This window comes from Citrobacter sp. Awk 2 (assembly GCF_028069815.1).
In the GTDB taxonomy this organism is placed as follows: domain Bacteria; phylum Pseudomonadota; class Gammaproteobacteria; order Enterobacterales; family Enterobacteriaceae; genus Citrobacter.
The window spans coordinates 1-57,671 of the sequence record NZ_JANEWL010000016.1; the positions used below are offsets into that span (position 1 = coordinate 1).

At 52.5% G+C, this 57,671-nt stretch carries 47 protein-coding genes (1 of these 47 running past the window's edge); 34 read left to right on the plus strand and 13 right to left on the minus strand.

Translation table 11 applies throughout. The annotated features are described in order from the left end of the window. The first annotated feature begins 265 nt into the window (after positions 1 to 265). The 23 genes from leuO to mutT all read left to right on the plus strand — a co-directional run bounded on the left by leuO (position 266) and on the right by mutT (position 27,600). Positions 266 to 1,213, plus strand: a complete 948-nt coding sequence (leuO, locus tag NNO02_RS06620; RefSeq protein ID WP_271440491.1) for a transcriptional regulator LeuO — start codon at positions 266 to 268, stop codon at positions 1,211 to 1,213. Positions 1,214 to 1,532: 319 nt separating this feature from the next. After that, a complete protein-coding gene (gene ilvI, locus NNO02_RS06625) occupies positions 1,533 to 3,257 on the plus strand; it encodes an acetolactate synthase 3 large subunit (RefSeq protein ID WP_271440492.1) in 1,725 nt (574 codons plus the stop codon). A 2-nt stretch (positions 3,258 to 3,259) separates the two neighbouring features. Further along, positions 3,260 to 3,751 (plus strand): acetolactate synthase small subunit, encoded by a 492-nt coding sequence (gene ilvN, locus NNO02_RS06630; RefSeq protein ID WP_003829566.1) that lies wholly within the window; start codon positions 3,260 to 3,262, stop codon positions 3,749 to 3,751. Between the two features lie 265 nt (positions 3,752 to 4,016). After that, on the plus strand, positions 4,017 to 5,021 hold the full coding sequence (cra, locus tag NNO02_RS06635; protein WP_016151689.1) for a catabolite repressor/activator: 1,005 nt from the start codon (positions 4,017 to 4,019) through the stop codon (positions 5,019 to 5,021). A gap of 611 nt (positions 5,022 to 5,632) precedes the next feature. Next, positions 5,633 to 6,091, plus strand: coding sequence for a division/cell wall cluster transcriptional repressor MraZ (mraZ, locus tag NNO02_RS06640; RefSeq protein WP_271440493.1), 459 nt, complete (start codon positions 5,633 to 5,635; stop codon positions 6,089 to 6,091). Position 6,092: 1 nt separating this feature from the next. Next, on the plus strand, positions 6,093 to 7,034 hold the full coding sequence (gene rsmH, locus NNO02_RS06645; RefSeq protein ID WP_271440494.1) for a 16S rRNA (cytosine(1402)-N(4))-methyltransferase RsmH: 942 nt from the start codon (positions 6,093 to 6,095) through the stop codon (positions 7,032 to 7,034). Beyond that, positions 7,031 to 7,396, plus strand: coding sequence for a cell division protein FtsL (gene ftsL, locus NNO02_RS06650; RefSeq protein WP_000625651.1), 366 nt, complete (start codon positions 7,031 to 7,033; stop codon positions 7,394 to 7,396). Before rsmH ends, ftsL begins: the two co-directional genes overlap by 4 nt. Before the next feature lie 15 nt (positions 7,397 to 7,411). Next, positions 7,412 to 9,178, plus strand: a complete 1,767-nt coding sequence (gene ftsI / locus NNO02_RS06655; RefSeq protein WP_271440495.1) for a peptidoglycan glycosyltransferase FtsI — start codon at positions 7,412 to 7,414, stop codon at positions 9,176 to 9,178. Further along, positions 9,165 to 10,652, plus strand: a complete 1,488-nt coding sequence (gene murE / locus NNO02_RS06660; protein ID WP_271450018.1) for a UDP-N-acetylmuramoyl-L-alanyl-D-glutamate--2,6-diaminopimelate ligase — start codon at positions 9,165 to 9,167, stop codon at positions 10,650 to 10,652. The genes ftsI and murE overlap by 14 nt, the downstream gene beginning before the upstream one ends. Beyond that, a complete protein-coding gene (gene murF, locus NNO02_RS06665; protein ID WP_271454453.1) occupies positions 10,649 to 12,007 on the plus strand; it encodes a UDP-N-acetylmuramoyl-tripeptide--D-alanyl-D-alanine ligase in 1,359 nt (452 codons plus the stop codon). Before murE ends, murF begins: the two co-directional genes overlap by 4 nt. Further along, positions 12,001 to 13,083 carry a phospho-N-acetylmuramoyl-pentapeptide-transferase gene (gene mraY, locus NNO02_RS06670; RefSeq protein WP_137383724.1) on the plus strand — a complete coding sequence of 361 codons (1,083 nt, stop codon included), beginning with the start codon at positions 12,001 to 12,003 and terminating at the stop codon, positions 13,081 to 13,083. The genes murF and mraY overlap by 7 nt, the downstream gene beginning before the upstream one ends. Before the next feature lie 2 nt (positions 13,084 to 13,085). After that, entirely contained in the window at positions 13,086 to 14,402 is a 1,317-nt protein-coding gene (murD, locus tag NNO02_RS06675; protein WP_271454454.1) for a UDP-N-acetylmuramoyl-L-alanine--D-glutamate ligase, read from the plus strand. After that, positions 14,402 to 15,646, plus strand: coding sequence for a cell division protein FtsW (gene ftsW / locus NNO02_RS06680; protein ID WP_271440499.1), 1,245 nt, complete (start codon positions 14,402 to 14,404; stop codon positions 15,644 to 15,646). The genes murD and ftsW overlap by 1 nt, the downstream gene beginning before the upstream one ends. Continuing rightward, the gene (murG, locus tag NNO02_RS06685) at positions 15,643 to 16,710 is read left to right on the plus strand and encodes an undecaprenyldiphospho-muramoylpentapeptide beta-N-acetylglucosaminyltransferase (protein ID WP_271440500.1); all 1,068 of its coding nucleotides are present in this window, start codon (positions 15,643 to 15,645) and stop codon (positions 16,708 to 16,710) included. The genes ftsW and murG overlap by 4 nt, the downstream gene beginning before the upstream one ends. Before the next feature lie 51 nt (positions 16,711 to 16,761). After that, positions 16,762 to 18,237 carry a UDP-N-acetylmuramate--L-alanine ligase gene (gene murC, locus NNO02_RS06690; protein ID WP_003837436.1) on the plus strand — a complete coding sequence of 492 codons (1,476 nt, stop codon included), beginning with the start codon at positions 16,762 to 16,764 and terminating at the stop codon, positions 18,235 to 18,237. Then, positions 18,230 to 19,150 carry a D-alanine--D-alanine ligase gene (locus NNO02_RS06695; RefSeq protein WP_271440501.1) on the plus strand — a complete coding sequence of 307 codons (921 nt, stop codon included), beginning with the start codon at positions 18,230 to 18,232 and terminating at the stop codon, positions 19,148 to 19,150. The genes murC and NNO02_RS06695 overlap by 8 nt, the downstream gene beginning before the upstream one ends. 1 nt (position 19,151) lies before the next feature. Then, positions 19,152 to 19,985, plus strand: coding sequence for a cell division protein FtsQ (gene ftsQ, locus NNO02_RS06700; protein WP_271440502.1), 834 nt, complete (start codon positions 19,152 to 19,154; stop codon positions 19,983 to 19,985). Beyond that, entirely contained in the window at positions 19,982 to 21,244 is a 1,263-nt protein-coding gene (gene ftsA / locus NNO02_RS06705; protein WP_003018755.1) for a cell division protein FtsA, read from the plus strand. Before ftsQ ends, ftsA begins: the two co-directional genes overlap by 4 nt. 61 nt (positions 21,245 to 21,305) lie before the next feature. Continuing rightward, on the plus strand, positions 21,306 to 22,457 hold the full coding sequence (gene ftsZ, locus NNO02_RS06710; RefSeq protein WP_003018753.1) for a cell division protein FtsZ: 1,152 nt from the start codon (positions 21,306 to 21,308) through the stop codon (positions 22,455 to 22,457). A 100-nt stretch (positions 22,458 to 22,557) separates the two neighbouring features. Then, positions 22,558 to 23,475: a UDP-3-O-acyl-N-acetylglucosamine deacetylase gene (gene lpxC, locus NNO02_RS06715; protein ID WP_048212691.1), complete on the plus strand. Its 918-nt coding sequence runs from the start codon at positions 22,558 to 22,560 to the stop codon at positions 23,473 to 23,475. Between the two features lie 406 nt (positions 23,476 to 23,881). Then, the gene (gene secM, locus NNO02_RS06720; protein ID WP_271440503.1) at positions 23,882 to 24,388 is read left to right on the plus strand and encodes a secA translation cis-regulator SecM; all 507 of its coding nucleotides are present in this window, start codon (positions 23,882 to 23,884) and stop codon (positions 24,386 to 24,388) included. Between the two features lie 60 nt (positions 24,389 to 24,448). After that, on the plus strand, positions 24,449 to 27,154 hold the full coding sequence (gene secA, locus NNO02_RS06725) for a preprotein translocase subunit SecA (RefSeq protein WP_271454455.1): 2,706 nt from the start codon (positions 24,449 to 24,451) through the stop codon (positions 27,152 to 27,154). Positions 27,155 to 27,210: 56 nt separating this feature from the next. Continuing rightward, positions 27,211 to 27,600, plus strand: coding sequence for an 8-oxo-dGTP diphosphatase MutT (gene mutT, locus NNO02_RS06730; protein WP_271454456.1), 390 nt, complete (start codon positions 27,211 to 27,213; stop codon positions 27,598 to 27,600). A 179-nt stretch (positions 27,601 to 27,779) separates the two neighbouring features. On the opposite strand, the gene yacG is transcribed toward mutT, so the two are convergent. The 3 genes from yacG to coaE are packed head-to-tail and all read right to left on the minus strand — an operon-like array spanning position 27,780 to position 29,347. Next, positions 27,780 to 27,974: a DNA gyrase inhibitor YacG gene (gene yacG, locus NNO02_RS06735; protein WP_005124648.1), complete on the minus strand. Its 195-nt coding sequence runs from the start codon at positions 27,972 to 27,974 to the stop codon at positions 27,780 to 27,782. Between the two features lie 9 nt (positions 27,975 to 27,983). Next, positions 27,984 to 28,727 (minus strand): cell division protein ZapD, encoded by a 744-nt coding sequence (gene zapD, locus NNO02_RS06740; RefSeq protein WP_271454457.1) that lies wholly within the window; start codon positions 28,725 to 28,727, stop codon positions 27,984 to 27,986. After that, complete coding sequence (gene coaE, locus NNO02_RS06745; RefSeq protein ID WP_271454458.1) at positions 28,727 to 29,347, minus strand: dephospho-CoA kinase; 621 nt, start codon at positions 29,345 to 29,347, stop codon at positions 28,727 to 28,729. The genes zapD and coaE overlap by 1 nt, the downstream gene beginning before the upstream one ends. 225 nt (positions 29,348 to 29,572) lie before the next feature. Here coaE and NNO02_RS06750 point away from each other — a divergent pair, with 225 nt between their 5' ends. After that, positions 29,573 to 30,616 carry a GMP reductase gene (locus NNO02_RS06750; RefSeq protein ID WP_271454459.1) on the plus strand — a complete coding sequence of 348 codons (1,044 nt, stop codon included), beginning with the start codon at positions 29,573 to 29,575 and terminating at the stop codon, positions 30,614 to 30,616. Positions 30,617 to 30,723: 107 nt separating this feature from the next. On the opposite strand, the gene hofC is transcribed toward NNO02_RS06750, so the two are convergent. The 4 genes from hofC to nadC form a co-directional block, all read right to left on the minus strand. Beyond that, positions 30,724 to 31,926, minus strand: a complete 1,203-nt coding sequence (gene hofC / locus NNO02_RS06755) for a protein transport protein HofC (RefSeq protein WP_271454460.1) — start codon at positions 31,924 to 31,926, stop codon at positions 30,724 to 30,726. Next, the gene (gene gspE, locus NNO02_RS06760) at positions 31,916 to 33,301 is read right to left on the minus strand and encodes a type II secretion system protein GspE (protein WP_271450011.1); all 1,386 of its coding nucleotides are present in this window, start codon (positions 33,299 to 33,301) and stop codon (positions 31,916 to 31,918) included. Before gspE ends, hofC begins: the two co-directional genes overlap by 11 nt. 9 nt (positions 33,302 to 33,310) lie before the next feature. After that, on the minus strand, positions 33,311 to 33,748 hold the full coding sequence (ppdD, locus tag NNO02_RS06765) for a prepilin peptidase-dependent pilin (RefSeq protein WP_271450010.1): 438 nt from the start codon (positions 33,746 to 33,748) through the stop codon (positions 33,311 to 33,313). A 234-nt stretch (positions 33,749 to 33,982) separates the two neighbouring features. Then, a complete protein-coding gene (gene nadC / locus NNO02_RS06770; RefSeq protein ID WP_271450009.1) occupies positions 33,983 to 34,876 on the minus strand; it encodes a carboxylating nicotinate-nucleotide diphosphorylase in 894 nt (297 codons plus the stop codon). Positions 34,877 to 34,963: 87 nt separating this feature from the next. Here nadC and ampD point away from each other — a divergent pair, with 87 nt between their 5' ends. Continuing rightward, positions 34,964 to 35,527 (plus strand): 1,6-anhydro-N-acetylmuramyl-L-alanine amidase AmpD, encoded by a 564-nt coding sequence (ampD, locus tag NNO02_RS06775; protein WP_271450008.1) that lies wholly within the window; start codon positions 34,964 to 34,966, stop codon positions 35,525 to 35,527. Further along, positions 35,524 to 36,378 carry a beta-lactamase regulator AmpE gene (gene ampE, locus NNO02_RS06780; protein ID WP_271440512.1) on the plus strand — a complete coding sequence of 285 codons (855 nt, stop codon included), beginning with the start codon at positions 35,524 to 35,526 and terminating at the stop codon, positions 36,376 to 36,378. Before ampD ends, ampE begins: the two co-directional genes overlap by 4 nt. Before the next feature lie 90 nt (positions 36,379 to 36,468). Here the strand turns inward: ampE and NNO02_RS06785 are convergent, their stop codons facing one another. The 3 genes from NNO02_RS06785 to aroP all read right to left on the minus strand — a co-directional run bounded on the left by NNO02_RS06785 (position 36,469) and on the right by aroP (position 40,355). Next, complete coding sequence (locus NNO02_RS06785) at positions 36,469 to 37,419, minus strand: glycoside hydrolase family 43 protein (protein WP_271454461.1); 951 nt, start codon at positions 37,417 to 37,419, stop codon at positions 36,469 to 36,471. Beyond that, positions 37,419 to 38,825, minus strand: a complete 1,407-nt coding sequence (locus NNO02_RS06790) for a glycoside-pentoside-hexuronide (GPH):cation symporter (RefSeq protein ID WP_271440514.1) — start codon at positions 38,823 to 38,825, stop codon at positions 37,419 to 37,421. The genes NNO02_RS06785 and NNO02_RS06790 overlap by 1 nt, the downstream gene beginning before the upstream one ends. Positions 38,826 to 38,981: 156 nt before the next feature. Then, positions 38,982 to 40,355, minus strand: a complete 1,374-nt coding sequence (gene aroP, locus NNO02_RS06795; RefSeq protein WP_271454462.1) for an aromatic amino acid transporter AroP — start codon at positions 40,353 to 40,355, stop codon at positions 38,982 to 38,984. A 564-nt stretch (positions 40,356 to 40,919) separates the two neighbouring features. Here aroP and pdhR point away from each other — a divergent pair. The 4 genes from pdhR (at position 40,920) to lpdA (ending at position 48,285) form a co-directional block, all read left to right on the plus strand. Next, the gene (pdhR, locus tag NNO02_RS06800; protein ID WP_137383704.1) at positions 40,920 to 41,684 is read left to right on the plus strand and encodes a pyruvate dehydrogenase complex transcriptional repressor PdhR; all 765 of its coding nucleotides are present in this window, start codon (positions 40,920 to 40,922) and stop codon (positions 41,682 to 41,684) included. Between the two features lie 433 nt (positions 41,685 to 42,117). Beyond that, the gene (gene aceE / locus NNO02_RS06805) at positions 42,118 to 44,781 is read left to right on the plus strand and encodes a pyruvate dehydrogenase (acetyl-transferring), homodimeric type (protein ID WP_202039483.1); all 2,664 of its coding nucleotides are present in this window, start codon (positions 42,118 to 42,120) and stop codon (positions 44,779 to 44,781) included. Between the two features lie 14 nt (positions 44,782 to 44,795). Continuing rightward, positions 44,796 to 46,685: a pyruvate dehydrogenase complex dihydrolipoyllysine-residue acetyltransferase gene (aceF, locus tag NNO02_RS06810; protein ID WP_271454463.1), complete on the plus strand. Its 1,890-nt coding sequence runs from the start codon at positions 44,796 to 44,798 to the stop codon at positions 46,683 to 46,685. Between the two features lie 175 nt (positions 46,686 to 46,860). Then, positions 46,861 to 48,285 carry a dihydrolipoyl dehydrogenase gene (lpdA, locus tag NNO02_RS06815; RefSeq protein ID WP_003018686.1) on the plus strand — a complete coding sequence of 475 codons (1,425 nt, stop codon included), beginning with the start codon at positions 46,861 to 46,863 and terminating at the stop codon, positions 48,283 to 48,285. A gap of 114 nt (positions 48,286 to 48,399) precedes the next feature. Here the strand turns inward: lpdA and NNO02_RS06820 are convergent, their stop codons facing one another. After that, a complete protein-coding gene (locus NNO02_RS06820; RefSeq protein ID WP_271454464.1) occupies positions 48,400 to 49,194 on the minus strand; it encodes a DUF2950 family protein in 795 nt (264 codons plus the stop codon). Between the two features lie 9 nt (positions 49,195 to 49,203). After that, positions 49,204 to 50,841: a DUF3300 domain-containing protein gene (locus NNO02_RS06825; RefSeq protein ID WP_271450002.1), complete on the minus strand. Its 1,638-nt coding sequence runs from the start codon at positions 50,839 to 50,841 to the stop codon at positions 49,204 to 49,206. A 405-nt stretch (positions 50,842 to 51,246) separates the two neighbouring features. Between NNO02_RS06825 and acnB the strand changes: the two genes are divergently transcribed. Together acnB and yacL are read left to right on the plus strand one after the other, a co-directional pair. After that, complete coding sequence (acnB, locus tag NNO02_RS06830; protein ID WP_271440518.1) at positions 51,247 to 53,844, plus strand: bifunctional aconitate hydratase 2/2-methylisocitrate dehydratase; 2,598 nt, start codon at positions 51,247 to 51,249, stop codon at positions 53,842 to 53,844. A gap of 174 nt (positions 53,845 to 54,018) precedes the next feature. Beyond that, positions 54,019 to 54,381, plus strand: coding sequence for a protein YacL (gene yacL / locus NNO02_RS06835; protein ID WP_271440519.1), 363 nt, complete (start codon positions 54,019 to 54,021; stop codon positions 54,379 to 54,381). A gap of 104 nt (positions 54,382 to 54,485) precedes the next feature. Here yacL and NNO02_RS06840 read toward each other — a convergent pair whose 3' ends face one another. Further along, a complete protein-coding gene (locus NNO02_RS06840; protein WP_001295568.1) occupies positions 54,486 to 54,833 on the minus strand; it encodes a YacC family pilotin-like protein in 348 nt (115 codons plus the stop codon). A 153-nt stretch (positions 54,834 to 54,986) separates the two neighbouring features. Between NNO02_RS06840 and cueO the strand changes: the two genes are divergently transcribed. Both cueO and tcp read left to right on the plus strand, forming a co-directional pair. After that, complete coding sequence (gene cueO, locus NNO02_RS06845; RefSeq protein WP_271440520.1) at positions 54,987 to 56,606, plus strand: multicopper oxidase CueO; 1,620 nt, start codon at positions 54,987 to 54,989, stop codon at positions 56,604 to 56,606. A gap of 154 nt (positions 56,607 to 56,760) precedes the next feature. Next, positions 56,761 to 57,671, plus strand: the 5' portion of a protein-coding gene (gene tcp, locus NNO02_RS06850) for a methyl-accepting chemotaxis citrate transducer (protein ID WP_271440521.1). 745 nt of this gene lie beyond the right edge of the window; 911 of the gene's 1,656 nt are visible here — the first part of the coding sequence; it begins with the start codon at positions 56,761 to 56,763; its stop codon lies off the right edge, out of view.

The following is a 57,671-nucleotide window of genomic DNA, read 5'->3' on the forward strand; positions in this document are numbered from 1 at the left end:
TACATTCACTTAGTGCATGATTGTGTATTCGCCATGGTTATGGTTATATTGTTTTCGACATTTAAACGTATGAATCATCGTGCAGTGACCTCTGCCACACTGCGCTCGTATTGGTTTTTGTTAATTCAGGTCAGGGCCTTTATGTTTTCCTAATTTTAATGCTTTCCCTTTTTCTTATTTTATATGCATGGTAAATCATATTAGCGGAGGTTATTTCTGAGCTCCGTCTGGGAAAAGGGAGTTTAGAGTGACAGTGGAGTTAAATATGCCAGAAGTAAAAATAATAGATAAACCTAATCTTTTAGAGATGGGGAAGCCGCAGCTGCGCATGGTTGACCTTAATTTATTAACCGTTTTTGACGCGGTGATGCAAGAACAGAATATTACTCGCGCAGCGCATTCTCTGGGCATGTCGCAGCCTGCAGTCAGCAACGCAGTCGCACGTCTGAAGGTTATGTTTAATGATGAGCTCTTTGTGCGCTATGGCCGAGGCATCCAGCCAACAGCACGGGCTTTTCAGCTATTTGGCTCTGTTCGTCAGGCACTGCAATTGGTGCAGAATGAACTGCCAGGGTCCGGTTTTGAACCTGCCAGCAGCTCACGAGTATTCAATCTCTGCGTCTGTAGCCCATTGGATAATATCCTCACGTCCTTGATTTACAATCGCGTTGAGCAAGTTGCACCTAATATTCATGTCGTATTTAAATCATCGCTCAACCAAAATACAGAACATCAATTGCGATATCAGGAAACAGAATTCGTTATTAGTTATGAAGAATTCCGCCGTCCTGAATTCACCAGTATTCCGTTATTCAATGATGAGATGGTGTTAGTCGCAAGTAAAAAACACCCGCGCATTAGCGGTCCATTGCTGGAAAGTGATGTCTATAATGAACAGCATGCCGTAGTTTCTCTCGATCGCTTTGCGTCATTCAGTCAGCCCTGGTATGACACTCAGGATAAACAAACCTGCGTTGCTTATCAGGGAATGGCATTAATCAGTGTGCTGAATATTGTATCTCAAACTCATTTGGTTTCTATTGCGCCACGCTGGTTAGCTGAAGAATTCTCCGAGGCTTTAGAACTGCAAATATTGCCGCTACCTTTAAAATTGAATAGCCGGACTTGCTATCTTTCCTGGCATGAAGCCGCTGGTCGGGATAAAGGGCATCAATGGATGGAAGAGCTGTTAGTCTCCATCTGTAAGCAGTGACCTATGGCAGAGTAAATCCGATGAAACATCTGGTTTATTCTGCTTTTTTATTTTTATTTAAAATTTTATGCTGAAATCTGCTTTTGATTTTTTCCTGTGAGGGTGAAAAATTAGAGTAATCGCTGTAAGTGCCCATTTTTAAGCGATTATTTGTCATTTCATTTGCTTATACTGGTTTAATTCTCCGTTTATTCGATTCTTTCCTCCGTTTTATTCTTATCCGCGGTTACACCACCACTTCGGTGTCAATTGCCATGCCTTATCGTCAGCGGTTAATGTGTTGTTAAACCGTTATTCATTATAAGAGTGGAGGCAAGCCATGGAGATGTTGTCTGGAGCCGAGATGGTCGTCCGATCGCTCATCGATCAGGGTGTGAAGCAGGTATTCGGGTATCCCGGGGGCGCAGTCCTCGATATTTATGATGCTTTGCATACGGTCGGTGGTATTGATCATGTGCTGGTCCGCCATGAGCAAGCCGCGGTCCATATGGCCGATGGTCTGGCACGTGCCACGGGGGAAGTGGGCGTTGTGTTGGTCACCTCAGGGCCGGGTGCAACCAATGCGATCACGGGGATTGCAACGGCGTACATGGACTCCATCCCGCTGGTGATCCTCTCCGGGCAGGTGGCTACCTCTCTGATTGGCTACGATGCCTTTCAGGAGTGCGATATGGTGGGGATATCCCGTCCGGTGGTGAAGCACAGCTTTCTGGTCAAGCAAACGGAAGATATACCTCAGGTGCTGAAGAAAGCCTTTTGGCTGGCCGCAAGTGGTCGCCCCGGTCCTGTAGTTGTGGATTTGCCGAAAGATATCCTGAATCCTGCGAAGAAATTGCCTTATAGCTGGCCTGAATCAGTAAGTATGCGCTCGTATAATCCGACGACGACAGGGCACAAGGGACAGATCAAACGGGCGCTGCAAACGCTGGTGGCGGCTAAAAAACCGGTGGTTTATGTTGGTGGTGGTGCAGTGAATGCGGCCTGCCACGAGCAACTGGGCCAGATTGCACAAGCCCTGAACCTGCCTGTCGTTTCCTCGTTGATGGGGTTAGGCGCATTTCCGGCAACGCATCGTCAGGCGCTGGGCATGTTGGGCATGCACGGTACTTACGAAGCGAATATGACTATGCATCATTCGGATGTGATATTTGCGGTCGGCGTTCGCTTTGACGATCGTACGACCAATAATCTGGCAAAGTATTGCCCGAATGCGACCGTGTTACATATCGATATCGACCCCACCTCTATTTCAAAAACCGTCACTGCGGATATTCCAATCGTTGGCGATGCTCGCCTGGTGCTTGAGCAGATGTTAGAGCTGCTGGAGCAGGAGAAATCACAGCAACCGCTGGATGATAACCGTGACTGGTGGCAACAGATTGAGCACTGGCGTGCCCGCCAGTGCCTGAAATATGACACCCAGAGTGAGAGCATTAAACCGCAGGCTGTCATTGAAACCATCTGGCGCCTGACGAAAGGCGATGCGTATGTCACTTCGGATGTGGGCCAACATCAGATGTTTGCTGCACTTTACTATCCGTTTGATAAACCTCGTCGTTGGATTAACTCAGGCGGCCTTGGCACCATGGGATTCGGTTTACCTGCCGCGTTAGGGGTGAAGATGGCACTGCCGAATGAAACGGTAGTCTGCGTTACCGGTGATGGCAGTATTCAGATGAATATCCAGGAGCTGTCGACGGCGCTGCAATATGAGCTGCCGGTGCTGGTACTCAACCTTAACAACCGCTATCTCGGTATGGTGAAACAGTGGCAGGACATGATCTATTCCGGGCGTCATTCGCAGTCTTATATGCAGTCGCTACCCGATTTTGTCCGTCTTGCTGAAGCCTATGGGCATATTGGTATCCAGATAAATCATCCGGATGAGCTGGAAAGCAAACTGGGTGAAGCACTGGAACATGTGCGCAACCACCGGCTGGTGTTTGTTGATGTCACCGTCGATGGTAGTGAGCATGTCTACCCGATGCAAATTCGGGGTGGTGGTATGGATGAGATGTGGTTAAGCAAAACGGAGAGGACCTGATTATGCGCCGGATATTATCAGTATTACTGGAAAATGAGTCTGGGGCATTATCGCGCGTGATAGGCCTCTTTGCCCAGCGCGGTTACAACATTGAAAGCCTGACCGTCGCGCCGACTGACGATCCGACCTTATCGCGGATGACGATTCAGACCGTGGGCGATGAGAAGGTCCTTGAGCAAATTGAAAAGCAACTGCACAAGCTGGTGGATGTCCTGCGGGTGAGTGAGTTAGGGCAGGGTGCTCACGTTGAACGAGAAATCATGCTGGTGAAGATTCAGGCCAGTGGTTATGGCCGGGAAGAGGTGAAACGCAACACGGAAATTTTCCGTGGACAGATTATCGATGTCACGCCGTCTATTTACACGGTGCAGTTGGCGGGAACCAGTGACAAACTGGACGCTTTCCTGGCAACACTGCGTGAAGTCGCCAAGATTGTAGAGGTGGCCCGTTCCGGTGTGGTGGGACTCTCCCGAGGTGATAAAATCATGCGTTAATAGTCGACTGTAGGCCTGATAAGCACAGAGCCATCAGGCATCCTCGTGGAGGTCATGCCGGATGGCGGCGTAAACGCCTTATCCGGCCTACAGGTAACGTACCTGTTTTCGCTGATGCTACCTGTTGCGCTTTTTTTTTGCGAAATCAGCAGTAACCAGAGACAAAAGCGGTTGCCGCAGTCATTATTCTGCGCTTAGATGTTAATAAATTTAACCCATGCCATCTTAAAGGTTATGGTTTGTACATTTTACGCAAGGGGCAATTGTGAAACTGGATGAAATCGCTCGGTTGGCCGGCGTTTCGCGAACGACTGCAAGCTACGTTATTAATGGCAAAGCAAAGCAATACCGCGTAAGCGACAAAACGGTCGAAAAAGTCATGGCGGTGGTGCGTGAACATAATTACCACCCCAATGCTGTGGCGGCCGGGCTCCGTGCTGGACGCACACGTTCTATCGGGTTGGTAATCCCGGACCTGGAGAATACGAGTTATACCCGCATTGCAAACTACCTGGAACGTCAGGCGCGTCAGCGTGGGTATCAACTGCTGATTGCCTGCTCTGAAGATCAGCCAGATAACGAAATGCGCTGTATTGAGCATCTTTTACAGCGTCAGGTTGACGCTATTATTGTATCTACCTCATTACCGCCAGAACATCCGTTCTATCAGCGTTGGGCGAACAGTTCATTCCCGATTGTAGCGCTGGATCGTGCGCTGGATCGTGAACACTTCACCAGTGTTGTCGGTGCAGATCAGGATGATGCCCAAATGCTGGCGGAGGAATTGCGTAAATTCCCTGCTGAAACTGTGCTCTACCTGGGGGCGCTCCCTGAATTATCGGTCAGTTTCCTGCGTGAACAGGGTTTCCGTACCGCGTGGAAAGACGATCCGCGTGAAGTGCACTTCCTGTATGCCAATAGCTATGAACGGGAGGCAGCAGCACAGCTGTTTGATAAATGGCTGGAAACGCATCCGATGCCTCAGGCGCTGTTCACCACCTCATTTGCGCTATTGCAAGGGGTGATGGATGTGACTTTGCGTCGTGATGGGCAACTGCCGTCTGATTTAGCCATTGCGACCTTTGGCGATCATGAACTGCTCGACTTCCTGCAATGCCCGGTGTTGGCAGTAGCACAGCGCCACCGTGATGTGGCTGAACGTGTGTTGGAGATCGTCCTTGCAAGCCTTGATGAACCGCGTAAACCAAAACCAGGATTAACGCGTATTCGGCGTAATCTGTACCGCCGCGGTATCCTTAGCCGTAACTAAGTGGTTGCTATTGATGGCATTGGGGAGAATGCTTCGATGCCATCAAATATTTAATTCTCAGAAATAACCTTATTATATTTAAGAATATTCTTTAGAATTATCTGAAATTCATTCTTTAATTATCCTAATTTAAAAACGCAACTATCCTTTTTTGGGTTATTGATACGTAACGACGCGTTACGTTTGTATTATTTTGTTACATGCTTGTGTGGATTTGCCGAATTAACAAACACTTTGCCGCCGAATTGCGGCAATCTCTCACCTTCCTTGGCCGTACGGGCCGTACAGACCGATGAACTGGTACTGTTATCTCGCCGCATATTGTCCTAAAATGCCGCTCGCGTCGCAAACTGACACTTTATATTTTCCTCGGTTGATATTGAGTTGTTTTAAACAATGATGAGTTGTTGGATTTTTTTCTTACAAATATTCATGACGTTAATTTGCTTCGTTTGCTGTACGGAATTTGCTCAACACTGATATTAGCCGTAAACATTGGGTTTTTTGCTCCGCTGAGCGCCGTGACTTGCTTGACAAGGTTTTCCTCCGCTCCGTAAACTCCTTTAAGTGGGATTTTGTGGGATAAAGTGGTAATTGGGGGTGAGACTGGCATGTTCCGGGGAGCAACGTTAGTTAATCTCGACAGTAAAGGGCGCTTATCGGTGCCTACCCGTTATCGGGATCAACTGCTTGAGAGCGCTACCGGTCAAATGGTTTGTACCATTGACATCCATCACCCGTGCCTGCTGCTGTACCCCCTGCCTGAATGGGAAGTTATCGAGCAGAAGCTATCTCGCTTGTCGAGCATGAATCCGGCTGAGCGTCGCGTACAACGCTTATTGTTGGGGCATGCCAGCGAATGTCAGATGGATAACGCCGGTCGCTTATTGATTGCGCCCATTCTGCGACAACACGCGGGACTGACAAAAGAAGTGATGCTGGTTGGGCAGTTCAATAAGTTTGAGCTGTGGGATGAAACGACCTGGTATCAACAGGTCAAGGAAGATATCGACGCTGAGCAGTCTGTGACCGGCGCGCTGTCGGAACGATTGCAGGACTTGTCTCTATAAGATGATGGAAAATTATAAACACACCACGGTGTTGCTGGATGAAGCTGTAAATGGCCTGAATATTCGTCCAGACGGCATCTACATTGACGGGACATTTGGTCGCGGTGGTCATTCACGTCTGATCCTCTCACAGCTTGGTGAAGAGGGACGTTTACTGGCAATCGATCGCGATCCGCAGGCTATTGCCGTTGCCCAGACGATTACCGATCCCCGTTTCTCCATCATTCATGGACCTTTTTCTGCGCTGGCTGAGTATGTAGCCGAGCGTGGACTTACCGGCAAGATCGATGGAATCCTCCTTGATCTTGGCGTGTCTTCTCCGCAGCTTGATGATGCCGAACGCGGCTTTTCATTCATGCGTGACGGTCCGCTAGATATGCGTATGGACCCTACGCGCGGTCAGTCTGCCGCTGAATGGCTGCAAACCGCCGATGAAGCTGATATCGCCTGGGTGATTAAAACCTTTGGCGAGGAGCGCTTCGGCAAACGTATTGCCCGTGCCATCGTGGAGCGCAACCGCATAGAACCGATGACCCGTACCAAAGAACTGGCGGAAGTCATTGCAGCGGCAATGCCGGTAAAAGATAAATTCAAACATCCCGCGACCCGTACCTTCCAGGCGGTGCGCATTTGGGTAAACAGTGAACTGGAGGAGATAGAGCAGGCGCTAAAAAGCTCGCTCAGCGTGCTGGCACCAGGTGGTCGCCTTTCGATCATTAGTTTCCATTCACTCGAAGATCGCATTGTGAAGCGCTTTATGCGTGAACAAAGCCGCGGTCCTCAGGTTCCGGCTGGAATACCGATGACAGAAGCGCAGATCAAAAAACTGGGCGGTCGTGAGTTGAGAGCACTAGGCAAGTTGATGCCGGGTGAAGAAGAGGTAGCTGAGAATCCTCGTGCCCGTAGTTCAGTTCTGCGTATTGCAGAGAGGACGAACGCATGATCAGCAGAGTGACAGAAGCCCTCAGCAAAGTTAAAGGATCGATAGGAAGCAACGAGCGCCATGCTTTGCCTGGCGTGATCGGTGACGATCTTTTGCGGTTTGGGAAGCTGCCACTCTGCCTGTTCATTTGCATTATTTTGACGGCGGTTACTGTCGTGACAACCGCACACCATACACGGTTACTGACCGCGCAGCGTGAGCAGTTGGTTCTGGAACGAGATGCGCTGGATATCGAATGGCGTAACTTGATCCTTGAGGAGAACGCGCTCGGTGATCATAGCCGTGTTGAACGGATCGCAACGGAAAAGCTGCAAATGCAGCATGTTGATCCCTCACAAGAAAATATCGTAGTACAAAAATAAGGATAAACGCGACGCATGAAAGCAGCGGCAAAAACGCACAAACCAAAACGTCAGGAAGAACAAGCCAACTTTGTCAGTTGGCGTTTTGCGTTACTGTGCGGCTGTATTTTGCTGGCGCTGGGTTTCTTGCTGGGGCGTGTTGCCTGGCTGCAAATCATCGCGCCAGACATGCTGGTGCGCCAGGGCGATATGCGTTCCCTGCGCGTACAGGAAGTTGCCACATCGCGCGGTATGATAACCGATCGTTTAGGTCGTCCGCTGGCGGTGAGTGTTCCCGTTAAGGCGATTTGGGCTGACCCAAAAGAAGTTCATGACGCAGGCGGTGTGAGCGTTGGCGAGCGTTGGAGAGCACTTTCAACCGCGTTGAACCTGCCACTTGACCAGTTGGCCAGCAGAATTAATGCCAACCCGAAAGGGCGCTTTATTTATCTTGCGCGTCAGGTAAACCCTGACATGGCCGACTACATCAAGAAACTGAAGCTGCCAGGTATTCATCTGCGCGAAGAATCCCGCCGTTACTATCCTTCCGGAGAAGTGACCGCTCACCTCATTGGTTTTACCAACGTTGACAGCCAGGGGATTGAAGGCGTTGAAAAAAGCTTCGACAAATGGCTCACCGGACAACCGGGCGAACGTATTGTACGTAAAGACCGCTATGGCCGCGTCATCGAGGATATTTCCTCTACCGACAGCCAGGCGGCGCATAACCTTGCGCTGAGTATTGATGAGCGTTTACAGGCGCTGGTCTACCGTGAACTGAACAACGCCGTAGCGTTTAACAAGGCGGAGTCAGGTAGTGCGGTTCTGGTGGATGTTAATACCGGTGAAGTGCTGGCGATGGCGAACAGCCCGTCTTACAACCCTAATAATCTCACCGGTACGCCGAAAGACGCAATGCGTAACCGTACCATTACCGACGTCTTCGAGCCGGGTTCTACCGTTAAACCGATGGTGGTGATGACCGCGCTGCAGCGTGGCGTGGTACGTGAAAATACCGTACTTAACACCATTCCTTACCGAATTAATGGTCACGAAATTAAAGACGTGGCGCGTTATAGCGAATTGACCCTTACCGGGGTTTTGCAGAAGTCGAGTAACGTCGGTGTTTCCAAACTGGCGTTAGCGATGCCGTCCTCAGCGTTAGTAGATACTTACTCACGTTTTGGGCTGGGAAAAGCGACCAATTTGGGGTTGGTCGGAGAACGCAGTGGCTTATATCCTCAAAAACAACGGTGGTCTGACATAGAGAGGGCCACCTTCTCTTTCGGCTATGGGCTAATGGTAACCCCGTTACAGTTAGCGCGAGTCTACGCAACTATCGGCAGCTATGGCGTTTATCGCCCACTGTCGATTACTAAAGTTGACCCTCCTGTTCCGGGAGAGCGTATCTTCCCGGAGTCGACCGTACGCACTGTGGTGCACATGATGGAAAGCGTGGCGCTGCCGGGCGGTGGCGGCGTGAAGGCGGCGATTAAAGGCTATCGCATCGCGATTAAAACCGGTACGGCGAAAAAAGTCGGGCCAGATGGCCGCTACATCAATAAATACATTGCTTATACCGCAGGCGTTGCGCCTGCGAGTCAGCCGCGCTTCGCGCTGGTTGTTGTTATCAACGATCCGCAGGCGGGTAAATATTACGGTGGCGCCGTTTCCGCGCCGGTCTTCGGTGCCATCATGGGCGGCGTACTGCGTACCATGAACATCGAACCGGATGCGCTGACAACGGGCGATAAAAATGAATTTGTGAATAATCAAGGCGAGGCAACAGGTGGCAGATCGTAATTTGCGCGACCTTCTTGCTCCATGGGTGCCGGGTGCACCGGAGCGAGCACTGCGAGAGATGACACTCGACAGCCGTGTGGCTGCATCGGGCGATCTCTTTGTCGCAGTAGTGGGTCATCAGGCGGACGGGCGTCGATATATCCCGCAGGCGATAGCGCAAGGTGTGGCTGCCATTATTGCAGAGGCAAAAGATGAGGCCGCAGACGGCGAAATCCGTGAAATGCACGGCGTTCCGGTCATCTATCTCAGCCAGCTTAACGAACGCTTATCTGCACTGGCAGGCCGCTTTTACCACGAGCCATCTGAAAATATGCGTCTGGTCGGTGTGACCGGAACCAACGGTAAAACCACCACCACCCAATTGCTTGCACAGTGGAGCCAACTGCTTGGCGAAACCAGTGCGGTAATGGGAACGGTAGGTAATGGCCTGCTGGGTAAAGTGATCCCGACGGAAAATACCACTGGGTCCGCCGTTGACGTTCAGCATGTGCTGGCGGGACTGGTTGAACAGGGCGCGACCTTTGGCGCGATGGAGGTTTCATCGCATGGCCTGGTTCAGCACCGCGTGGCGGCGCTGAAATTTGCGGCCTCAGTATTTACCAACTTAAGCCGTGACCATCTCGATTATCACGGCGATATGGAACACTACGAAGCCGCGAAGTGGTTGTTGTATTCCACGCACCACTGTGGGCAGGCTATCGTCAATGCGGATGACGAAGTGGGGCGCCGCTGGCTGGCGAAGCTGCCGGATGCGGTAGCTGTCTCGATGGAAGACCATATCAATCCCAACTGCCACGGTCGTTGGCTGAAAGCCGTTGAGGTGAACTATCACGATAGCGGCGCAACGATTCGCTTTGCCTCCACCTGGGGAGAAGGGGAAATTGAAAGCCGCCTGATGGGGGCGTTTAACGTCAGCAATTTGCTGCTGGCGCTGGCCACACTGCTGGCGTTGGGGTATCCGTTAACTGATTTACTGAAAACGGCGGCACAGCTGCAGCCGGTCTGCGGGCGCATGGAAGTGTTTAGCGCGCCGGGCAAAACCACCGTTGTGGTTGATTATGCTCATACGCCGGATGCGCTGGAAAAAGCGCTGCAGGCGGCCCGTCTGCATTGCACCGGCAAGCTGTGGTGCGTCTTTGGCTGCGGCGGCGATCGCGACAAAGGCAAACGTCCGTTGATGGGCGCCATTGCGGAGCAGTTTGCCGATGTCGTTGTGGTTACGGATGACAACCCACGCACCGAAGAGCCTCGCGCCATTATCAATGACATTCTGGCGGGTATGCTGGATGCCGGGCAGGCAAAAGTGATGGAAGGTCGTGCTGAAGCGGTCACTAGCGCCATCATGCAGGCAAAAGAAAATGACGTGGTGCTGGTCGCTGGCAAAGGCCATGAGGATTATCAGATTGTCGGCGCCCAGCGTCTCGACTACTCCGATCGCGTGACGGCAGCGCGTCTGCTGGGGGTTATCGCATGATTAGCGTAACGCTCAGTCAACTGACGGAAATCCTCGGTGGCGAACTGAAAGGGGGCGATCTGACCCTCGATGCGGTCACGACCGATACGCGTAAAGTCACGCCAGGCTGTTTGTTCGTCGCACTGAAAGGTGAACGCTTCGATGCCCATGACTTTACCGACACTGCAAAAGAGAATGGCGCGGGCGCACTGCTGGTAAACCGTGCACTGGATACCGACCTTCCGCAGCTGATTGTAAAAGATACGCGTCTGGCATTTGGCGAGCTGGCGGCATGGGTTCGCGCTCAGGTTCCGGCTCGTGTGGTGGCGCTTACTGGCTCGTCCGGTAAAACCTCTGTTAAAGAGATGACCGCCGCCATTCTGAGTCAGTGTGGCAACACGTTATATACCGCAGGCAATCTGAATAACGACATCGGCGTCCCGATGACGCTGCTGCGCTTAAACAACGATTACGACTATGCCGTGATTGAGCTTGGCGCGAATCATCAGGGCGAAATCGCCTGGACCGTTGGCCTGACGCGCCCGGAAGCGGCGCTGGTGAACAACCTGGCCGCCGCGCATCTGGAAGGCTTCGGCTCTCTGGCAGGTGTGGCGAAGGCAAAAGGTGAGATTTTTACCGGCCTGTCAGCGAACGGTGTCGCCATTATGAATGCCGACAACAACGACTGGTTGAACTGGCAGAGCATCATCGGCGATCGCAAAGTCTGGCGCTTCTCGCCGAATGCGGCTAACAGCGACTTTTCGGCGGCTAACGTTCATGTGACCTCACACGGCACAGAGTTTTCGCTGCAAACGCCAACCGGAAGCATTGATGTTCTGCTGCCCCTGCCGGGTCGTCACAATATTGCTAACGCCCTGGCGGCGGCAGCGCTATCTATGGCGGTAGGCGCAACGCCAGATGCCGTGAAAGCGGGTCTGAAGGATCTGCAAGCGGTGCCGGGGCGTCTGTTCCCGGTTCAACTGGCAGAAAATCAGCTGCTGCTGGACGACTCCTACAACGCTAACGTCGGTTCGATGACCGCAGCGGTACAGGTGCTGTCCGAAATGCCCGGCTACCGCGTGCTGGTGGTTGGCGATATGGCAGAGCTTGGCGCGGAAAGCGAAGCCTGCCACGTACAGGTAGGTGAGGCTGCAAAGGTTGCGGGCATCGACCGTGTGCTGAGTACAGGGAAACTGAGTCAGGCGATCAGCGACACCAGCGGCGTTGGCGAACATTTTGCGGATAAAACCGCGTTGGCCGCGCATCTTAAGACACTGATTGCAGAACATCAGATTATGACGATTTTAGTGAAGGGTTCACGTAGTGCCGCCATGGAAGAGGTAGTACGCGCATTACAGGAGAATGGAACATGTTAGTTTGGCTGGCCGAACATTTGGTCAAATATTATTCCGGCTTCAACGTCTTTTCCTATCTGACGTTTCGCGCCATCGTCAGCCTGCTGACCGCGCTGTTCATCTCTTTGTGGATGGGCCCGCGCATGATCGCCCGCTTGCAAAAAATGTCCTTTGGCCAGGTCGTACGTAACGACGGCCCGGAATCACACTTTAGTAAACGCGGTACGCCGACCATGGGCGGCATCATGATCCTCACTGCGATTGTTATCTCCGTACTGCTGTGGGCCTACCCATCCAACCCGTACGTGTGGTGCGTGCTGGTGGTGCTGGTTGGCTACGGTATTATCGGTTTTGTCGATGACTACCGCAAAGTGGTGCGCAAAGACACCAAGGGCCTGATCGCGCGCTGGAAGTATTTCTGGATGTCGGTCATTGCATTAGGGGTCGCATTTGCGCTGTATCTGGCAGGAAAAGACACCCCGGCAACTGAACTGGTGGTGCCATTCTTTAAAGATGTCATGCCGCAACTGGGGCTGTTCTACATCCTGCTGGCGTACTTCGTGATTGTCGGCACCGGCAACGCGGTCAACCTGACCGACGGCCTCGATGGCCTGGCGATTATGCCAACCGTGTTTGTGGCCGCCGGTTTTGCACTGGTTGCATGGGCGACCGGTAACATGAACTTCGCCAACTACCTGCACATTCCTTATCTGCGCCACGCCGGCGAACTGGTTATCGTCTGTACGGCGATTGTCGGCGCAGGTTTGGGCTTCCTGTGGTTTAACACTTATCCGGCACAGGTCTTTATGGGCGATGTCGGTTCACTGGCTCTGGGTGGCGCGCTGGGCATTATTGCCGTGCTGCTGCGTCAGGAATTCCTGCTGGTGATCATGGGCGGCGTATTTGTGGTGGAAACCCTGTCGGTCATTCTGCAGGTGGGTTCCTTTAAGCTGCGCGGACAGCGTATTTTCCGTATGGCGCCTATTCATCACCACTATGAACTGAAAGGTTGGCCGGAACCGCGTGTGATTGTGCGTTTCTGGATTATTTCGCTGATGCTGGTCCTGATTGGCCTGGCAACGCTGAAGGTACGTTAATCATGGCTGATTACCAGGGTAAAAAAGTCGTCATTATCGGTCTGGGTTTGACCGGGTTGTCCTGCGTGGATTTCTTCCTGGCACGCGGCGTCACGCCGCGCGTCATGGATACCCGCGCGACGCCGCCGGGCCTGGATAAATTACCGGAAGCGGTTGAGCATCATGTTGGCAGTCTGAATGATGACTGGCTGTTGGCCGCCGATCTCATCGTCGCCAGCCCCGGTATTGCCCTGGCGCACCCTTCGCTGAGCGCTGCCGCAAATGCGGGAATTGAGATTGTCGGCGATATCGAACTGTTCTGCCGCGAAGCACAGGCTCCCATCGTCGCGATCACCGGTTCAAACGGTAAAAGCACTGTGACTACGCTGGTAGGTGAGATGGCGAAAGCGGCCGGAGTGAACGTGGGTGTCGGCGGTAATATCGGCCTGCCCGCGCTGATGTTGCTGGACGCTGAGCGCGAGTTGTATGTTCTGGAATTGTCCAGCTTCCAACTGGAGACGACCTCCAGCTTACGGGCTGTCGCGGCAACCATTTTGAACGTCACTGAAGATCACATGGACCGTTATCCGTTTGGACTGCAGCAGTACCGTGCAGCCAAACTGCGCGTTTATGAGAATGCGAAAGTGTGCGTAGTCAATGCGGATGATGCGTTAACTATGCCGGTTCGCGGTGCCGATGAGCGCTGTGTGAGCTTTGGCATCAATATGGGTGACTATCACCTTAACCGCCAGCAGGGTGAAACCTGGCTGCGGGTGAAGGGTGAAAAAGTATTGAACGTGAAAGAGATGACCCTTTCCGGTCAACATAACTACACCAATGCGCTGGCAGCGTTAGCGCTGGCGGATGCTGCGGGTCTGCCGCGGGCATCCAGCCTGAAAGCATTGACTACCTTTACTGGCCTGGCGCATCGTTTCCAACTGGTACTGAATCATAACGGTGTGCGTTGGATCAACGATTCAAAAGCGACCAATGTCGGCAGCACTGAAGCCGCGCTGAATGGGCTGCACGTTGAGGGTACTCTGCACCTGCTGTTGGGCGGCGATGGGAAATCAGCCGATTTTTCTCCGTTAAGCCGTTACCTGAGTGGCGATCGCATTCGACTGTACTGCTTTGGCCGTGATGGTGCACAGCTTGCCGCGTTGCGACCGGAAGTGGCGGAACAAACAGAAACCATGGAACAGGCGATGCGTCTGCTCGCCCCGCGTGTTAAACCGGGCGACATGGTACTACTGTCTCCCGCTTGTGCCAGTCTCGATCAGTTCAAGAATTTTGAGCAACGTGGCGACGTCTTTACCCACCTGGCGAAGGAGTTGGGTTGATGCGATTATCTCTCCCTCGTCTGAAACTGCCGCGCGTACCGGGACTCGGAATCCTGGCGTGGGTCTTTGCGGCACTTAAAGGCTGGGTGATGGCTTCGCGTGAGAAAGACGCGGACAGCCTGATCATGTACGACCGCATGCTGTTGTGGTTGACGTTTGGTCTGGCAGCGATCGGTTTTATCATGGTGACATCGGCGTCAATGCCCGTTGGGCAGCGTCTGGCAGGCGATCCATTCCTGTTTGCTAAGCGTGACGCACTGTATATTTTTCTGGCGTTCTGTCTGGCGATGATTACCTTGCGCCTGCCGATGGAGTTCTGGCAAAAGTACAGCACCACCATGCTGATCGCGTCGATCATCATGCTGCTGATCGTTCTGGTTGTAGGCAGCTCGGTTAACGGGGCATCGCGCTGGATTGCGCTGGGGCCACTGCGTATTCAGCCTGCGGAGTTTACCAAGCTGTCGTTGTTCTGTTATCTCGCCAACTACCTGGTGCGTAAGGTGGATGAGGTGCGTAACAACCTGCGCGGCTTCTTAAAGCCGATGGGTGTGATTCTGGTTCTGGCCGTGCTGTTGCTGGCGCAGCCTGACCTGGGCACAGTGGTCGTGCTGTTCGTCACGACGCTGGCGATGCTGTTTTTGGCTGGTGCCAAATTGTGGCAGTTCATCGCCATCATCGGGATGGGGATTTCCGCTGTCGTGCTGCTGATCCTCGCCGAACCGTACCGTATTCGCCGTGTGACCTCGTTCTGGAATCCCTGGGAAGATCCGTTTGGCAGCGGCTATCAGCTGACACAGTCTCTGATGGCTTTTGGTCGCGGTGAAGTGTGGGGCCAGGGATTGGGTAATTCAGTCCAAAAACTGGAGTATTTGCCGGAAGCGCACACCGACTTTATCTTCGCCATTATTGGGGAGGAGCTGGGTTATATCGGTGTGGTACTCGCTCTTTTAATGGTATTCTTCGTCGCTTTTCGCGCGATGTCGATCGGTCGTAAGGCGCTGGAAATTGACCACCGTTTTTCAGGTTTCTTAGCCTGCTCTATCGGGATTTGGTTTAGCTTCCAGGCTCTGGTAAACGTCGGCGCGGCGGCGGGCATGCTGCCAACGAAAGGTCTGACGCTGCCGTTGATCAGTTATGGTGGTTCGAGTTTGTTGATCATGTCGACAGCCATCATGTTTTTGTTACGTATTGATTATGAAACGCGTCTGGAAAAAGCCCAGGCGTTTACACGAGGTGCACGATGAGTGGTCAACCGAAGCGGTTAATGGTGATGGCAGGCGGTACCGGTGGACATGTTTTCCCGGGGCTGGCGGTTGCGCACCATTTAATGGCCCAGGGCTGGCAGGTTCGTTGGCTGGGCACCGCCGATCGTATGGAAGCGGACTTAGTGCCGAAGCATGGCATTGACATTGACTTTATTCGCATCTCCGGTTTGCGCGGAAAGGGCCTCAACGCGTTGCTGGCTGCACCTGTCCGTATTTTTAATGCCTGGCGTCAGGCCCGCGCCATCATGAAGCAGTTTAAGCCCGATGTGGTGCTGGGCATGGGCGGCTATGTGTCTGGCCCTGGCGGCCTGGCGGCCTGGTCGTTAGGTATTCCGGTCGTGCTGCATGAGCAGAACGGTATCGCCGGGTTAACGAACAAATGGCTGGCGAAGATCGCGACGAAGGTGATGCAGGCCTTCCCTGGCGCTTTCCCGAATGCGGAAGTGGTGGGGAATCCAGTGCGTACTGATGTCCTTGCACTGCCGTTACCCGAAGAACGTCTGGCTGGTCGTGAAGGTCCGGTGCGGGTGCTGGTTGTCGGTGGTTCGCAGGGCGCACGTGTGCTGAACCAGACGTTGCCGCAGGTCGCCGCAAAACTTGGCGACGCAGTGACTATCTGGCATCAGAGTGGTAAAGGTGCGCAGCAAACCGTGGAACAGGCTTACGCAGACGCGGGGCAACCACAGCATAAGGTCACTGAATTTATTGATGATATGGCAGCAGCTTACGCGTGGGCGGATGTGGTGGTCTGTCGTTCAGGCGCACTGACGGTGAGTGAGATTGCTGCCGCAGGTTTACCCGCGCTGTTCGTGCCGTTTCAACATAAAGACAGACAACAGTACTGGAATGCGCTGCCGCTGGAGAAAGCGGGCGCAGCTAAAATTCTTGAGCAGCCGCAGTTTACTGTGGATGCCGTCGTCAGCACCCTGTCCGGGTGGTCACGAGAAACTTTATTAACCATGGCAGAGCGTGCTCGCGCCGCATCCATACCGGATGCCACTGAGCGGGTTGCAACTGAAGTGAGCCGGGCTGCCCGGGTGTAATTGTGGTGATGCCTTTTGCATCGCATGAACTGAGAAGTTAATGGCTAAAGAATGAATACACAACAACTGGCAAAACTGCGTTCCATCGTGCCCGAAATGCGTCGCGTTCGGCACATCCACTTTGTCGGCATCGGTGGTGCTGGTATGGGCGGTATTGCCGAAGTTTTGGCCAATGAAGGCTATCAGATCAGCGGTTCTGACTTAGCGCCGAATCCGGTTACGCAGCAACTGACGAATCTGGGTGCCACGATTTTTTTCAACCATCGCCCGGAAAACGTTCGTGATGCGAGCGTGGTGGTGGTATCCAGCGCTATTTCTGCGGATAACCCGGAAATTGTTGCGGCCCATGAAGCGCGTATCCCGGTGATCCGCCGTGCGGAGATGCTGGCAGAGTTGATGCGTTTTCGTCACGGCATCGCCATTGCCGGGACCCACGGTAAAACCACGACCACTGCGATGGTCTCCAGTATTTATGCAGAAGCGGGCCTCGATCCGACTTTTGTGAACGGCGGTCTGGTAAAGGCAGCAGGTGTGCATGCACGTCTGGGTCACAGCCGTTATTTGATTGCGGAAGCCGATGAGAGCGATGCGTCGTTCCTGCATTTGCAGCCGATGGTGGCGATTGTCACCAATATCGAAGCTGACCATATGGATACCTACCATGGCGACTTCGAAAATTTAAAGCAGACGTTTATTAATTTCCTGCACAACTTGCCGTTTTATGGGCGTGCGGTGATGTGTGTCGACGATCCGGTAATCCGCGAGTTGTTGCCGCGCGTCGGGCGTCAGACCACCACCTATGGTTTCAGCGATGATGCTGACGTTCGCGTAGAAGATTATCAACAGATTGGCCCACAAGGTCACTTCACGCTGCTGCGTCAGGGGATGGCCGATTTGCGTGTGACGTTGAACGCGCCCGGTCGTCACAATGCCTTGAACGCGGCAGCAGCCGTGGCAGTAGCAACGGAAGAGGGTATTGAAGACGACGCGATTCTGCGCGCGCTGGAAAGTTTCCAGGGTACCGGACGCCGCTTTGACTTCCTGGGTGAATTCCCGCTTGAGCCAGTAAACGGTAAAGCCGGAACGGCGATGCTGGTCGATGACTATGGACATCACCCAACGGAAGTCGATGCCACGATCAAAGCCGCACGCGCAGGTTGGCCGGACAAAAATTTGGTGATGTTGTTCCAGCCGCACCGCTTCACACGTACACGCGATTTGTACGACGACTTTGCCAACGTGCTGACACAGGTTGATGCGTTGCTGATGTTGGACGTGTATGCCGCAGGTGAAGCTGCAATTCCGGGGGCCGATAGCCGTTCGCTGTGCCGTACCATTCGCGGTCGCGGAAAGATCGATCCTATTCTGGTGTCCGATCCGGCCCAGGTAGCGGAAATGCTGGCACCGGTATTAACCGGTAATGATCTGATTTTGGTGCAGGGCGCTGGAAATATCGGCAAAATCGCGCGTTCCTTAGCTGAAATCAAACTGAAGCCGCAAAACCCGGAGGAAGAACAACATGGCTGATAAAATCGCGGTCCTGTTAGGGGGAACCTCCGCAGAGCGAGAAGTGTCGTTGAATTCTGGCGCAGCAGTGCTGGCGGGTTTGCGCGAAGGCGGTGTGGATGCACATCCTGTTGACCCAAAAGAGGTCGACGTTACGCTTCTGAAATCGATGGGTTTTCAGAAAGTGTTTATTGCACTGCACGGCCGAGGTGGTGAAGACGGAACGTTACAGGGCATGCTGGAGCAGATTGGTTTGCCTTATACCGGTAGCGGTGTCATGGCATCGGCTATCTCAATGGACAAACTACGCAGCAAACTGCTGTGGCAGGGGGCAGGATTGCCCGTTGCGCCATGGGTGGCATTGACCCGTGCTGAGTTTGAAAAAGGACTTAGCGATGAAGTGGTTACGAGAATTTCTGCGTTAGGCTTGCCGTTGATTGTGAAGCCAAGCCGTGAAGGTTCCAGCGTAGGGATGTCAAAAGTTGAAGAAGAAAATGCTTTGCAAGCTGCATTAGCATTGGCTTTTCAGCATGATGAAGAAGTACTGATTGAAAAATGGCTCAGTGGACCGGAATTCACAGTTGCGATACTTGGCGAAGAAATTTTACCGTCAATACGTATCCAACCCGCGGGAACCTTCTATGATTATGAGGCGAAGTATCTGTCTGATGAGACACAATATTTCTGTCCTGCAGGTCTGGAAGTTGACCAGGAGGCCGAATTACAGGCATTAGTCCTGAAAGCGTGGAACGCATTGGGCTGTAAAGGTTGGGGCCGTATTGACGTCATGCTGGACAGCGATGGCCAGTTTTATCTGCTGGAAGCGAATACCTCTCCGGGTATGACCAGCCACAGCCTGGTGCCGATGGCGGCGCGTCAGGCGGGGCTGAGCTTCTCGCAGTTGGTGGTACGAATTCTGGAGTTGGCGGACTGATATGTCGCAGGCTGCGCTGAACACGCGAAACGGTGATGAAGACGAGGTAGCCTCCTCACGCCGCAATAATGGAACGCGTCTTGCAGGAATTCTGTTTCTGCTGACAGTGCTGTGCACCGTGTTTGTGAGCGGCTGGGTCGTGTTGGGATGGATGGAAGATGCGCAACGTTTGCCATTGTCGAAGCTGGTATTGACCGGTGAGCGACACTACACGCGCAATGACGATATTCGGCAGTCCATCCTGGCGCTTGGCGCACCGGGAACCTTTATGACCCAGGATGTGAACATCATCCAAAGTCAGATTGAACGTCTCCCCTGGATTAAGCAGGCGAGTGTCAGAAAGCAGTGGCCTGATGAATTGAAGATTCATCTGGTTGAATATGTGCCGATAGCGCGTTGGAATGACCAACATATGGTGGATGCCGATGGAAATACGTTCAGCATACCAACCGGTCGGGCTAACAAGCAGGTATTACCTATGTTGTATGGCCCTGAAGGCAGCGCAAGTGAAGTGTTGCAAGGGTTCCGCGATATGGGGCAGGTGCTGGCTAAGGATAGATTCACCCTGAAGGAAGCGGCGATGACCGCTCGTCGTTCCTGGCAGTTAACGCTTAATAACGATATTAAGCTCAATCTGGGCAGGGGCGATACGATAAAACGTTTGGCTCGCTTTGTGGAACTCTACCCGGTTTTACAGCAGCAGGCGCAAACCGATGGCAAACGGATTAGCTACGTTGATTTGCGTTATGACTCAGGAGCAGCAGTAGGCTGGGTTCCCTTGCCTCCTGAGGAATCTAATCAGCAACAGAATCAGGCACAGGCAGAACAACAATGATCAAGGCGACGGACAGAAAACTGGTAGTTGGACTGGAGATTGGCACCGCGAAGGTAGCCGCTTTAGTAGGGGAAGTTCTGCCCGACGGTATGGTCAATATCATTGGCGTGGGCAGTTGCCCATCGCGAGGTATGGATAAAGGCGGGGTGAATGACCTTGAGTCAGTGGTGAAATGCGTACAGCGCGCCATTGACCAGGCTGAACTGATGGCAGATTGCCAGATTTCCTCGGTGTATCTGGCGCTTTCAGGTAAACATATTAGCTGTCAGAATGAAATTGGTATGGTGCCCATTTCCGAAGAGGAAGTGACCCAGGAAGATGTGGAAAATGTTGTGCATACGGCAAAATCCGTACGTGTGCGCGATGAGCATCGTGTACTGCATGTTATTCCACAGGAATACGCGATTGACTACCAGGAAGGTATTAAAAATCCGGTCGGTCTTTCCGGCGTGCGTATGCAGGCAAAAGTACATCTGATTACCTGCCACAACGACATGGCGAAGAATATCGTCAAAGCCGTTGAACGCTGTGGACTGAAAGTTGACCAACTGATATTTGCCGGGTTGGCAGCCAGTTATTCCGTGTTAACGGAAGACGAACGTGAGCTGGGTGTCTGCGTGGTCGATATTGGTGGTGGTACAATGGACATCGCCGTTTATACTGGCGGGGCGTTGCGCCATACCAAAGTAATCCCTTATGCAGGGAATGTGGTCACCAGCGACATTGCGTATGCCTTTGGTACGCCGCCGAGCGATGCTGAAGCTATTAAAGTTCGTCATGGTTGTGCGCTGGGTTCTATCGTTGGCAAAGATGAGAGCGTTGAAGTGCCAAGCGTCGGTGGTCGTCCGCCACGCAGTCTGCAACGTCAGACTCTGGCTGAGGTCATTGAGCCGCGTTATACCGAGCTGCTTAACCTGGTCAACGAAGAAATTTTGCAATTACAGGAACAACTTCGCCAGCAGGGTGTGAAACATCATCTGGCGGCGGGGATTGTGTTAACCGGTGGTGCTGCGCAAATTGAAGGTCTTGCGGCCTGCGCTCAGCGCGTGTTCCATACGCAGGTGCGTATTGGTGCGCCGCTCAATATTACCGGTCTGACAGATTATGCCCAGGAGCCGTATTATTCAACGGCAGTGGGGTTGCTTCATTACGGGAAAGAATCCCATTTAAGTGGTGAAGCTGAAGTTGAAAAACGTGTAACGGCATCAGTTGGCTCGTGGATTAAACGACTCAATAGCTGGCTGCGAAAAGAGTTTTAATTTTTTATGAGACCGGCATCGATTACGGTCTCAGGCGACAGGCACAACGGAGAGAGAAACTATGTTTGAACCTATGGAACTGACCAATGACGCGGTGATTAAAGTCATCGGCGTCGGCGGCGGCGGCGGTAATGCCGTTGAACACATGGTGCGTGAGCGCATCGAAGGTGTTGAATTCTTCGCGGTGAATACCGACGCTCAGGCGTTGCGTAAAACGGCGGTTGGACAGACCATTCAGATTGGTAGCGGCATCACCAAGGGTCTGGGCGCGGGTGCAAACCCGGAAGTCGGTCGCAATGCGGCAGACGAAGATCGTGAAGCTCTGCGTGCAGCGCTTGACGGCGCAGACATGGTGTTTATCGCAGCAGGCATGGGCGGCGGTACCGGGACCGGTGCAGCGCCAGTGGTTGCTGAAGTGGCAAAAGATTTAGGTATTCTGACCGTTGCTGTCGTGACTAAGCCTTTCAATTTTGAAGGCAAAAAGCGTATGGCATTTGCGGAGCAGGGTATCACCGAGCTGTCCAAACATGTGGACTCTCTGATCACTATCCCGAACGACAAACTGCTGAAAGTACTGGGTCGCGGTATCTCCCTGCTGGATGCGTTTGGCGCAGCGAACGACGTGCTGAAAGGCGCAGTCCAGGGTATCGCTGAACTGATCACCCGTCCGGGCCTGATGAACGTCGACTTTGCCGACGTGCGCACCGTAATGTCCGAAATGGGCTATGCGATGATGGGTTCTGGCGTGGCAAGCGGTGAAGATCGTGCAGAAGAAGCGGCTGAAATGGCTATCTCTTCGCCTCTGCTGGAAGATATTGATCTGTCTGGCGCGCGTGGCGTGTTGGTAAACATTACTGCGGGCTTCGACCTGCGCCTGGATGAGTTCGAAACCGTAGGTAACACGATTCGTGCATTTGCATCGGATAACGCGACCGTGGTTATCGGTACTTCTCTGGACCCGGATATGAACGACGAACTGCGCGTTACCGTTGTTGCCACTGGAATTGGTATGGACAAGCGTCCTGAAATCACACTGGTGACCAACAAGCAGGTTCAGCAGCCGGTAATGGATCGTTACCAGCAGCACGGTATGGCGCCGTTGACGCAAGAGCAGAAGCCGGTAGCGAAGGTGGTTAACGACAATACGCCGCAGACCACTAAAGAACCGGATTATCTGGATATCCCTGCATTCCTGCGTAAGCAAGCTGATTAAGAATTAGCTGGAATTTGGGAATTGTGGCTCTTTGTGCTAAACTGGCCCACCGAATGTATAGTACACTTCGGTTGGATAGGTAATTTGGCGAGATTATACGATGATCAAACAAAGGACTCTTAAACGTATCGTTCAGGCGACTGGTGTCGGTTTACATACCGGCAAAAAAGTCACCCTGACATTACGCCCTGCGCCGGCCAACACCGGGGTCATCTATCGTCGCACCGACTTGAATCCTCCGGTAGATTTCCCGGCCGATGCCAAATCTGTGCGTGATACCATGCTCTGTACGTGTCTGGTCAACGAGCATGATGTGCGGATTTCAACCGTTGAGCACCTTAATGCTGCTCTGGCGGGCTTAGGTATCGATAACATCGTTATTGAGGTTAATGCCCCGGAAATCCCGATCATGGATGGTAGTGCTGCTCCGTTCGTCTACCTGCTGCTTGACGCAGGTATTGAAGAACTGAACAGTGCGAAGAAATTTGTCCGCATCAAAGAGACTGTTCGCGTCGAAGATGGCGACAAGTGGGCTGAGTTTAAGCCGTATAATGGTTTTACGTTGGATTTCACCATCGACTTTAACCACCCAGCGATCGACTCCAGCACACAGCGCTATGCGATGAACTTCTCTGCTGATGCGTTCATGCGCCAGATCAGCCGTGCGCGTACTTTCGGCTTCATGCGTGATATCGAATATCTGCAGTCCCGCGGCCTGTGCCTGGGCGGCAGCTTCGATTGTGCCATCGTTGTTGACGATTATCGCGTACTGAACGAAGACGGCCTGCGTTTTGAAGATGAATTCGTTCGTCACAAAATGCTCGACGCGATCGGTGACTTGTTCATGTGTGGTCACAACATTATTGGTGCATTTACCGCGTATAAATCCGGTCATGCATTGAATAACAAACTGTTGCAGGCGGTCCTGGCAAAACAGGAAGCCTGGGAATATGTGACCTTCCAGGACGACGCAGAACTGCCGCTGGCGTTCAAAGCACCTTCGACCGTACTGGCATAATAACTATACACAAAATCATTCAAGTTGCATCAAGGCGGCAACTGAACGAATCCACAGGAGCGTACACTAGTACGTGACTGGGGTGAGAGAAAGCAGCCAACAAAGAGGCAGCTTGAAAGATGAAGTGTATATCTGTCGCATAAATTCGACTGGTTAATCTGGCACTCTCTCCGGCCAGGTGAGCCAGTCGTTTTTTTTATCCTCCGATAGCTCACCGTCTTTTCCGATGCGACTTTTCCCCCGCTGTCAGATTAAAATACAGCGCGATCGATGCTTTCTTAAGCATATTTAACCGCGACTTGCTGTCATTACTGCTGTGGAGTGCACGCTTTAATGATAAGATTTGTGCGCAAAAATCGTTTTGAATTTAAAACCCCAAATGCAGGGTAGATCAGGTGGCACTAACGTGAGTGGAATACTGACGCGCTGGCGACAGTTAGGCAGACGGTACTTCTGGCCGCATCTCTTATTAGGGATGGTCGCGGCGAGTTTTGGCCTGCCCGCGATCGGTAATGCCGCTGAACCGAATACGCCCGCGAAAGCGACCGCCAGCAACCACGATCAATCCGCTAAGGTTAACTTTAGCCAGCTTGCTTTGCTGGAAGCCACTAACCGTCGCCCGAATTTTACTGTCGATTACTGGCACCAGCATGCCATTCGTACGGTTATACGTCATCTTTCCTTTGCAATGGCTCCTCAGGCACTGCCCGTTGCCGAAGAACCTTTGCCAATCCAGGCGCATCATCTTGCTTTACTGAATACGCTCAGCGCGCTGCTGACGCAGGAAGGCAGACCACCGGCGACTGTCAGTCGCGTGACATATGCCCATTTCACTTCTCAGGCCGCGTTTAGTGTTCCTGTCTGGATAAGCCAGCAGCAGGGGATCCGCGCTGGCCCTCAACGCCTCAGCTAAAAAAGAACCTTCCAACTTATAATTTTTGACTCCGCACCGCGGGGCGTTTGAGATTTTATTATGCTAATCAAATTATTAACGAAAGTATTCGGTAGCCGTAACGAGCGTACGCTGCGTCGTATGCGCAAAGTAGTCAACGTCATTAACGCGATGGAACCGGAGATGGAAAAACTCTCCGATGACGAGCTGAAAGCGAAGACTGCGGAATTCCGCGCGCGTCTGGAAAAAGGCGCCAGCGTTGAAAGCCTGATCCCGGAAGCATTCGCGGTCGTCCGTGAAGCCAGTAAGCGTGTGTTCGGTATGCGTCACTTTGACGTGCAGTTGCTGGGCGGTATGGTCCTCAACGATCGCTGTATCGCTGAAATGCGTACCGGTGAAGGTAAAACACTGACCGCAACGTTGCCGGCCTACCTGAACGCATTAAGCGGGAAAGGTGTACACGTGGTTACCGTGAACGACTATCTGGCTCAGCGTGACGCCGAAAATAACCGCCCACTGTTTGAGTTCCTCGGCATGACCGTAGGTATCAATATGTCAGGTCTGCCAGCACCGGCCAAGCGTGAAGCTTACAACGCTGACATCACTTACGGTACCAACAACGAATACGGCTTTGACTATCTACGCGACAACATGGCGTTTAGCCCGGAAGAGCGCGTTCAGCGTAAACTGCACTATGCGTTGGTGGATGAGGTCGACTCCATCCTGATTGATGAAGCGCGTACTCCACTGATCATTTCCGGCCCGGCTGAAGATAGCTCGGAAATGTACAAGAAAGTGAACAAAATCATTCCAAACCTGATCCGTCAGGAGAAGGAAGATTCTGACACGTTCCAGGGCGAAGGCCACTTCTCTGTCGATGAGAAGGCGCGCCAGGTTAACCTTACCGAACGTGGTCTGGTTCTGATTGAAGAACTGCTGGTGAAAGAAGGCATTATGGATGAAGGCGAGTCGTTGTACTCTCCGGGCAACATCATGCTGATGCATCACGTGACTGCCGCACTGCGCGCACATGTGCTGTTCACCCGTGATGTAGACTACATTGTGAAAGACGGCGAAGTTATCATCGTCGACGAACACACGGGTCGTACCATGCAGGGGCGTCGTTGGTCCGACGGTCTGCACCAGGCTGTTGAAGCCAAAGAAGGCGTAGAAATCCAGAACGAAAACCAGACGCTGGCTTCCATTACCTTCCAGAACTACTTCCGTTTGTACGAAAAACTGGCCGGTATGACCGGTACGGCAGATACTGAGGCGTTCGAATTCAGTTCTATCTACAAACTGGATACCGTAGTGGTGCCAACTAACCGTCCGATGATCCGTAAGGATTTACCGGATCTGGTGTACATGACCGAAGCGGAAAAAATTCAGGCCATTATCGAAGATATTAAAGAGCGTACAGCAAAGGGTCAGCCGGTGCTGGTTGGTACGATCTCCATTGAAAAATCGGAAGTGGTCTCTAACGAGCTGAACAAAGCGGGTATCAAGCACAACGTGCTGAACGCCAAGTTCCACGCTAACGAAGCGGCAATCGTCGCTCAGGCGGGTTACCCGTCAGCTGTCACTATTGCCACAAACATGGCCGGTCGTGGTACTGATATCGTGTTGGGTGGTAGCTGGCAGGCAGAAGTTGCCGAGCTGGAAGATCCGACGCCAGAGCAAATTGCACAGATCAAAGCCGAGTGGCAGGTGCGTCACGACGCGGTGCTGGCTGCCGGTGGTTTACATATCATCGGTACTGAGCGTCATGAATCTCGTCGTATCGATAACCAGTTACGCGGTCGTTCCGGCCGTCAGGGTGATGCGGGTTCCTCTCGTTTCTACCTGTCGATGGAAGATGCGCTGATGCGTATTTTTGCCTCCGACCGTGTCTCGGGCATGATGCGTAAACTGGGTATGAAGCCAGGCGAAGCAATCGAACACCCATGGGTAACGAAAGCTATTGCTAATGCCCAGCGTAAAGTAGAGAGCCGTAACTTCGATATTCGTAAGCAACTGCTGGAATACGATGACGTTGCGAATGACCAGCGCCGCGCTATCTATACCCAGCGTAACGAACTGCTGGACGTGACTGACGTTAGTGAAACCATCAACAGTATTCGCGAAGATGTCTTCAAAGCGACTATTGATGCGTACATTCCGCCTCAGTCTCTGGAAGAGATGTGGGATATTCCGGGTCTGCAGGAACGTTTGAAAAACGACTTCGATCTGGAAATGCCGATTTCAGAGTGGCTGGATAAAGAGCCTGAACTGCATGAAGAGACGCTGCGTGAACGTATTCTCGCCAACGCTGTAGAGGTCTATCATCGCAAGGAAGAAGTCGTAGGCGCAGAAATGATGCGTCACTTTGAAAAAGGTGTGATGCTGCAAACGCTCGATTCCCTGTGGAAAGAGCACCTTGCGGCGATGGATTACCTGCGCCAGGGGATCCACCTGCGTGGTTATGCGCAGAAAGATCCGAAGCAGGAATATAAACGCGAATCCTTCTCCATGTTTGCCTCTATGCTGGAGTCACTGAAATATGAAGTGATCAGCACCCTGAGCAAAGTGCAGGTGCGTATGCCTGAAGAAGTCGAAGCAATGGAGCAGCAGCGTCGCGAAGATGCTGAGCGTTTAGCGCAGATGCAGCAACTGAGCCACAAAGATGATGAGTCTGCTGTTGCAGAAGAGCTGGCTGCACAGACCGGCGATCGTAAAGTGGGACGTAACGATCCGTGCCCTTGCGGTTCCGGTAAAAAATACAAGCAGTGTCATGGCCGTCTGAGCTAAGAAAGTAACTTACTGAAAAGGCGCAGAATTCTGCGCCTTTTTTATGGGCGATAAATATGAAAGTACTGCAAATTGCTGTTGGAATTATTCGTAATAAGCACAACGAGATTTTTATCACTCAGCGTGCCGCCGATGCTCATATGGCAAACAAACTGGAATTTCCCGGCGGTAAAATTGAACCGGGTGAAACACCAGAGCAGGCGTTAAGTCGCGAGTTACAGGAGGAGGTGGGGATTACACCCGTTAATTGCTCACTGTTCGAAAAACTGGAGTACCAGTTCCCCGACAGACATATCACTTTATGGTTCTGGCTGGTTGAAAGCTGGGAAGGTGAACCGTGGGGGAAAGAGGGGCAACCCGCTCAGTGGATTGCGCAAGATGCGCTAAATACGGACGATTTCCCACCCGCGAATGCACCAGTCATTGAAAAGCTGATTACTGGCTAATTGTGTTCTTAATTTGTCGTTCGTAGGCAGGATGCGGCAACGCCGTATCCTGCAAATTATGGCGGGGGCGCTACGCTTGCCCGCCCTACGTTTTAGTTCGTAGGCCGGATAAGGCAACGCCGCATCCGGCAAATTATTAATGGGGTGCAATGCTTGTCTGGCCTACCGTTTTAGTGGAATTACTTCTGCTCTTCACTCCAGTCGTCGCTTTCTGACAGATCGCCGGAGCTTGGGATTCGCTTCTCTTCCGCGGCCCATTCACCTAGGTCGATTAACTGACAGCGCTTGCTGCAGAATGGACGAAACGGACTGACTTCTGCCCACACGACAGCTTTACCGCAGGTTGGGCAGTTTACGATAGTTTGTTCAGACATCTTAACTCCTTAACAGCACGCCAGATCGAAATCGAGGCGTTCAGGTACCTGACCGTTCTCGCTATCCAGCGGCATAAAGCGAATGGCAAAGCGGCTCTTATGACCTGATATTTGCGGATAAAGCTGCGAAGCGAGCGGCAATTGTAGACGCAATAGATCTGCATCATCGCCGTTGTCCTGGTAAAAACCATTCAGGCTGGTTTGCTTACGAAACGGTGCAGAGTTGCGGATTAAATCCAGCACCAGAGACAATGCCTGGTTGAGAGGATTCAGGCTGGCAAGCCAGGTCTCAACCTGCGCGTCACGCTGAGTCTGTGGTAGATGCAGCCAGATATGTAAAGTCGGCAAATCAAAACTGCAGCATCCGCCGGGAATACTTAAACGCTGACGAACAAGGCCAATCAGACGGTCTTCACGCAGGGTTTGTCCGATGCGTGGGGCTGAAATCAGAATGCTGCCCGTACTTTTTAACTGCTGACGTAAAGAGTCGATTCTGCTTTGATCGACGCCGGGAACTTCAACCCAGGCCTGAAGTTTTCGCTGCTGTCTTTCCAGCTCTTTGAGGAGTTCAGTACGGACTTCGCCACGTTCAAATACATCCAGTAAATCCCCCACATTGCGGAAAAAATGCAGTGCACCTGCGTGATCCACAATGGGCAAATTAATGGAGAGTTGCTGGATCAGAAACTCAATGCGCAGCCATGTACGCATCTTCTCATTGAGAGGGTGTTCAAAAAGGACCTGGGTGTGCATTACGGTTTTTCCTGTGAGACAAACTGCGACGCGAGTTGCAAATAGAGCGCGTGCAGGCGGGCGACATCCGAGACGATGGCATCCGGTGCGCCATTATTATCAATAACATCATCTGCCACGGCAAGGCGCGCTTCACGTGTTGCCTGGGCAGCCAAAATTTGTTCAACGTGCTCGCGCGTAACATCATCACGCTGCATGGTTCGCCTGAGTTGAGTCTCAGGGGTGACATCCACGACGAGTACGCGATCGGCTTTTTCATACAGCGCGTTTTCTACCAACAAGGGGACGACCCATAACAGATAAGGGGAGGTCGCTTGCTGAAACTGACGCTGTGTTTCCTGCTGAATAAGTGGGTGGAGTAAGGCATTTAGCCATTTTTTCTCATCAGGATCCGAAAAAATGCGTTCGCGTAAAATTCGCCGTTGTAACGAGCCATCCGCAGCAATAGCGTCGGAGCCAAAATGTTCTGCAATTGCCTGTAGGGCAGGCATGCCGCGTTCGACCACCTGGCGCGCAATGATATCCGCATCAATCACGTTTATTCCGAGGTCAGCGAATGCATTTGCAACGGTACTTTTACCACTGCCAATGCCGCCGGTTAAGGCTACCGTATACCTCATAGATCCAGATCCTGGAGTTTTGGTTTGATTATCAAACAGTTAAAAATTAAGCATGCAAAGGCGAAGCTGATGCAGGATTAACCTACTAATCGCCAGGTAAATTTATGGGATTGTAGCGTAAAAAAAGAGAATTTCGCAGTCTTGCGCGGCATTGATTAGTGCGTATGATAGCGTCACTGGAGTTGTGAGTTTCGATTTTTCGCCATTAACCCCAGGAATCCGCACATGCGTATCGAAGAAGATCTGAAGTTAGGTTTCAAAGACGTTCTTATCCGCCCTAAGCGTTCTACTCTCAAAAGTCGTTCCGATGTTGAACTGGAACGTCAATTCACCTTTAAACATTCAGGTCAGACCTGGTCCGGCGTGCCGATTATCGCCGCGAACATGGACACCGTCGGGACGTTTGCCATGGCAACGGCACTTGCCTCCTTCGACATCCTGACCGCTGTGCATAAACACTATTCCGTTGAAGACTGGGCCGCTTTCATTGCGGGCTCCTCTGCCGATGTACTGAAACACGTGATGGTTTCAACCGGGACTTCGGACACTGATTTCGAAAAAACCAAACAGATTCTGGCACTGAATCCAGCGCTGAACTTTATCTGCATTGATGTGGCAAATGGCTACTCAGAGCATTTTGTTCAGTTTGTGTCGAAAGCACGTGCGGCCTGGCCGACAAAAACGATTTGTGCTGGCAACGTGGTCACCGGCGAGATGTGTGAAGAGTTGGTACTTTCCGGTGCTGATATCGTCAAAGTGGGTATTGGCCCAGGTTCTGTATGTACCACCCGCGTAAAAACCGGCGTTGGCTATCCACAGCTTTCTGCCGTCATTGAATGTGCTGATGCAGCGCACGGCCTGGGCGGCATGATTGTCAGCGACGGTGGCTGCACAATGCCTGGTGATGTGGCAAAAGCGTTTGGCGGTGGTGCGGACTTCGTGATGCTCGGCGGCATGCTGGCCGGTCATGAAGAAAGCGGCGGTAAAATCGTTGAAGAGAACGGCGAGAAATTCATGCTGTTCTACGGTATGAGCTCTGAGTCTGCTATGACGCGCCATGTCGGTGGTGTTGCTCAGTATCGTGCCGCTGAAGGTAAAACCGTTAAGCTGCCACTGCGTGGCCCGGTTGATAACACGGCTCGTGATATCCTTGGCGGCCTGCGTTCAGCCTGTACTTATGTCGGTGCATCCCGCCTGAAAGAGCTGACCAAACGGACAACCTTTATTCGCGTACAGGAACAAGAAAACCGCGTCTTCAATAGTCTGTAAGAGCTGGTCGTACTGTTAAATGCCTGATGACGCAAAGCTTATCAGGCCTACGCTCATGCTCTGTGTAGGTCTGATAAGGCATTTACGCCGCCATCCGGCATTTGAACTTATCCCACGCCACTCATTGCATCTCCCAGATGAAATATCGGTAAATACATTGCCACAACCAGCGTACCGATAATCCCCCCTGTAATGACAAGCAAGGCCGGCTCAAGTAATGCCGCCAAATTTTCGGCCTGGGACAGCGTGTACTCGCTGTGATGTCGGGCGAGATTTTGCAACATTGCATCCAGCGAACCGGAAGCTTCACCTGTTCTCACCAGTTGTAAGCACAGTGGACTAAATTCACCGCTATTTTTAAGCGCCAGCCAGACTGGCTCCCCGGCGCTGATATCGTGATGCACCTGTGCCAAACGTTGGGCCCAGTAAGGGCAGTTAAGGGTTTCAGTGACACTTTCCAGGCCTTGCAGAAAGGGAATGCCCGCGTTTTGTGTTAATGCCAGTACGGTGAAGATCTGTGTGAGTTTTTGCCCCCTGACCATCGGCCCGATGATGGGAAAGTGCAGCAGTATTTTCTGGCGTAGAATAAGCCAATAAGGCTTCTGCTTTATCAACCCGTATGCTGTTCCCAGCCCCAGGCAGAGCAACCCTGCCAGCCATCCCCATCGACTGCTGTAATATGCCGCGTTAATCATCCATTGAGTGAGCGCCGGTAGCGGTGTGTTGAACGTGCGATAGATGGCTGCAAATTCAGGTAACACAAAATGCAGCATCGCCAGCACGACCATTATCGCCATGGCAAGAATGATAATGGGATACCGTAGTGCTTTTTTAACTTTATCCGCCAGTTGCTGTTGGTTTTTTTGCTGACGGGCAAGTTCAAAGCAGCAGTCGTCCAGTTTTCCCGTTAGCTCTCCGGTGCGGATCATTGCCTGGTACAGCGGGGGAAATACGTGTTGCCACCGTGAAAGCGAGGCTGACAGCGCAATGCCTTGTTCCATATCGTAAGCCAGCGTGCGCAGCAATGCCTGCCACTGGTTGCTGGGATGCTGTTCAGCAAGCAGAGTTAACCCAGCGGAAAGCGTCAATCCCGCTTTAAGCAATGTTGCCAACTGGCGTATGGCTTCGGCACTGTTTGTTCTGCTCCAGTGCGAGGTTTTAACTCGCATCCGGTTAATGCGAATCGGTGTAATCTGCTGTTGTTCGAGCACAAACAGGAGCGATGGTCGGGTATCAGCCCATAGCATCCCCGCTACAGGCTGTCCTTCGCGCGTTATTCCTTGCCAGCGCCATAGCTGTTTAGCTGACATGGGGCATGCCCAGTACGCGGATCAGTTCTTCAAATGTCGTTAACCCTTGTTCCACAGCCTGACAGCCATCTTCGAAAAGAGTACTCATGCCCGCTTGCTGAGCATCTGATTCCACAACGTCTGCGGATGAGCCATCGGCAATACGTTGCCGTAATGCTGGCGTAATGGGCAGTACTTCAAACAGAGCGGCTCGCCCATAGAATCCGTGATAGCAGTGTTGGCAACCGGGTGCCTGCCAACGCGGTAGTGGCGTGGGCCAAAGTGTTGCCGGGAGTGTTATGGGAGTATCAAGTCGTCGCCGACAATGTGGGCATAATTTTCTGACTAATCGCTGTGCAACAATTAACGTCAGCGCGGAGGCAATCATCCAGCGAGCTACTCCCATTTGCTGCAGCCGTATCAGTGTTTCACTGGTGGAATTGGTATGCAGTGTCGAAAGAACCAGATGACCGGTTTGTGCGGCTTTTAGGGCAATCTCAGCTGTTTCGCCGTCGCGGATTTCGCCCACCATAATAATGTCGGGATCCTGGCGTAGCAGTGCACGTAATACACCCTGAAAATTAAGCCCGGCGCGAGGATGGATTTGTGTCTGATTGAGCCCATCAATGGGGATCTCGACCGGGTCTTCTACGCTACAGAGATTCACGTCGGGGGTGTTTCGGGTTTGTAGCGCACTGTACAGGGTAACCGTTTTGCCGCTCCCGGTCGGCCCGGTGACCAGAATCAATCCCTGTGGTTGCTGTAATGCTTGTGAAAACGCAGCCAACTGTGCCTCATGCATGCCCAGTGCGTTGATCTCCAGCGTTTGATTAACCTGGTGAAGCAGGCGTAGCACTACTTTTTCACCCCATCGGCAAGGCAGCGTGGCGATGCGAAACGAAATGGGTTCACCTGAAATCTCCACGGTAAATTGCCCATCTTGCGGGAGCCGGTGCTCGGCAATATCCAGACTGCCTAATACCTTTAATCTTGCGGTGAGAGCTATGCCCATCTCTGTGGTGACTTCCGGCAATGTGTGTAGTACGCCATCCACACGCATCCTGATCCGGTAGTGATTCTCCGCAGGTTCAATATGAATATCAGAAGCCCGCTGTGCCAACGCGGATTGAAAAGCATGGTTCAGCAAACCCGCGGCAGTTGCGCTGCTTTCTGTGATGATGGCCGGGAGCATTTTATGTGGCGTGTGTGTGTGGCCCTCCATTTGCTGACGTGTCCAGCACACAATATCGATACGCCTGGTCGTTGCAAAATGCAGTGCATCCAGCAGTTCGTGGGAAGGGGCATCCACAACGGCGATATGCACCACGTCATTGTCTGCATCCAGCAATATTCCCTGATAACGTTGGCAAAGTGCCGTCAGTTGTGTGGTATTCATCTCTTTTCCTTAGTTGGCATCAAAGCGAAAAACGTCTTCACAAGCCTGTTGCAGCGCACTGTCATTCTGGATAGCGCAGTTGCGATTCCAGCCCGTTATACCGTTGGCGTTGTCCCAACCGGGCGTCATGGTGATGCTTAACCCGTTCAGGCTTTCCTGCCCAGTGAGGCTGACGACACCTTTTTCAACGCTCATACCTGAGACATAGCGGGTGGTGGTCGCAGAGGGGATCCCATTTGTCCCAGCATCACAGGTTTCTGTTCCGCCGTGCTCCAGTGCGCAGAGTTCGACGGCAGTACGGTAGGGGACAAAGGTTTGCAGCATGTCTGTCAGCGCGGCTTTGCGCAGATAGTTTTGATAAGCAGGGATACCGATAGCGCTGAGGATGGCAATGATGCCAATGACCACCATCAGTTCGATAAGCGTGAAGCCTCGTTGTTTGTCCATTGTTGATTTGCTCCTTGAGTTAGCTGGCGCTACTTTGGCAAATCGAAGGGATTTCAGGCGAGGGGCAAAAAATAGAACGAGAAGACCGGTTCAGAGGAATTTTACGAAATTACAGAGTCAGACAACATATTTGCGAAGGCGCTCGAATAAACAGCCAGACTGCGGCGTATAAGACTTATCTGGCTGGGGCTGTAGCCCGATAGGCGAAACGCCATCGGGCAGAACAGTCAGCGATTAGCGAAAACGCATCGAAAGATCGAGTGCGCGGACATGTTTGGTCAGTGCGCCTACAGAGATGAAATCCACGCCGGTTTCCGCGAATTCGCGTAGCGTTTCATAGGTGACGTTACCCGATACTTCCAGACGCGCCTGGCCGTTGGTACGTTTGACCGCTTCGCGCATTTGGTCGGTTTCGAAGTTGTCCAGCATGATGATGTCCGCTCCGGCTTTCAACGCATCGTCCAGTTCATCCAGGCTTTCCACTTCCACTTCAACCGGAACATCCGGGTGTAGCCAGAAGGCTTTCTCCACGGCCTGACGTACCGAACCGGAAGCAATAATGTGGTTCTCTTTAATCAGGAAGGCGTCAGAAAGACCTAAACGATGATTCGCGCCGCCGCCACAGAGCACCGCGTATTTCAGCGCCGTACGCAGCCCAGGCAGCGTTTTACGTGTATCCAGCAGTTGGGTTTTTGTCCCGGCCAGCAGGTCGACGTATTTTCGCACTTCGCTTGCCACGCCAGACAGCGTCTGCACAAAGTTGAGTGCGGTACGTTCGCCGGTTAGCAACACGCGGGAAGGGCCGTCCAGTTCAAACAGCGGTTGGTTAGCCTTAATGCTGTCGCCATCTTCAACATGCCAGTTGATGCTGACATCATCGCCAGCAAGCTGAATAAAGACCTCTTCCACCCAGCGTTTCCCACAAAAAACACCCTCTTCGCGTGTAATGACGGTGGCATGGGAGCGCATATCCTCAGGTAAAAGCTGTGCGGTGATATCGTTATTGGCATCAACTTCTCCGCCTAAATCTTCGCGCAGCGCCTGGGCAACCGCGGCAGGGATATCGAGATTTATGCGTTCCAACAGCGCGTCACGTCGGTAGTCAGGGTTATAGCGGCGAGGCGGCATGATAAAACTCCAAATTGCTAACGAATCATAAGGTAGAAACATGCTACCCTGAACCTGATATGAGCACCACCAATAAGGAGATTCTGCATGTTGTTAGACGAGGGCTGGCTGGCAGAGGCGCGACGCGTTCCCTCTCCTCATTACGATTGCCGCCCGGATGACGAAAGCCCTTCTTTGCTGGTGGTGCATAATATCAGCCTGCCACCCGGTGAATTTGGCGGCCCATGGATAGACGCGTTATTTACCGGAACAATTGATCCCAACGCCCATCCCTTTTTTGCACAAATTGCCCATTTGCGCGTTTCTGCCCATTGTCTGATCCGCCGTGACGGCGAGGTTGTGCAATATGTTCCCTTTGACAAACGTGCCTGGCATGCAGGCGTCTCCTGCTATCAGGGGCGTGAACGCTGTAATGATTTTTCAATTGGTATTGAGCTTGAAGGTACGGATACGCTGGCTTATACCGATGTTCAGTACCAGCAACTGGCTGCCGTGACGCAGACGCTGATTCAGCGTTATCCGGCGATTGCCAGCAACATGACTGGGCATTGCAATATTGCGCCCGAACGGAAGACCGATCCTGGGCCATCTTTTGACTGGGCAAGGTTTCGCGCCCTGGTCACCCCCTCGTCACACAAGGAGATGACATGACGCTGTTTACAACATTACTGGTGCTGATTGTTGAGCGCTTGTTTAAGCTGGGTGAGCACTGGCAGCTTGATCACCGGATTGAGGCTTTTTTCCGGCGGGTTAAGCATTTCTCTATGGCGCGAACGTTAGGAATGACCATTATTGCGATGGTAGTGACATTCCTGTTACTGCGCGCGCTGCATGGGTTGTTGTTTAATGTTCCGCTGTTGGTGGTGTGGATCTTAATTGGTTTGCTGTGCATCGGTGCTGGCAAGGTACGCCTTCATTATCATGCCTACCTGAATGCGGCTTCACGTAATGATGCGCACGCCCGTGAGGCGATGGCCAGTGAGCTGACGCTGATTCATGGCGTGCCGCCGGATTGTGATGAACGAGAGTTTCTGCGTGAGCTACAAAATGCGCTGTTATGGAACAACTTCCGCTTTTATCTGGCGCCGCTATTCTGGTTGATCGTCGGTGGTCCGTGGGGACCGGTGACGCTAGTCGGCTATGCTTTTTTACGTGCGTGGCAATCCTGGCTGGCGCGCTACCAGACACCGCATCAGCGTCTGCAGTCAGGCATTGACGCGATCCTGCATGTCCTGGACTGGGTTCCGGTACGTCTGGCGGGTGTGGTCTATGCGCTGTTAGGACACGGTGAGAAGGCGTTGCCCGCCTGGTTTGCATCGCTGGCGGATCTGCATACTTCGCAGTATCAGGTGTTGACCCGTCTGGCGCAGTTCTCGCTGGCGCGTGAGCCGCATACTGATAAGGTCGAAACGCCGAAAGCAGCCGTTGCAATGGCGAAGAAAACGTCGTTTGTGGTGGTTGTGGTGATTGCGCTGCTCACCATTTATGGGGCATTAGTGTAGCGTTGTGCCGGATGGCGCTAACGCTTATCCGGCCTACACCATATGTAAGTGCCGTAGGCCCGGTAAGCGCAGCGCCACCGGGCAAACATTTTAAAGCGTATCGGCAGGTGGCACGCCAAAATCCGGCATGCCGTTCTCATCCCAGCGTACAAGCTTCAGTCGGGTGTGGCGATTCGGGTCATACAGCGGATCCCCCTCTATTTCGGTGTAATTCCTTGCGTGATACACCAGTACATCATCCCCTTCCGGCGTTTGCGTAAAGCTGTTGTGCCCGGGTCCATACTGACGGTTTTCATAGCTGGTGGTGAAGACCGGACGCGGTGACTTATGCCAGTTTTCCGGGTTTAGCGGATCGGCATGGAGATCGATCCACAGTAAACCCATGCAGTAGTTTTCATCGGTTGCGCTGGCGGAGTAACTGACAAACAATTTGTCTCCGTGCACCACGACGGCTGGACCTTCGTTGACCCAAAATCCCCGACATTCCCAGTCATATTCCGGATGGCTGAGCATCACCGGCTGGCCTTTGATTGTCCAAGGGTTTTCCATCTCTGCGAGATAAACATTGGAGTTTCCGGCAATATCAGGCGATTTCTGCGCCCACAAATACCACTGTTTCCCCTGATGGTTAAACGTTGTGGCATCAAGCGCGAAGGTATCAAACTGGGTTTCAATTTGCCCCTTCTCAACCCACTTACCGCTTAGCGGATCGGCATCTGCGCACTCCAACGCAAACATGCGGTGCTGGAACATACCCAACGTATCAAGCGCCTGGGTGTGCGTGGCCGCAAAGTAGATGTACCACTTACCGGCAATAGCGTGGATCTCCGGTGCCCAGATAAGTTGACTCATTGGACCGCTGTCCGGTTTGCGCCAGACAACAACGGGCTCCGCGGTGCGTAATCCCTCCAGAGAGTCAGCCCGACGCAGCTCCAGTCGGTCATATTCAGGTACTGAAGCAATGAAATAATAGTGGTTACCGTCACGCAGGATAAACGGATCGGCACGCTGTTCGATAAAGGGATTCGGCCACTGATTCATCAGGCTTTCCTTACATGTTCAGTCGATTTAACATCATGGTACTCATTCAATTCACGGTAGTTGGCGCGGCGTTTTTCCAGATCGCTCTGGATTTGCTGCATAAATTCGCGGTCAACTTTCAACAGACGAACCACACCTGCGGTAATCAGATAACCGACGCCCGGAATAATAGTGAACAACAGCATAATGCCGTTAATCGCGGAGTCACTTTGCGCTTTCGCGCCTGCGTCGTAACCGTACCAGGAGAGCAGGAAGCCCACCATCGCGCCGGCAATCGCCAGCCCCAGCTTCAGGAAGAACAGGTTGCCCGAGAAGCTGATCCCGGTAATACGTTTACCGGTTTTCCACTCGCCGTAGTCATCCACATCCGCCATCAGCGACCAGTGCAGTGGAGAAGGGATCTGATGCAGGATGTTGAGCAGGAAGTAGAGCACCATAATCATCATGGTGGCTTTCGGATCGAAGAAGTAAAACGCGCCGGAGAACACCGCCAGTACGATGTTGGTCCAGAAGAAGACTTTCAGTTTGCACCAGCGGTCAGTTAATACCTTCGCGAGCATACTGCCGATCATCATGCCGACAACGCCAAGGCTGATAAACAACGTTGCGAACTGTGTGCTTTGCTGCATAACCCAGGTGACGTAGTACATGGTGGCAGCCATACGAATAAAGCCCGGGCAGACGTTGCACAGGGTTAATAGCAGGATTTTTACCCACTGATCGTTCTTCCACACGTCTTTTAGATCGGCTTTCAAATCGTCGTTCGTGGGTACCGCAGGGCGTACACGTTCGCGCACGGTTGCGAAACAAAACAGGAACATGCACATACCAATGAAAGCCAGCACGGCCATCGCCATCTGATAGCCTTTGGCTTTATCTTCCCCGCCAAACCACTCTGCCATTGGCAGTAGCGTGAGTGAGAGTAGCAGAGTGGCAATCCCGACCAGCACGAAACGATACGACTGGCAGGCGACGCGTTCTTTCGGATCGTTGGTGATGACGCTACCGAGTGAACAGTAGGGAATGTTGATTGCTGTGTAGGTAATAGAGAGCAGGAAGTAGGTGACAAACGCATAGATAACTTTGCTGTTATACGTCCACTCCGGGGTGGTAAACATCAGTACGCTGAATAATGCGTAGGGGAAAGCCATCCACAGAAGCCATGGACGAAACCGACCATATTTACTGCGAGTACGATCGGCCATTGCCCCCATGATAGGGTCAGTAACAGCGTCAATAACGCGTACCGAGAGCAGCAATACGCCGACAAGTGCTGGAGCAAGACCGAAAATATCTGTATAAAAATAGTTAACAAACAGCATGATAGCGCCGAATATGATGTTGCATCCGGCATCGCCCATTCCATAGCCGATCTTTTCTTTCACCGACAGCTTTCTGGTTTCCATCAAGCGCACTCCATTAATGTGATATGGAGAGAATTATTGTCTGGTGCTGGTGTTTTTGCGTTGCAGGATAGCGCCGCTGATATGGACTAAACAGTCATCTGTGGGAAAGTGTGAAGCAGATAACAACCCCCACCTGGTGCAGGTGGGGGGGAAGGATTAATGCGCTTTTACGGCCCCGGCCGTTTTCTGTTTGCACAGATAGCCAATGCCAAGAATGGCAATCCATACCGGGATCAGGTACACAGAGATCGCCATGCCCGGCGTCATCAACATAATCACCAGTACTGCAGCCATGAAAATCAGGCAGATCCAGTTACCTAGCGGGTAGAGCAGTGCCGGGAAGCGAGTGGCGACGCCCTGCTGCTGTTTCGCTTTGCGGAACTTAATATGCGCAAGGCTAATCATTGCCCAGTTGATGACCAATGCGGAAACCACCAGTGCCATCAGCAAGCCAAACGCAGATTCCGGTGCCAGATAGTTAATCAGTACGCACAGTGCGGTAACCAGTGCGGAGACCAGAATGGTGTTAACCGGCACGCCGCGTTTATCCACGTTCATCAGCGCTTTTGGCGCGTTACCCTGCTGAGCCAGGCCGAACAGCATGCGACTGTTGCAGTATACGCAGCTGTTATAGACAGAAAGGGCCGCGGTCAACACCACGATGTTCAGCGCATTGGCAACAAAGGTGTCACCCAGCTCGTGGAAGATAAGGACAAACGGGCTGGTATCTGCTGTTACGCGCGTCCATGGCATCAGGGAAAGCAGAACCGCCAGCGAACCGACATAGAAAATCAGGATACGGTAGATAACCTGGTTAGTCGCTTTGGGAATGCTTTGCTCCGGGTTATCGGCTTCTGCCGCGGTGATGCCGACCAGTTCCAGCCCACCAAAGGAGAACATGATAATCGCCATCATCATCACCAGCCCGGTGAAGCCGTGCGGCAGGAATCCACCCTGGCTCCACAAGTTGCTGACGCTGGCCTGTGGGCCGCCGTTGCCGCTAAACAGCAGCCAGCCGCCGAACAGGATCATTGCGACTACGGCAATGACTTTAATAATGGCGAACCAGAACTCCATCTCACCGAACACTTTTACGTTGGTTAGGTTGATGGCGTTGATGATCACAAAAAAGGCTGCTGCCGAAGCCCATGTTGGGATCTCCGGATACCAGAATTGAATGTATTTACCTACGGCGGTTAGCTCAGCCATGGCAACCAAAACGTACAGTACCCAGTAGTTCCAGCCGGAAGAGAAACCGGCAAAGCTCCCCCAGTATTTGTAGGCAAAGTGACTAAAGGAGCCTGCCACCGGCTCTTCCACCACCATTTCACCTAGCTGACGCATAATCAGAAAAGCGATAAATCCGGCGATAGCGTAACCCAGAATAATACCCGGCCCTGCAGACTGAATAACGGATGCGCTTCCGAGGAATAACCCGGTACCAATCGCGCCACCCAGCGCGATAAGCTGTATATGGCGGTTTTTAAGGCCGCGCTTTAGCTGATCGCCATGCTGTTGACTTTCCATCATGAAACCTCGTGTGTGGTTTTACTCTTCATCTTTCGAGTACTTATATTTTGAACCACGCAGTGACGCGTGTGTAAGTTTGCAATTCCGTTTGTTGTATTAATTTATTTACAGCAATGAATTATGAAATGTTGCCTAAAGACTTTTGTCTTGATCAGAATAATGTTATGCGAGCGCGAATGCACCTGCTTTATGCGGCGTGAGTGACGAGTTGAATAAAAAGAAACCATTTGTAAGCGCAAGTTTATCTACCACAAAATTTCCAATTTGAATTTTTATTCGAAAATAGTGATTGATAAATCGATAAATAAGCAGGTGAATCGGTTCAGATAATATATTTTTTCGTTTCAATTCGGTTAAAACTACCTCGGGATGGGTAAATTTAACATTTGTGCATAGTTACATGTTTGAAACGTTATTTCTGTAATGTTGTTAAAATATGCCTCCTTTACTGATTTCAATCAAAACCTGTATGGACAGAAGGTGAATACTTTGTTACTTTAGCGTCAAGAACATGAAATTGGTAAGACCAATTGACTCCGGGCAAATGGCTTAAGACAGGAAATCATGGCCTACAGCAAAATCCGCCAACCAAAACTCTCCGATGTGATTGAGCAGCAGCTGGAGTTTTTAATTCTTGAGGGGACACTTCGCCCCGGAGAAAAACTCCCACCGGAACGCGAGCTGGCAAAACAGTTCGACGTTTCCCGCCCCTCCTTACGTGAGGCGATCCAACGCCTCGAAGCGAAGGGCTTACTGCTTCGTCGTCAGGGCGGTGGCACTTTTGTTCAGAGCAGCCTGTGGCAGAGCTTTAGCGACCCACTGGTAGAGTTGCTCTCCGACCATCCTGAATCCCAGTTTGACCTGCTCGAAACGCGCCATGCGTTGGAAGGTATTGCGGCCTATTACGCCGCACTGCGCAGCACGGATGAAGACAAAACGCGTATCCGTGAACTCCATCAGGCGATCGAGCTTGCGCAACAGTCCGGCGATCTTGACGGTGAATCTGATGCCGTACTTCAGTATCAAATTGCTGTCACCGAAGCGGCACATAATGTGGTACTGCTCCATTTGCTAAGGTGTATGGAGCCGATGCTGGCCCAGAATGTCCGTCAAAACTTTGAATTGCTGTATGCGCGTCGCGAGATGCTGCCTCTGGTAAGCAGTCACCGCACCCGTATTTTTGAAGCAATTATCGCCGGGAAGCCGGAGGAGGCGCGTGAAGCGTCGCACCGTCACCTGGCATTTATCGAAGAGATTCTCCTGGACAGAAGCCGTGAGGAAAGTCGTCGTGAACGCGCCTTACGCCGCCTGGAGCAACGAAAGAATTAGTGATTTTTCTGGCAGAACGTTAACCAGAAGATGTTGTAAATCAAGCGCGAACTAAAAGCGCGCGGCAACTAAATGCCAGGCCCATAAGGCTATTTTATTTGCCATTTTGGCCCTGGGCAGTGCTCACAATCCTCACGTACTACGTGTACGCTCCGGTTGTTCCGCGCTGTCCGTGCCCAAACTGGCTGCAACAATGACGCCTGATGGGTCAGGCAATAAACGCAGAACCTGTCTTATTGCGCTTTTAGTTGTTCAAAATAATTCGGGTTGTATCGCGGCGGCAAGCGAGCGAGTCGCCAGGAGCATAGTGAACTATGTGACTGGTGCGAGGAAGCGCAGCCAACAAAGAGACAACCTGAAGTATGAAGAACAAAGAGCGCAATGGGACAGGTTCCAGATAACTCAACGTATTAGATAGATAAGGAATACCCCCATGTCAGAACGTTTCCCAAATGACGTGGATCCGATCGAAACTCGCGACTGGCTACAGGCGATCGAATCGGTCATCCGTGAAGAAGGTGTTGAGCGTGCTCAGTATCTGATCGACCAACTGCTTTCAGAAGCCCGCAAAGGCGGCGTGAAAGTAGCGGCAGGTGCAGGGGCCAGCAATTATGTAAACACTATTGCCGTTGAAGATGAACCGGAATACCCGGGCAATCTGGAGCTGGAACGTCGTATTCGTTCTGCTATCCGCTGGAACGCCATCATGACCGTACTGCGTGCGTCTAAAAAGGATCTTGAGCTGGGTGGCCATATGGCATCCTTCCAGTCCTCCGCAACGGTATATGATGTTTGCTTCAACCACTTCTTCCGTGCACGCAACGAGCAGGACGGTGGCGATCTGGTGTACTTCCAGGGTCACATCTCTCCGGGCATCTATGCACGCGCATTCCTGGAAGGTCGTCTGACTGAAGAGCAGATGAACAACTTCCGTCAGGAAGTTCATGGCAAAGGCCTGTCTTCCTACCCGCACCCGAAACTGATGCCGGAATTCTGGCAGTTCCCGACCGTATCTATGGGTCTGGGTCCAATCGGTGCTATCTACCAGGCTAAATTCCTGAAATATCTGGAACACCGTGGCCTGAAAGATACCTCTAAACAAACCGTTTACGCTTTCCTGGGCGACGGCGAGATGGATGAGCCAGAATCTAAGGGTGCTATCACCATCGCGACCCGTGAAAAACTGGACAACCTGGTCTTCGTTATCAACTGTAACCTGCAGCGTCTTGATGGCCCGGTCACCGGTAATGGCAAGATTGTCAACGAACTGGAAGGCATCTTCGCTGGCGCTGGCTGGAACGTGATTAAAGTCATGTGGGGCGGTCGTTGGGATGAGCTGCTGCGTAAAGATACCAGCGGTAAGCTGATCCAGCTGATGAACGAAACCGTTGACGGCGACTACCAGACCTTCAAATCCAAAGACGGCGCTTACGTACGTGAGCACTTCTTCGGTAAATATCCGGAAACCGCAGCACTGGTTGCTGACTGGACTGACGAGCAGATTTGGGCGCTGAACCGTGGTGGTCACGATCCGAAGAAAGTCTACGCTGCACTGAAAAAAGCGCAGGAAACCAAAGGCAAAGCAACTGTAATCCTGGCCCATACCATCAAAGGTTACGGCATGGGTGACACCGCCGAAGGTAAGAACATCGCTCACCAGGTTAAGAAAATGAACATGGACGGCGTGCGTTATATCCGCGACCGTTTCAATGTGCCAGTAACCGATGAGCAGGTTGAAAACCTGTCTTACATTACCTTCCCGGAAGGTTCTGAAGAGCACACCTATCTGCACGCCCAGCGTCAGAAACTGCACGGTTACCTGCCGAGCCGTCAGCCGAACTTCACTGAGAAGCTGGAACTGCCGGCGCTGGAAGACTTCGGTGCGCTGCTGGAAGAGCAGAACAAAGAAATCTCTACCACTATCGCTTTCGTTCGTGCCCTGAACGTGATGCTGAAGAACAAATCGATCAAAGATCGTCTGGTTCCAATCATTGCCGACGAAGCGCGTACTTTCGGTATGGAAGGTCTGTTCCGTCAGATCGGTATCTACAGCCCGAACGGCCAGCAGTACACCCCGCAGGACCGTGAGCAGGTTGCTTACTATAAAGAAGACGAAAAAGGTCAGATCCTGCAGGAAGGTATCAACGAACTGGGTGCAGGCGCGTCCTGGCTGGCTGCTGCAACATCTTACAGCACCAACGATCTGCCGATGATCCCGTTCTACATCTACTACTCCATGTTCGGGTTCCAGCGTATCGGCGACCTGTGCTGGCAGGCAGGCGACCAGCAGGCTCGCGGCTTCCTGATTGGTGGGACTTCCGGTCGTACGACGCTGAACGGCGAAGGTCTGCAGCACGAAGATGGTCATAGCCATATTCAGTCTCTGACTATCCCGAACTGTATCTCTTACGATCCGTCTTACGCGTACGAAGTTGCGGTCATCATGCATGATGGTCTGGAGCGTATGTACGGTGAGAAACAAGAGAACGTTTACTACTACATCACCACGCTGAACGAAAACTACCACATGCCGGCAATGCCAGCAGGTGCCGAGGAAGGTATCCGTAAAGGTATCTACAAACTCGAAACCCTTGAAGGTAAGAAAGGTAAAGTTCAGCTGCTGGGCTCCGGTTCTATCCTGCGTCACGTCCGTGAAGCAGCACAGATCCTGGCGAACGACTACGGTGTAGGTTCTGACGTATACAGCGTAACGTCCTTCACTGAACTGGCGCGTGATGGCCAGGATTGTGAGCGTTGGAACATGCTGCACCCGATGGAAACTCCGCGCGTTCCGTACATCGCTCAGGTGATGAACGACGCTCCGGCAGTTGCATCTACTGACTATATGAAACTGTTTGCCGAACAGGTTCGTACTTATGTACCGGCTGATGATTATCGCGTACTGGGTACTGACGGTTTCGGTCGCTCTGACAGCCGTGAAAACCTGCGTCACCACTTCGAAGTTGATGCTTCCTACGTGGTTGTAGCGGCCCTGGGCGAACTGGCTAAACGTGGCGAAATCGATAAGAAAGTGGTTGCTGACGCAATCATCAAATTCAACATCGATGCAGATAAAGTTAACCCGCGTCTGGCGTAAGAGGTAAAAGAATAATGGCTATCGAAATCAATGTACCGGACATCGGGGCTGATGAAGTTGAAATCACCGAGATCCTGGTCAAAGTGGGCGACAAAGTTGAAGCTGAACAGTCGCTGATCACCGTAGAAGGCGACAAAGCCTCTATGGAAGTTCCGTCTCCTCAGGCTGGTATCGTTAAAGAGATCAAAGTCTCTGTTGGCGACAAAACTGAGACCGGCAAACTGATCATGATTTTCGATTCCGCCGACGGTGCAGCAACTGCTGCACCTGCTCCGGCAGAAGAGAAGAAAGCAGCCGCTCCGGCAGCTGCACCAGCTGCTGCAGCTGCGGCAAAAGACGTACACGTACCAGACATCGGCGGTGACGAAGTTGAAGTTACCGAGATCATGGTTAAAGTGGGCGATACCGTTGCGGCTGAACAGTCTCTGATCACCGTAGAAGGCGACAAAGCGTCTATGGAAGTTCCGGCGCCGTTCGCAGGAACTGTTAAAGAGATCAAAATCAACACTGGCGACAAAGTGTCTACCGGCTCCCTGATTATGGTCTTTGAAGTCGCAGGCGCAGCGCCTGCTGCTGCACCGGCTCAGGCTGCGGCTCCTGCTGCAGCGGCAGCTCCGGCGGCAACGGGTTCTAAAGAAGTTAACGTACCGGATATCGGCGGTGACGAAGTTGAAGTGACCGAAGTGATGGTCAAAGTGGGCGATAAAATTGCCGCTGAGCAGTCACTGATCACCGTAGAAGGCGACAAAGCGTCTATGGAAGTGCCGGCACCGTTCGCGGGTACCGTAAAAGAAATCAAAATCAGCACCGGCGACAAAGTGAAAACCGGTTCTCTGATTATGGTCTTCGAAGTTGAAGGCGCAGCACCTGCTGCTGCACCGGCACAAGCTGCGGCACCGGCTCCGGCCGCTGCACCTGCACAAGCTGCTCCAGCTCCGGCTGCAAAAGCGGAAAGCAAATCTGACTTCGCAGAAAACGATGCTTACGTCCACGCAACTCCGCTGATCCGTCGCCTGGCGCGCGAATTTGGCGTGAATCTGGCGAAAGTGAAAGGTTCAGGTCGTAAAGGCCGTATCCTGCGTGAAGACGTTCAGGCATACGTGAAAGACGCGGTTAAACGTGCTGAAGCTGCTCCGGCAGCCGCTGCTGGCGGCGGTATCCCGGGCATGCTGCCTTGGCCAAAAGTTGATTTCAGCAAGTTTGGTGAAATCGAAGAAGTGGAACTGGGCCGTATCCAGAAAATCTCTGGTGCTAACCTGAGCCGTAACTGGGTGATGATCCCGCACGTTACCCACTTCGATAAGACCGATATCACCGATCTGGAAGCGTTCCGTAAACAACAGAACGCCGAAGCGGAGAAACGTAAACTGGACGTGAAATTCACCCCAGTGGTCTTCATCATGAAAGCCGTTGCTGCCGCTCTGGAACAGATGCCGCGCTTCAACAGCTCTCTGTCTGAAGACGGTCAGCGTCTGACCCTGAAGAAATACATCAACATCGGTGTTGCGGTAGATACCCCGAATGGTCTGGTTGTTCCGGTCTTCAAAGACGTGAACAAGAAGAGCATTACCGAGCTGTCTCGTGAACTGACCGTGATCTCCAAGAAAGCACGTGATGGCAAGCTGACCGCTGGCGAAATGCAGGGCGGTTGCTTCACCATCTCCAGCATCGGTGGCCTGGGTACTACCCACTTCGCGCCGATTGTGAACGCGCCGGAAGTGGCTATCCTCGGTGTCTCCAAGTCCTCTATGGAGCCAGTGTGGAACGGTAAAGAGTTTATGCCGCGTCTGATGATGCCGATTTCGCTCTCCTTCGACCACCGTGTAATCGACGGTGCAGATGGTGCGCGCTTTATCACCATCATCAACAACATGCTGTCTGACATTCGCCGCCTGGTGATGTAAGCGAAAAAGCCGGCCCGACGGCCGGCTTTTTTCTGGTAATCTCATGAAGTCAGTGAGGTTATTGTGCGAAAGACAAATCGGTTGCCGTTTGTTGTTTCAAAATTGTTAACAATTTTGTAAAATACGGGCGGATAGAACGACCCGGTGGACGACGGGTATAAATTAAGAGGTCATGATGAGCACTGAAATCAAAACTCAGGTCGTGGTACTTGGGGCAGGCCCGGCAGGTTACTCTGCTGCCTTCCGTTGCGCAGATTTAGGTCTGGAGACCGTCATCGTAGAACGTTACAGCACCCTTGGTGGTGTTTGTCTGAACGTCGGCTGTATCCCTTCTAAAGCGCTGCTGCACGTAGCAAAAGTTATCGAAGAAGCCAAAGCACTGGCTGAACACGGTATTGTTTTTGGCGAGCCGAAAACTGATATCGACAAGATTCGTACCTGGAAAGAAAAAGTTATCACTCAACTGACCGGCGGTCTGGCTGGTATGGCCAAAGGCCGTAAAGTGAAAGTGGTTAACGGTCTGGGTAAATTTACCGGGGCGAACACCCTGGAAGTTGAAGGCGAAAACGGCAAAACCGTCATCAACTTCGACAACGCGATCATCGCGGCGGGTTCCCGTCCGATCGAACTGCCATTCATTCCGCATGAAGATCCGCGCGTGTGGGATTCCACCGATGCACTGGAACTGAAAACTGTTCCTAAGCGCCTGCTGGTAATGGGCGGCGGTATCATCGGTCTGGAAATGGGTACCGTGTACCATGCGCTGGGTTCAGAGATTGACGTGGTTGAAATGTTTGACCAGGTTATCCCGGCTGCCGATAAAGACGTGGTGAAAGTCTTCACCAAACGCATCAGCAAGAAATTCAACCTGATGCTGGAAACCAAAGTGACTGCCGTTGAAGCGAAAGAAGACGGTATCTACGTTTCCATGGAAGGCAAAAAAGCGCCTGCTGAAGCACAGCGTTATGATGCCGTACTGGTTGCTATCGGTCGTGTACCGAACGGTAAAAACCTCGACGCGGGCAAAGCTGGCGTTGAAGTTGATGACCGTGGTTTCATCCGCGTTGACAAACAGCTGCGCACCAACGTGCCGCACATCTTTGCTATCGGCGATATCGTCGGTCAGCCGATGCTGGCGCACAAAGGTGTTCACGAAGGTCACGTTGCCGCTGAAGTTATCGCCGGGAAGAAACACTACTTCGACCCGAAAGTTATCCCATCCATCGCGTACACTGAACCAGAAGTTGCATGGGTTGGCCTGACTGAGAAAGAAGCGAAAGAAAAAGGCATCAGCTACGAAACCGCCACCTTCCCGTGGGCTGCCTCTGGCCGTGCTATCGCTTCCGACTGCGCAGACGGTATGACCAAACTGATTTTCGACAAAGAATCTCACCGTGTGATCGGTGGTGCAATTGTCGGTACCAACGGCGGCGAGCTGCTGGGCGAAATTGGTCTGGCGATCGAAATGGGTTGCGACGCTGAAGATATCGCACTGACCATCCACGCACACCCGACTCTGCATGAGTCTGTGGGCCTGGCGGCAGAAGTGTTCGAAGGCAGCATCACCGACCTGCCAAACCCGAAAGCGAAGAAAAAGTAATCTTCTCGTTTTTGTGAAAACGCCTCTTCGGAGGCGTTTTTTTTGCCTAAAGCTACCCGTTATTTCAGGCAACATGCCGGGTAGCGCTACCCCGGCCTACGGCTTAACCTCGCTTTACGGTGCTACGGGCTGCCAGTTTTTATCCGGATGGAATGTGGTTAACGCCTGTGCTTTTTGCTGAGAATCAACGCCGAGATTGGCCTGATATACATTGTCATCGCCGCTAATCATAAAGCTCATCACCCCTGTGTGACCGTAGCTAATGGGCCATGCAATCATGGCAAAACCACTGGCGTTGTCCGGCAGTATGCGGAAACGATAACCGTGATAACCCGTGCCGGGCTCTTGTGGGCTGAAGGCGGGTCCCAGAGGGCTTGGCGCTTCGCCTGGTGCGGCGGGCCAGTAAAGCCCATCTTTTTTACCTTCGCTACTGACAATTTTTTGCGCATACGATTTGTTCAGCGCGTAATAGCTTTGCTGCGCGTCAACGTAGGCGTGCAGTGCTTCGATGGCTGAAAGCTCGTTGCGACCGATCGTTCGAGTGAGGATCTCCTCCTGGGCTTCGGTCATATCGAACGCCCAACCTTTGCTGGTTTTCACCATCGGTATGGGTAACTGCCAGTCATCTTGCCCTACGTTGAGATGCGCCATGTTGTCCTGCAGCACAATGTGATGGCTCACCTTCCAGTCGCGATTAAAGCGTGCCACCGCTTCCGGATCGGCCCCTTCTGGTGGTAAAAAATGTCGCCAGTTTTCACCCAGTAGCGCCGTGAGCTGCTTTTCATTTTGCTGCGCCACCGCAGCGGCAAATGCACTGGCCGCTTCTTCGGGGGAGGTGAACGCCTGTTGCGCATAGCTCACCAGCGGCAAGGAGAGCAACAGGGCGCTTAACATAATTTTTTTCATCATCGGCTCCGGTTAACGACGGCGAAATTCGTGGTGCTCAGAAAAATTCTCGCGTGCCGCAGCGCGCTGCCCGCTGTTGAGGTTGCTCGCGCGACGGCTTTCCTGTCCACGCAGTTGCTGGGACTGCCACGACGGTGAGCGGCTGTCATTCCCGCTGAAGACGTTTGAATGTGTATTCTGACGGGAGGCCAGACGTTGTTGCGAGTTGGATGATTCAACGCGTTGGCGAGCGGTTTCCCTTTGCTGCTGTGAAACCGGATGTTGCTGAGCTTTTGACTTCAGTTCAGAGCGGTGCTGCTGTTGCGTAGTGGATTTATTCAGCGTCTTCTGTGCTGCTTCACGACGGCTGTTGTTTTGTGTTTCGTCATAGCCACGATAGTTATTGCGCTGGGCAATTTGATTTAGCTGTGAAGAGGCGGCTTTACGTTGAGCATCCCGCGATGTCTGACCCGACAAGTTTGCCGGAGAGGTCTGGCTACGCTGTTGGAACTGCGTCATTGCGGCCTGACGCTGGCTGTCTCGTGTGGCAGCGGTGGTCGGTGTATGTTGAGTGGCGCTTAAACCCCCGCTAACGTTGGTCTGATGAAAACGTTGTGCGACCGCGTCGTTCTGGTAAGGCACGCCGTTACGGTACGCAGGGTTGTGCTGCCAGGCAATGTTTTGCCCTTTCAGGTTTTGTCCGGAGATATGGTTGAAATTGTTAACATCAATATTGATGTTATCTCCGTTGTGCTGGTAGCCATTACCGCCGTGAGGGCCGTCATGGTCATGGTAGTCATCATCATGGTGATGGTCGTCGTCATCCCAGTCGATGTTACTGAACAGCGCATAGGTCGTCGCAACGCCCAGGCTATAGCCGAAACCTTTGACGAAGCTATCGGCAAATTGCTCTCCCGGAGGGGGCGGCAGATAGACGGGCGGGTAGGCAGTATTAGGCCAGCTGCCGTAAACAACGGTTGGATTGTAGTTCGGCACATATACCACCTGTGGATCGGTCGGCTCAATTTTGATAACCGTCGAGGTGGGCGCGCTGCTGGTCACTTTCGTCGTTGATGATGACGGCGTCTGAACCACGGTTGTTTTCTGGGTGTTCGTGACCGTTTGCTGCGGTGTGGATTTTAGCGAACCTGTTTGCTGAGCCAGCAAACGCAGGCGTTGTACGGCATCCATCACGTCCTGTGGCTGTGCCAGAAACGCATTTCCCAGGTTTTGTACCCAGTCAGGGTTTTCGCCCATCAGAGCCATCAGTTGCGGAAATGCCACCAGCGACTTCACGCTGGGATCCCATGACTGGCCGGACACTGCCTGAATGGCGGCATCACCTTGCAGTGTCGGATTATCACGAGACCACTGAACCGCCTGTACCACGTTCGATGGATACGTTGAGGCCATCAACACCTGAGAAAGTAACGGGTCAGGGTAGAGCGCAACAGGGGCGACCCACTGATCGAGTTGAGCAGTGGTGTACGTTGTTGCCGCAACCGGGGCGACTGCGGGAGCCGCTGCAACGGGCGGTTGAGGCGCTACTGCCGGGGCAGGCTGCGAGGGGGCTTCTGGTGTGCGGCTGTTTACAAACAGCACGCCCGCACCGACAAATAACCCTGCACTGCACGCCAGAGCAATGATATGGGGCTTAAAGGGCAACGTCATTTTATCTCTCCCGACTCAGTAAGAATCGTCATAGTCATTATGCCTGCCGCCAGTGGGTGCAGTGTTCCGTGAGTATAAAGAGACAATAGTTTAATTTTTGACGAATCTTGGGATCGTTAACGCAAGTTTATTATCAGGGAGCTAAATAATGTGACTAAACATTGCTGGTGAAAATTATCATTCCCCTTCTGCTATTGTGAAGAGCATTAGACCATCCTTAACGATTCAGCCAATTTTTTATGTTGCTTTTTTGTAAACAGATTAACACCCAACGAAAATCCTGTTATTGTGCCTTTTGCGGTACCGGGCATTTACCCTACTAACTGCTGTCTCACAGGAGCGTGAAGAGAATCGCCCATATACAAAAGCGCCGCATTATGACAATGAGAGCGAGGAGATATCGTCGTGCTAGAAGAATACCGTAAGCACGTAGCTGAGCGTGCCGCCCAGGGGATTGTGCCGAAACCCTTAGACGCAACCCAAATGGCTGCACTTGTCGAGCTGCTGAAGACCCCGCCTGTGGGCGAAGAAGAATTCCTGTTAGACCTGTTGATTAACCGCGTTCCCCCTGGTGTAGATGAAGCCGCTTACGTTAAAGCCGGTTTTCTCGCCGCTGTCGCTAAAGGTGACACTACCTCTCCGCTGATCACGCCAGAAAAAGCCATCGAACTGCTGGGTACCATGCAGGGCGGTTATAACATTCATCCGCTGATTGATGCGCTGGACGATGCCAAACTGGCACCGATTGCCGCCAAAGCGCTCTCTTCAACGCTGCTGATGTTTGATAACTTCTACGATGTAGAAGAAAAAGCCAAAGCTGGCAACGAATATGCTAAGCAAGTGATGCAGTCCTGGGCTGATGCCGAATGGTTCCTGAACCGTCCTGCTCTGGCTGAAAAAATCACCGTTACCGTCTTCAAAGTGACGGGTGAAACCAACACCGATGACCTGTCTCCGGCCCCGGACGCGTGGTCTCGCCCTGATATTCCGCTGCACGCCCTGGCGATGCTGAAAAACGCCCGTGAAGGTATAGAGCCGGATCAGCCGGGTGTCGTTGGCCCGATCAAACAGATCGAAGCATTACAGAAAAAAGGTTACCCGCTGGCCTATGTGGGTGACGTTGTCGGTACCGGTTCTTCGCGTAAATCTGCGACCAACTCCGTGCTGTGGTTTATGGGTGATGATATCCCTCATGTACCGAACAAGCGTGGCGGTGGTTTGTGTCTGGGCGGCAAAATTGCACCGATCTTCTTCAACACCATGGAAGATGCGGGCGCGCTGCCGATTGAAGTGGACGTAAGCAACCTGAACATGGGCGACGTAATTGACGTTTACCCATTCAAGGGCGAAGTGCGTAACCACGAAACCAACGAACTGCTGGCTACCTTCGAACTGAAAACCGATGTGCTGGTTGACGAAGTGCGCGCCGGTGGCCGTATTCCGCTGATTATCGGTCGCGGCCTGACCACCAAAGCGCGTGAAGCGCTGGGTCTGCCGCACAGTGATGTATTCCGTCAGGCGAAAGATGTGGCGGAAAGCAGCCGCGGCTTCTCTCTGGCTCAGAAAATGGTTGGCCGCGCATGTGGCGTAACCGGCGTCCGTCCGGGTGCCTACTGTGAACCGAAGATGACTTCCGTCGGCTCTCAGGATACCACCGGCCCAATGACCCGTGACGAACTGAAAGACCTGGCGTGCCTGGGCTTCTCTTCTGACCTGGTGATGCAGTCGTTCTGTCATACCGCTGCGTATCCGAAACCGGTTGACGTGACCACCCACCATACTCTGCCTGACTTCATCATGAACCGTGGCGGCGTGTCGCTGCGTCCGGGTGATGGCGTAATCCACTCCTGGCTGAACCGTATGCTGCTGCCGGATACCGTGGGTACCGGTGGTGACTCCCATACCCGTTTCCCAATCGGTATCTCTTTCCCGGCGGGTTCTGGTCTGGTGGCATTCGCGGCTGCGACTGGCGTGATGCCGCTGGATATGCCGGAATCTGTTCTGGTGCGTTTCAAAGGCAAAATGCAGCCGGGTATCACCCTGCGTGACCTGGTTCATGCCATCCCGCTGTACGCGATCAAACAAGGTCTGCTGACCGTTGAGAAGAAAGGTAAGAAAAATATCTTCTCTGGCCGCATTCTGGAAATTGAAGGTCTGCCGGATCTGAAAGTTGAGCAGGCATTCGAACTGACCGATGCGTCCGCTGAGCGTTCCGCTGCCGGTTGTACCATCAAGCTGAACAAAGAGCCGATCGTTGAGTACCTCAGCTCCAACATCGTTCTGCTGAAATGGATGATCGCGGAAGGCTACGGCGATCGCCGTACGCTGGAACGTCGTGTACAGGGCATGGAAAAATGGCTGGCGGATCCGCAGCTGCTGGAAGCCGATGCTGACGCCGAATACGCGGCAGTGATCGACATCGATCTGGCGGATATCAAAGAGCCAATCCTGTGTGCGCCAAACGATCCGGACGACGCGCGTCTGCTGTCTGACGTGCAGGGCGAGAAGATTGACGAAGTGTTCATCGGTTCCTGCATGACAAACATTGGTCACTTCCGTGCCGCGGGTAAACTGCTGGATGCGCATAAAGGCCAGTTGCCAACGCGTCTGTGGGTTGCTCCACCAACGCGTATGGATGCGGCACAGCTTACCGAGGAAGGCTATTACAGCGTCTTTGGTAAGAGCGGGGCGCGTATCGAGATTCCTGGCTGTTCACTGTGCATGGGTAACCAGGCGCGTGTGGCAGACGGTGCGACAGTCGTTTCTACCTCAACCCGTAACTTCCCGAACCGTTTAGGTACGGGGGCGAACGTCTACCTGGCTTCTGCAGAGCTGGCGGCGGTTGCTGCGCTGATCGGTAAACTGCCGACAGCGGAAGAGTATCAGACCTATGTGGCGCAGGTAGATAAAACGGCCGTGGATACTTACCGGTATCTGAACTTTGACCAGCTCTCTCAGTACACCGAGAAAGCAGATAGCGTGATTTTTCAGACAGCGGTTTAATTCGCGACCACATTTAGCGTAAAAACGCATCAATGCCCGAAGAAGCTGACTTCTCCGGGCATTTTTATTTCTATTCCTTATACCCGCTACACTTTTTTTCTGCCGCGCTGCTGCGATAATTACAGCAAGGTGCAATGCGGTATTGGCGCATTGCCGGGAGCAGAGGAAGACATTATGGATTACGAATTTCTGCGCGATGTTACCGGGCGGGTTTTAGTGCGTATGTCCATGGGCCATGAAGTCGTGGGGCACTGGTTTAATGAAGAAGTGAAAGAGAACATGGCCTTGCTTGATGAAGTGGAACAGGCAGCGCGTGCGGTAAAAGGCAGTGAACGTTCCTGGCAGCGAGCAGGGCATGAATACACGCTCTGGCTGGATGGCGAAGAGGTTATGGTTCGCGCCAATCAACTGGAGTTCACGGGCGATGAAATGGAAGAAGGAATGAATTACTACGACGAAGAGAGTTTATCTTTGTGCGGCGTTGAAGATTTCTTGCAGGTGGTTGCCGCGTATCGTGAATTTGTGCAACAGCGTTAATTCGCACTCGCCTCTGCCGGGGGCGCTGTGCTACCCGGCCTGGCACAACGATGTCATTCCTGGTTCGTAGGCCCGATAAGCGTAGCGCCATCGGGCAAGGTGTCTTATTTGACGTAAGCCAACAGACTTAAGGAGTCGCGCGCCAGCGCTTTGCATTTTTTCGCGACCGGAATACCAATACCGCTCAAATCGCGATAGCTGTCTTCACCGAGTGCTTTCATATCGAAGGTATCGTAATTACTGAGGTCCCACTGGTTCTGTTGGGCAAAAAAGACCAGTGCGCGACGTATCTGCCCGTTGGGCAAATTCTGGTAGCCACAGTCATTTTTCAGAAAAACAAAAACTGCCGTTAAATCGGCCATATCTTCGGCTTCGGATTCACTAAGCGCGTAGCTATTTGCGCATACTGCCATCAGGCTGCCGAACAAAACTGTTCTGAAAAACGTCTTCATTGCTTCTACCACTGCATCACGGAAATTAAACGTTAGCATACTGCGAGCGAAGCGACGACCTTTATTATCAGCCGTTCACTTGACCTTCCCGTAAGGGGAGGGCTTATGCTTAAAAGATAGCCTGCTTAAGCTGCTGAATATAAGGAAATGAATATGCAACGTCGTGACTTTTTAAAGTACTCCGTGGCGCTGGGCGTCGCGTCAGCTTTACCTTTGTGGAGCCGCACCGTTTTTGCGGCTGACCGTCCTGCGTTACCCATTCCTGACCTGTTAACTGCGGATGCTTCTAATCGCATACAGCTGATTGTGAAAGCTGGGCAGTCGACGTTTGCGGGGAAAACCGCCACCACCTGGGGATATAACGGTAACGTGCTCGGACCCGCGGTAAAACTGAATAAAGGTCAGGCGGTGAGTGTGGATATCCATAATCAACTGGCCGAAGAGACGACGCTGCACTGGCATGGGCTGGAAATCCCCGGTGAAGTCGATGGCGGGCCGCAAGGCGTTATTCCGGCGGGTGGGAAGCGTTCAGTGACCTTTACCCCTGCGCAACGGGCAGCAACCTGTTGGTTCCATCCACATCAACACGGGAAAACCGGACGTCAGGTTGCGATGGGCCTGGCCGGACTGGTGCTGATTGAAGATGACGAGATCCGCAAACTACTGCTACCGAAGCAGTGGGGTATCGACGATGTGCCGGTGATTATTCAGGATAAACAGTTTTCCGCTGACGGACAAATTAATTACCAGTTGGATATGATGACCGCCGCCGTCGGTTGGTTTGGCGATACGCTGCTAACCAATGGGGCGATTTACCCACAACATGCCGCACCACGCGGCTGGTTGCGCCTGCGTCTGCTGAATGGCTGTAACGCACGCTCGCTTAATATCGCGGCCAGCGATAACCGTCCCCTGTATGTGATTGCCAGTGATGGTGGATTGTTAGCTGAGCCGGTAAAAGTGACCGAACTGCCGATGCTGATGGGTGAGCGTTTTGAAGTATTGGTGGATGTGAGCGACGGAAAAGCCTTTGATTTGGTCACTCTGCCGGTGAGCCAGATGGGGATGGCGATCGCGCCATTTGATAAGCCACATCCGGTGATGCGTATTCAACCGCTGCTTATTACCGCTTCCGGGACGCTGCCGGATACGCTGACCACCCTGCCAGCGCTGCCTTCTCTGGATGGACTGACGGTGCGTAAACTGCAATTGTCGATGGACCCGATGCTCGACATGATGGGCATGCAGATGCTGATGCAAAAGTATGGCGATCAGGCGATGGCCGGGATGGATCACGGGCAAATGATGGGCCATATGAACAGCAGCAACATGAGTCACGGTAACATGAGCCACGGCAATATGAATCACGGCAATATGGGCAGCATGAAACAGGGTGATATGAGCAATATGAAACATGGCGGGTCGTTTGATTTCCATAACGCCAATCGGATTAATGGCCTGCCCTTTGATATGAATAAACCGATGTTTGCCGCGGCGAAAGGCCAGCATGAACGCTGGGTCATTTCCGGTCAGGGTGACATGATGCTGCATCCGTTCCATATTCACGGCACGCAGTTCCGCATCCTCTCTGAGAATGGCAAAGCGCCGGCCACGCATCGCGCCGGCTGGAAGGACACCGTGCGTGTCGAAGGTGGCGTCAGTGAGGTGCTGGTGAAGTTTGACCACGACGCGCCGAAAGAACATGCCTATATGGCGCACTGCCATCTGCTGGAGCACGAAGACACCGGCATGATGCTCGGTTTTACGGTTTAAACAACGACGTCTCTTCGCTTACCCGGCCTACAGGATATTTCTTGTCGGCCGGGTATGGCGCATCCCCTGCATATTCTGCCATTGAACATAAAGTAATCGCCTTTGGGGCCGATAATCATCATGTACCCAATGTGAGTTCAATGGATGAAAAAACGTGATTAAAAATATTCGTGTTATTACCGGTATCCTGCTGGTTCTCGCCATTTTCTGTTTACTGCAGGCCGTTACGGGAAGCCTGTTTTATTCTGCGGTAAACAATGATAGGCAGAATTTCCAGAACTCAGGCACCCTCAATGCTCAGCAAGAAAATCTGAGTGACAGCGTCAATACGTTGATTAAAACCCGTGTTACGGTGACACGCGTCGCCATCCGCTTTTTAAAAAATCAGAGCGATCCTGCTTCTTTAGCCGCGATCAACACGCTGCTCAATACCGCCAGTGATTCAATGAAGAAGGCTGAAGGTTATTTCGCCCGGTATCAGGGATTACCACAGGTTACAGGGCAAGATCCGCAGATCGCCAGTGAAATGGAAAAGCAATATCGCCAGATGCACGAAGTCATGAAATTATCGATTGAGTATCTGCGAGCGAATAACTATCAGGCCTATGGCGATCTTGATGCTCAGAAAGCGCAGGATGAAATGGAAGCGAGCTATGACCACTGGCGAAACGAGAATAATGCGCTGCTGCAGCACGCTGCTGCGGAGAATCAGCTCAGTTTTTCCCGTATGCAGTGGACGCTGGGAGGCATCGTTCTGGTTGTGCTGATCGTTCTGGGCATGATCTGGAGCGGGTTGCAACACATCCTGCTGAAGCCGCTGGCGCAGATTATGGAGCATATTCGCGTCATTACCGGTGGAGATTTAACCCATAAGCTTAATGTTGAAGGTCGCAACGAAATGGGCCGACTGGCGATGGGGTTGGAAGAGATGCAACAGTCGCTGATTTCGACAGTCACTGCCGTACGTAATAGCTCGGAGTCAATTCATACCGGGGCCGCTGAAATATCCTCGGGCAACAACGACCTTTCTTCGCGCACCGAGCAGCAGGCAGCCTCGCTTGAGGA

Coding starts and splice junctions, on each gene's coding strand:
- leuO (WP_271440491.1), top strand. CDS start 266: ATGCCAGAAGTAAAAATAATAGATAAACCTAATCTTTTAGAGATGGGG.
- ilvI (WP_271440492.1), top strand. CDS start 1,533: ATGGAGATGTTGTCTGGAGCCGAGATGGTCGTCCGATCGCTCATCGAT.
- ilvN (WP_003829566.1), top strand. CDS start 3,260: ATGCGCCGGATATTATCAGTATTACTGGAAAATGAGTCTGGGGCATTA.
- mraZ (WP_271440493.1), top strand. CDS start 5,633: ATGTTCCGGGGAGCAACGTTAGTTAATCTCGACAGTAAAGGGCGCTTA.
- rsmH (WP_271440494.1), top strand. CDS start 6,093: ATGATGGAAAATTATAAACACACCACGGTGTTGCTGGATGAAGCTGTA.
- ftsL (WP_000625651.1), top strand. CDS start 7,031: ATGATCAGCAGAGTGACAGAAGCCCTCAGCAAAGTTAAAGGATCGATA.
- ftsI (WP_271440495.1), top strand. CDS start 7,412: ATGAAAGCAGCGGCAAAAACGCACAAACCAAAACGTCAGGAAGAACAA.
- murF (WP_271454453.1), top strand. CDS start 10,649: ATGATTAGCGTAACGCTCAGTCAACTGACGGAAATCCTCGGTGGCGAA.
- mraY (WP_137383724.1), top strand. CDS start 12,001: ATGTTAGTTTGGCTGGCCGAACATTTGGTCAAATATTATTCCGGCTTC.
- murD (WP_271454454.1), top strand. CDS start 13,086: ATGGCTGATTACCAGGGTAAAAAAGTCGTCATTATCGGTCTGGGTTTG.
- ftsW (WP_271440499.1), top strand. CDS start 14,402: ATGCGATTATCTCTCCCTCGTCTGAAACTGCCGCGCGTACCGGGACTC.
- murG (WP_271440500.1), top strand. CDS start 15,643: ATGAGTGGTCAACCGAAGCGGTTAATGGTGATGGCAGGCGGTACCGGT.
- murC (WP_003837436.1), top strand. CDS start 16,762: ATGAATACACAACAACTGGCAAAACTGCGTTCCATCGTGCCCGAAATG.
- NNO02_RS06695 (WP_271440501.1), top strand. CDS start 18,230: ATGGCTGATAAAATCGCGGTCCTGTTAGGGGGAACCTCCGCAGAGCGA.
- ftsQ (WP_271440502.1), top strand. CDS start 19,152: ATGTCGCAGGCTGCGCTGAACACGCGAAACGGTGATGAAGACGAGGTA.
- ftsA (WP_003018755.1), top strand. CDS start 19,982: ATGATCAAGGCGACGGACAGAAAACTGGTAGTTGGACTGGAGATTGGC.
- ftsZ (WP_003018753.1), top strand. CDS start 21,306: ATGTTTGAACCTATGGAACTGACCAATGACGCGGTGATTAAAGTCATC.
- lpxC (WP_048212691.1), top strand. CDS start 22,558: ATGATCAAACAAAGGACTCTTAAACGTATCGTTCAGGCGACTGGTGTC.
- secA (WP_271454455.1), top strand. CDS start 24,449: ATGCTAATCAAATTATTAACGAAAGTATTCGGTAGCCGTAACGAGCGT.
- mutT (WP_271454456.1), top strand. CDS start 27,211: ATGAAAGTACTGCAAATTGCTGTTGGAATTATTCGTAATAAGCACAAC.
- yacG (WP_005124648.1), bottom strand. CDS start 27,974: ATGTCTGAACAAACTATCGTAAACTGCCCAACCTGCGGTAAAGCTGTC.
- zapD (WP_271454457.1), bottom strand. CDS start 28,727: ATGCACACCCAGGTCCTTTTTGAACACCCTCTCAATGAGAAGATGCGT.
- coaE (WP_271454458.1), bottom strand. CDS start 29,347: ATGAGGTATACGGTAGCCTTAACCGGCGGCATTGGCAGTGGTAAAAGT.
- NNO02_RS06750 (WP_271454459.1), top strand. CDS start 29,573: ATGCGTATCGAAGAAGATCTGAAGTTAGGTTTCAAAGACGTTCTTATC.
- hofC (WP_271454460.1), bottom strand. CDS start 31,926: ATGTCAGCTAAACAGCTATGGCGCTGGCAAGGAATAACGCGCGAAGGA.
- gspE (WP_271450011.1), bottom strand. CDS start 33,301: ATGAATACCACACAACTGACGGCACTTTGCCAACGTTATCAGGGAATA.
- ppdD (WP_271450010.1), bottom strand. CDS start 33,748: ATGGACAAACAACGAGGCTTCACGCTTATCGAACTGATGGTGGTCATT.
- nadC (WP_271450009.1), bottom strand. CDS start 34,876: ATGCCGCCTCGCCGCTATAACCCTGACTACCGACGTGACGCGCTGTTG.
- ampD (WP_271450008.1), top strand. CDS start 34,964: ATGTTGTTAGACGAGGGCTGGCTGGCAGAGGCGCGACGCGTTCCCTCT.
- ampE (WP_271440512.1), top strand. CDS start 35,524: ATGACGCTGTTTACAACATTACTGGTGCTGATTGTTGAGCGCTTGTTT.
- NNO02_RS06785 (WP_271454461.1), bottom strand. CDS start 37,419: ATGAATCAGTGGCCGAATCCCTTTATCGAACAGCGTGCCGATCCGTTT.
- NNO02_RS06790 (WP_271440514.1), bottom strand. CDS start 38,825: ATGGAAACCAGAAAGCTGTCGGTGAAAGAAAAGATCGGCTATGGAATG.
- aroP (WP_271454462.1), bottom strand. CDS start 40,355: ATGATGGAAAGTCAACAGCATGGCGATCAGCTAAAGCGCGGCCTTAAA.
- pdhR (WP_137383704.1), top strand. CDS start 40,920: ATGGCCTACAGCAAAATCCGCCAACCAAAACTCTCCGATGTGATTGAG.
- aceE (WP_202039483.1), top strand. CDS start 42,118: ATGTCAGAACGTTTCCCAAATGACGTGGATCCGATCGAAACTCGCGAC.
- aceF (WP_271454463.1), top strand. CDS start 44,796: ATGGCTATCGAAATCAATGTACCGGACATCGGGGCTGATGAAGTTGAA.
- lpdA (WP_003018686.1), top strand. CDS start 46,861: ATGAGCACTGAAATCAAAACTCAGGTCGTGGTACTTGGGGCAGGCCCG.
- NNO02_RS06820 (WP_271454464.1), bottom strand. CDS start 49,194: ATGATGAAAAAAATTATGTTAAGCGCCCTGTTGCTCTCCTTGCCGCTG.
- NNO02_RS06825 (WP_271450002.1), bottom strand. CDS start 50,841: ATGACGTTGCCCTTTAAGCCCCATATCATTGCTCTGGCGTGCAGTGCA.
- yacL (WP_271440519.1), top strand. CDS start 54,019: ATGGATTACGAATTTCTGCGCGATGTTACCGGGCGGGTTTTAGTGCGT.
- NNO02_RS06840 (WP_001295568.1), bottom strand. CDS start 54,833: ATGAAGACGTTTTTCAGAACAGTTTTGTTCGGCAGCCTGATGGCAGTA.
- cueO (WP_271440520.1), top strand. CDS start 54,987: ATGCAACGTCGTGACTTTTTAAAGTACTCCGTGGCGCTGGGCGTCGCG.